This window comes from Micromonospora hortensis, assembly GCF_022230935.1.
In the GTDB taxonomy this organism is placed as follows: Bacteria; Actinomycetota; Actinomycetes; order Mycobacteriales; family Micromonosporaceae; genus Micromonospora; species Micromonospora hortensis.
The window spans coordinates 1-57,671 of the sequence record NZ_JAKKFE010000022.1 but is presented as its reverse complement, the minus strand read 5'-3'; the positions used below and the strand labels follow the sequence as shown (position 1 = coordinate 57,671).

The 57,671-nt window shown below is 71.5% G+C and carries 48 protein-coding genes (1 of these 48 running past the window's edge); 17 read left to right on the top strand and 31 right to left on the bottom strand.

All coding sequences use genetic code 11. The features are described from left to right. On the bottom strand, positions 1–1,210 hold the 5' portion of the coding sequence (locus tag NIE111_RS16125; protein ID WP_238685177.1) for a hypothetical protein. It extends 17 nt beyond the left edge of the window; 1,210 of the gene's 1,227 nt are visible here — the first part of the coding sequence; it begins with the start codon at positions 1,208–1,210; the stop codon falls past the left edge of the window. Between the two features lie 176 nt (positions 1,211–1,386). Between NIE111_RS16125 and NIE111_RS16120 the strand changes: the two genes are divergently transcribed. Beyond that, positions 1,387–2,940 (top strand): NAD(P)/FAD-dependent oxidoreductase, encoded by a 1,554-nt coding sequence (locus NIE111_RS16120; RefSeq protein WP_238685176.1) that lies wholly within the window; start codon positions 1,387–1,389, stop codon positions 2,938–2,940. A gap of 33 nt (positions 2,941–2,973) precedes the next feature. On the opposite strand, the gene NIE111_RS16115 is transcribed toward NIE111_RS16120, so the two are convergent. Both NIE111_RS16115 and NIE111_RS16110 read right to left on the bottom strand, forming a co-directional pair. Further along, a complete protein-coding gene (locus NIE111_RS16115; protein WP_238685175.1) occupies positions 2,974–3,792 on the bottom strand; it encodes a hypothetical protein in 819 nt (272 codons plus the stop codon). Positions 3,793–3,840: 48 nt separating this feature from the next. Beyond that, positions 3,841–4,566, bottom strand: coding sequence for a TetR/AcrR family transcriptional regulator (locus tag NIE111_RS16110; protein ID WP_238685174.1), 726 nt, complete (start codon positions 4,564–4,566; stop codon positions 3,841–3,843). A gap of 22 nt (positions 4,567–4,588) precedes the next feature. On the opposite strand from NIE111_RS16110, the gene NIE111_RS16105 reads away from it, so the two are divergent. Beyond that, the gene (locus tag NIE111_RS16105; protein ID WP_238685173.1) at positions 4,589–5,716 is read left to right on the top strand and encodes an FAD-dependent oxidoreductase; all 1,128 of its coding nucleotides are present in this window, start codon (positions 4,589–4,591) and stop codon (positions 5,714–5,716) included. A 38-nt stretch (positions 5,717–5,754) separates the two neighbouring features. Continuing rightward, positions 5,755–6,291, top strand: coding sequence for a hypothetical protein (locus NIE111_RS16100; RefSeq protein WP_238685172.1), 537 nt, complete (start codon positions 5,755–5,757; stop codon positions 6,289–6,291). Between the two features lie 156 nt (positions 6,292–6,447). Here NIE111_RS16100 and NIE111_RS16095 read toward each other — a convergent pair whose 3' ends face one another. Next, entirely contained in the window at positions 6,448–7,293 is an 846-nt protein-coding gene (locus tag NIE111_RS16095; protein ID WP_238685171.1) for an SAM-dependent methyltransferase, read from the bottom strand. A 233-nt stretch (positions 7,294–7,526) separates the two neighbouring features. Here NIE111_RS16095 and NIE111_RS16090 point away from each other — a divergent pair, with 233 nt between their 5' ends. Continuing rightward, positions 7,527–10,991 carry a ThuA domain-containing protein gene (locus tag NIE111_RS16090; protein ID WP_238685170.1) on the top strand — a complete coding sequence of 1,155 codons (3,465 nt, stop codon included), beginning with the start codon at positions 7,527–7,529 and terminating at the stop codon, positions 10,989–10,991. A gap of 148 nt (positions 10,992–11,139) precedes the next feature. On the opposite strand, the gene NIE111_RS16085 is transcribed toward NIE111_RS16090, so the two are convergent. Next, positions 11,140–11,607, bottom strand: coding sequence for a nuclear transport factor 2 family protein (locus tag NIE111_RS16085; RefSeq protein ID WP_238685169.1), 468 nt, complete (start codon positions 11,605–11,607; stop codon positions 11,140–11,142). Between the two features lie 196 nt (positions 11,608–11,803). Here NIE111_RS16085 and NIE111_RS16080 point away from each other — a divergent pair, with 196 nt between their 5' ends. Beyond that, entirely contained in the window at positions 11,804–12,448 is a 645-nt protein-coding gene (locus tag NIE111_RS16080) for an alpha/beta fold hydrolase (RefSeq protein ID WP_238685168.1), read from the top strand. Positions 12,449–12,517: 69 nt separating this feature from the next. Here the strand turns inward: NIE111_RS16080 and NIE111_RS32030 are convergent, their stop codons facing one another. Continuing rightward, positions 12,518–15,589: a S8 family serine peptidase gene (locus tag NIE111_RS32030; protein ID WP_308193685.1), complete on the bottom strand. Its 3,072-nt coding sequence runs from the start codon at positions 15,587–15,589 to the stop codon at positions 12,518–12,520. 270 nt (positions 15,590–15,859) lie between these two features. Here NIE111_RS32030 and NIE111_RS16060 point away from each other — a divergent pair, with 270 nt between their 5' ends. Both NIE111_RS16060 and NIE111_RS16055 read left to right on the top strand, forming a co-directional pair. Next, positions 15,860–16,819 (top strand): DUF4034 domain-containing protein, encoded by a 960-nt coding sequence (locus tag NIE111_RS16060; RefSeq protein WP_238685167.1) that lies wholly within the window; start codon positions 15,860–15,862, stop codon positions 16,817–16,819. A 155-nt stretch (positions 16,820–16,974) separates the two neighbouring features. Next, on the top strand, positions 16,975–18,534 hold the full coding sequence (locus tag NIE111_RS16055) for an acetolactate synthase large subunit (RefSeq protein WP_238685166.1): 1,560 nt from the start codon (positions 16,975–16,977) through the stop codon (positions 18,532–18,534). Here NIE111_RS16055 and NIE111_RS16050 read toward each other — a convergent pair. From NIE111_RS16050 to NIE111_RS16010, 9 genes are all read right to left on the bottom strand, one after another. Beyond that, complete coding sequence (locus tag NIE111_RS16050; RefSeq protein WP_238685165.1) at positions 18,531–19,694, bottom strand: purine-cytosine permease family protein; 1,164 nt, start codon at positions 19,692–19,694, stop codon at positions 18,531–18,533. The genes NIE111_RS16055 and NIE111_RS16050 overlap by 4 nt on opposite strands. After that, positions 19,687–20,490 (bottom strand): sugar phosphate isomerase/epimerase family protein, encoded by an 804-nt coding sequence (locus tag NIE111_RS16045; RefSeq protein ID WP_238685164.1) that lies wholly within the window; start codon positions 20,488–20,490, stop codon positions 19,687–19,689. The genes NIE111_RS16050 and NIE111_RS16045 overlap by 8 nt, the downstream gene beginning before the upstream one ends. A gap of 56 nt (positions 20,491–20,546) precedes the next feature. Beyond that, complete coding sequence (locus NIE111_RS16040) at positions 20,547–21,698, bottom strand: dihydrodipicolinate synthase family protein (protein WP_238685163.1); 1,152 nt, start codon at positions 21,696–21,698, stop codon at positions 20,547–20,549. After that, complete coding sequence (locus tag NIE111_RS16035) at positions 21,695–22,846, bottom strand: Gfo/Idh/MocA family protein (RefSeq protein ID WP_238685162.1); 1,152 nt, start codon at positions 22,844–22,846, stop codon at positions 21,695–21,697. Before NIE111_RS16035 ends, NIE111_RS16040 begins: the two co-directional genes overlap by 4 nt. A gap of 38 nt (positions 22,847–22,884) precedes the next feature. Further along, positions 22,885–23,640 carry an ABC transporter ATP-binding protein gene (locus tag NIE111_RS16030; RefSeq protein ID WP_247669117.1) on the bottom strand — a complete coding sequence of 252 codons (756 nt, stop codon included), beginning with the start codon at positions 23,638–23,640 and terminating at the stop codon, positions 22,885–22,887. Positions 23,641–23,683: 43 nt separating this feature from the next. Continuing rightward, complete coding sequence (locus tag NIE111_RS16025) at positions 23,684–24,688, bottom strand: ABC transporter substrate-binding protein (protein WP_210782234.1); 1,005 nt, start codon at positions 24,686–24,688, stop codon at positions 23,684–23,686. Positions 24,689–24,711: 23 nt separating this feature from the next. Further along, positions 24,712–25,680, bottom strand: coding sequence for an ABC transporter permease (locus NIE111_RS16020; protein ID WP_238685161.1), 969 nt, complete (start codon positions 25,678–25,680; stop codon positions 24,712–24,714). 166 nt (positions 25,681–25,846) lie between these two features. Next, positions 25,847–26,563, bottom strand: coding sequence for a cupin domain-containing protein (locus NIE111_RS16015; RefSeq protein ID WP_238685160.1), 717 nt, complete (start codon positions 26,561–26,563; stop codon positions 25,847–25,849). Then, positions 26,556–26,900, bottom strand: a complete 345-nt coding sequence (locus NIE111_RS16010) for a cupin domain-containing protein (protein ID WP_124856015.1) — start codon at positions 26,898–26,900, stop codon at positions 26,556–26,558. Before NIE111_RS16010 ends, NIE111_RS16015 begins: the two co-directional genes overlap by 8 nt. A gap of 93 nt (positions 26,901–26,993) precedes the next feature. Between NIE111_RS16010 and NIE111_RS16005 the strand changes: the two genes are divergently transcribed. Then, entirely contained in the window at positions 26,994–28,067 is a 1,074-nt protein-coding gene (locus tag NIE111_RS16005) for a LacI family DNA-binding transcriptional regulator (RefSeq protein ID WP_238685159.1), read from the top strand. Then, on the top strand, positions 28,064–29,083 hold the full coding sequence (locus tag NIE111_RS16000; protein ID WP_238685158.1) for a phosphotransferase family protein: 1,020 nt from the start codon (positions 28,064–28,066) through the stop codon (positions 29,081–29,083). The genes NIE111_RS16005 and NIE111_RS16000 overlap by 4 nt, the downstream gene beginning before the upstream one ends. Before the next feature lie 50 nt (positions 29,084–29,133). Here NIE111_RS16000 and NIE111_RS15995 read toward each other — a convergent pair whose 3' ends face one another. After that, on the bottom strand, positions 29,134–29,796 hold the full coding sequence (locus NIE111_RS15995; protein ID WP_238685157.1) for a fasciclin domain-containing protein: 663 nt from the start codon (positions 29,794–29,796) through the stop codon (positions 29,134–29,136). Positions 29,797–29,930: 134 nt separating this feature from the next. On the opposite strand from NIE111_RS15995, the gene NIE111_RS15990 reads away from it, so the two are divergent. Beyond that, complete coding sequence (locus tag NIE111_RS15990) at positions 29,931–30,416, top strand: GNAT family N-acetyltransferase (protein ID WP_238685156.1); 486 nt, start codon at positions 29,931–29,933, stop codon at positions 30,414–30,416. A gap of 206 nt (positions 30,417–30,622) precedes the next feature. On the opposite strand, the gene NIE111_RS15985 is transcribed toward NIE111_RS15990, so the two are convergent. Together NIE111_RS15985 and NIE111_RS15980 are read right to left on the bottom strand one after the other, a co-directional pair. Then, on the bottom strand, positions 30,623–31,903 hold the full coding sequence (locus NIE111_RS15985; protein ID WP_238685155.1) for an MFS transporter: 1,281 nt from the start codon (positions 31,901–31,903) through the stop codon (positions 30,623–30,625). A 134-nt stretch (positions 31,904–32,037) separates the two neighbouring features. Beyond that, a complete protein-coding gene (locus NIE111_RS15980) occupies positions 32,038–32,598 on the bottom strand; it encodes an NADPH-dependent FMN reductase (protein ID WP_238685154.1) in 561 nt (186 codons plus the stop codon). Positions 32,599–32,735: 137 nt separating this feature from the next. Between NIE111_RS15980 and NIE111_RS15975 the strand changes: the two genes are divergently transcribed. After that, on the top strand, positions 32,736–33,209 hold the full coding sequence (locus tag NIE111_RS15975; protein WP_238685153.1) for a MarR family winged helix-turn-helix transcriptional regulator: 474 nt from the start codon (positions 32,736–32,738) through the stop codon (positions 33,207–33,209). A 34-nt stretch (positions 33,210–33,243) separates the two neighbouring features. Here NIE111_RS15975 and NIE111_RS15970 read toward each other — a convergent pair whose 3' ends face one another. From NIE111_RS15970 to NIE111_RS15940, 7 genes are all read right to left on the bottom strand, one after another. Continuing rightward, positions 33,244–33,744, bottom strand: coding sequence for an anthrone oxygenase family protein (locus NIE111_RS15970; RefSeq protein ID WP_238685152.1), 501 nt, complete (start codon positions 33,742–33,744; stop codon positions 33,244–33,246). A gap of 48 nt (positions 33,745–33,792) precedes the next feature. Further along, positions 33,793–35,640, bottom strand: coding sequence for an IucA/IucC family protein (locus NIE111_RS15965; protein ID WP_238685151.1), 1,848 nt, complete (start codon positions 35,638–35,640; stop codon positions 33,793–33,795). Continuing rightward, positions 35,637–36,245, bottom strand: a complete 609-nt coding sequence (locus tag NIE111_RS15960) for a GNAT family N-acetyltransferase (protein WP_238685150.1) — start codon at positions 36,243–36,245, stop codon at positions 35,637–35,639. The genes NIE111_RS15965 and NIE111_RS15960 overlap by 4 nt, the downstream gene beginning before the upstream one ends. Continuing rightward, a complete protein-coding gene (locus NIE111_RS15955) occupies positions 36,242–37,519 on the bottom strand; it encodes a lysine N(6)-hydroxylase/L-ornithine N(5)-oxygenase family protein (RefSeq protein ID WP_238685183.1) in 1,278 nt (425 codons plus the stop codon). Before NIE111_RS15955 ends, NIE111_RS15960 begins: the two co-directional genes overlap by 4 nt. Positions 37,520–37,580: 61 nt before the next feature. Further along, positions 37,581–39,119, bottom strand: a complete 1,539-nt coding sequence (locus NIE111_RS15950; RefSeq protein ID WP_238685149.1) for a pyridoxal phosphate-dependent decarboxylase family protein — start codon at positions 39,117–39,119, stop codon at positions 37,581–37,583. A gap of 98 nt (positions 39,120–39,217) precedes the next feature. Next, entirely contained in the window at positions 39,218–40,075 is an 858-nt protein-coding gene (locus NIE111_RS15945; protein WP_238685148.1) for a siderophore-interacting protein, read from the bottom strand. 4 nt (positions 40,076–40,079) lie between these two features. After that, positions 40,080–41,111 (bottom strand): ABC transporter substrate-binding protein, encoded by a 1,032-nt coding sequence (locus NIE111_RS15940; protein WP_238685147.1) that lies wholly within the window; start codon positions 41,109–41,111, stop codon positions 40,080–40,082. A 73-nt stretch (positions 41,112–41,184) separates the two neighbouring features. Here NIE111_RS15940 and NIE111_RS15935 point away from each other — a divergent pair, with 73 nt between their 5' ends. The 4 genes from NIE111_RS15935 to NIE111_RS15920 all read left to right on the top strand — a co-directional run bounded on the left by NIE111_RS15935 (position 41,185) and on the right by NIE111_RS15920 (position 46,334). Further along, positions 41,185–42,297: a FecCD family ABC transporter permease gene (locus tag NIE111_RS15935; protein ID WP_372488345.1), complete on the top strand. Its 1,113-nt coding sequence runs from the start codon at positions 41,185–41,187 to the stop codon at positions 42,295–42,297. Positions 42,298–42,373: 76 nt separating this feature from the next. After that, a complete protein-coding gene (locus NIE111_RS15930; protein WP_238685146.1) occupies positions 42,374–43,402 on the top strand; it encodes a FecCD family ABC transporter permease in 1,029 nt (342 codons plus the stop codon). 29 nt (positions 43,403–43,431) lie between these two features. Beyond that, entirely contained in the window at positions 43,432–44,256 is an 825-nt protein-coding gene (locus NIE111_RS15925) for an ABC transporter ATP-binding protein (RefSeq protein WP_238685145.1), read from the top strand. Further along, a complete protein-coding gene (locus NIE111_RS15920; protein ID WP_238685144.1) occupies positions 44,253–46,334 on the top strand; it encodes a penicillin acylase family protein in 2,082 nt (693 codons plus the stop codon). Before NIE111_RS15925 ends, NIE111_RS15920 begins: the two co-directional genes overlap by 4 nt. 61 nt (positions 46,335–46,395) lie before the next feature. Here NIE111_RS15920 and NIE111_RS15915 read toward each other — a convergent pair whose 3' ends face one another. From NIE111_RS15915 to NIE111_RS15900, 4 genes are all read right to left on the bottom strand, one after another. Continuing rightward, positions 46,396–50,109 carry a S8 family serine peptidase gene (locus NIE111_RS15915; RefSeq protein WP_238685143.1) on the bottom strand — a complete coding sequence of 1,238 codons (3,714 nt, stop codon included), beginning with the start codon at positions 50,107–50,109 and terminating at the stop codon, positions 46,396–46,398. 242 nt (positions 50,110–50,351) lie between these two features. Further along, complete coding sequence (locus NIE111_RS15910; protein WP_238685142.1) at positions 50,352–50,960, bottom strand: bifunctional 4-hydroxy-2-oxoglutarate aldolase/2-dehydro-3-deoxy-phosphogluconate aldolase; 609 nt, start codon at positions 50,958–50,960, stop codon at positions 50,352–50,354. Between the two features lie 67 nt (positions 50,961–51,027). Beyond that, positions 51,028–52,053: a sugar kinase gene (locus NIE111_RS15905; protein WP_238685141.1), complete on the bottom strand. Its 1,026-nt coding sequence runs from the start codon at positions 52,051–52,053 to the stop codon at positions 51,028–51,030. Between the two features lie 95 nt (positions 52,054–52,148). Then, positions 52,149–53,012: a S1 family peptidase gene (locus NIE111_RS15900; protein ID WP_238685140.1), complete on the bottom strand. Its 864-nt coding sequence runs from the start codon at positions 53,010–53,012 to the stop codon at positions 52,149–52,151. 171 nt (positions 53,013–53,183) lie between these two features. Between NIE111_RS15900 and NIE111_RS15895 the strand changes: the two genes are divergently transcribed. After that, entirely contained in the window at positions 53,184–54,365 is a 1,182-nt protein-coding gene (locus tag NIE111_RS15895) for a low temperature requirement protein A (protein ID WP_238685139.1), read from the top strand. Positions 54,366–54,460: 95 nt separating this feature from the next. Further along, positions 54,461–55,645 carry a low temperature requirement protein A gene (locus NIE111_RS15890; RefSeq protein WP_238685138.1) on the top strand — a complete coding sequence of 395 codons (1,185 nt, stop codon included), beginning with the start codon at positions 54,461–54,463 and terminating at the stop codon, positions 55,643–55,645. Between the two features lie 11 nt (positions 55,646–55,656). Here NIE111_RS15890 and NIE111_RS15885 read toward each other — a convergent pair whose 3' ends face one another. Then, on the bottom strand, positions 55,657–56,229 hold the full coding sequence (locus NIE111_RS15885) for a nucleosidase (protein WP_238685137.1): 573 nt from the start codon (positions 56,227–56,229) through the stop codon (positions 55,657–55,659). 37 nt (positions 56,230–56,266) lie between these two features. Beyond that, on the bottom strand, positions 56,267–57,671 hold a 1,405-nt coding region (locus NIE111_RS15880), incomplete at its 5' end, for an outer membrane protein assembly factor BamB family protein (protein WP_238685136.1).

The following is a 57,671-nucleotide window of genomic DNA, read 5'->3' as shown; positions in this document are numbered from 1 at the left end:
TCCAGTAGCTGAGCCAGAGCACGAACAGCACGCCCTGCACCACTGCGAGCGCTGCGGTCAGCCACACGTCGACGCTGGTGTGGCGGGCCCAGCGGGCCAGCACCAGCGCCACCGGAAAAGCGGCTAGCAGATAGCGCAGGAGGCTCTTGTACACCGGTGGGCCCATCGACAGCGGCACCAGCACCATGAGGACGCCGTACACCAGGTAGGCCAGCTCCCGGCGGCGGAACCCGGCGACCAGCACGGCGAGGACAGCCACCGCGAACCACGCCCGCGCGCCGTCGCGCGGCTCCCCGGTCAACCCGTCGAGCAGCACCGGAACGGGGTTCTGCACCTCGATGCCCCAACCGGTCTCCTGGGCGTGCTGGTAGGCGAACCAGTCCCCGCCCCGCCAGCGGCAGTACGCCATGAAGGTGAACCACCCGGCGGGGAGCAGCAGCAACGGCCAGCCGATCCGGACGTAGCCGAGCAGGGCGCGTGGCCGGAGCCGCCAGTCGTGCTGCCGCAGCAGCACCAGGGCCAGCGGTAGCGCCACGAGCAGGCCGACGGAGCGACTCATCGCCAGGAAGTAGCCGATCACGCCGACCAGCAGCCACCGGTGTCGCTCGGCGTAGTAGAAGGTGGCCAGCGCGAGGCAGACGAAGAGCGACTCGGTCAGCGCGGCCTGGAACAGGAACGCGGTAGGCAGCAGCAGCAGGTACCGGGTGAACCGGCGGGCGGCGTACGCGTCGCCGAGGAGCAGCTCCGCCAGCCGGTAGCCGTACCAGAGCGCCAGCAGGAACGCCACGTTGCTGATCACCAACAGGGCCAGTGCGTTGTCGCCGCCGAGGACCGTCCCGAGGGGCCGGGCCAGGAACGGGTACAACAGCGGGAATCCGAAGTCTCGCCACGGCCCGCTCAGGGGCAGCTCGCTCAGCCGCAGGTAGAGCAGCGAGTCCCAGGCGAACCAGAAGGAGATCCACCGGTGCCCGGAGATCTCCCGCTGCTGCGCCCACATCAACGCCTCGTCCGGCGGCGGGGCCCCGGGGACGCCGTCCCAGGCGTGAAGGACCAGGAGGCCGACCAGGGTGAGCAGCAGCTTCGCGCCGAGGAACAGGCCGATGACGTACGGCCAGGGCGCCGGCACCCGGCGGGCCAGGCGTGCTCCACCGCGACCGGCCGCGACCGCCCGCACGGCAAGCGCCGCCGCGCCGCTGCGCCACCGGTCCATCCGCCCCACTTCCCCGCTCCCCCGGTCCGCCGGCCGCGCGGGGAAGTCGCTCTTCTCGTGGTACGCCGCAGCGCTCCCCGCCGAAGCGAGGACCAATTACCACCAAGTGTGACATTCTGCCCAGAGCGGGTGGACGCCGCGCCTCAACCATGGCGGTGAGCAGGGAGCGCGTCAGCATGAGCGAGCAGAACGGCACTGTGGTCATCGGTGCGGGGCCGGCCGGGCTCACCGCGGCGTACGAGTTGCTCCGGCACGGCCGGTCGGTGCAGGTGTTCGAGGCCGACGAGGTGGTCGGCGGGATCAGTCGGACGGTGGAGCGCGACGGGTGGCGGTTCGACATCGGCGGGCACCGGTTCTTCACCAAGGTGCCCCGGGTGGAGGCGTTCTGGCACGAGATCCTGCCGGACGAGGACTTCCTGACCCGGCCCCGGATGAGCCGCATCTTCTACCGGGGCGCCCTGTTCAACTACCCGCTCAGCGCCGTGAACGCGCTGCGCAACCTGGGTCTGCCGGAGGCCGTCCGCTGCCTTGGCTCGTACGCCCGCGCCCGACTGCGGCCGCCACGGGACCAGTCACACTTCGAGGGCTGGGTGTCGGCCCGGTTCGGCTGGCGGCTGTACTCGATCTTCTTCAAGACGTACACCGAGAAGGTCTGGGGCATGCCGGCGGACCGGTTGCAGGCCGACTGGGCGGCGCAGCGGATCAAGAACCTGTCGCTGGCCACGGCGATCCGCAACGCGCTGTTGCCCCGGCGTCGGCGCACCGATGTGACCAGCCTGATCGAGGAGTTCCAGTACCCGAAGTACGGGCCCGGGATGATGTGGGAGCGCTGCGCCGAGCAGGTCCGCGAGCGGGGCGGGCAGGTGTCCACCGGCAGTTGGGTCACCGCCGTGCACCGCGACCCGGCCCGCCGGCGGGCGATCAGCGTGACGGTCAACGGCGCGGGCGGGCAGCGTACCGAAGCAGCCGACCACGTGATCTCCTCCATGCCGATCTCGGAGCTGGTGACCGCGCTGCACCCGCCCGCGCCGCCGGAGGTGCTGGCCTGCGCGGCCGACCTGCGCTACCGCGACTTCCTGACGGTCGCCCTGGTCGTGCCGGCGGAGTTCTCGTTCCCTGACAACTGGATCTACGTGCACGACCCGGGGGTACGGGTGGGCCGGATCCAGAACTTCGGCTCCTGGTCGCCGTACCTCGTCAAGGACGGCCGCACCTGCCTGGGCCTGGAGTACTTCGTGTTCGAGGACGACGAGATGTGGCGTACCCCGGATGCCGACCTGGTGGCCCTCGCCACCGCGGAGCTGGAGCGGTTGGGGTTGGTTCGACAGGGCGTGGTGGAGGCCGGCTACGTCGTGCGCATGCCCAAGGCCTACCCGGTGTACGACGAGCGCTACCAGCACAACGTGGACGTGATCCGGGCCTGGCTGACCGAGGCGGTGCCGAACGTGCACCCGGTGGGTCGCAACGGCATGCACCGCTACAACAACCAGGACCATTCGATGCTGACCGCGATGCTCACCGCCGAGAACATCGCCACCGGGAGTACGCACGACGTCTGGTCGGTCAACGTGGAGCAGGATTACCACGAGGAATCCTCTGGCGGTGACAGCCGGCGGGGCACCGGCCGGGACGCGCCGGTGGTGCCCAGCCGAATCATCGCGGCGCCGATCACCCTGCCGGAGGGGTCGGACGACCGAGCCCCTGTCGCAGCTCCCCCGTCTCACGCCTGAAGCTGAGCACGCTCTGGCGGCACGGGCGGGTGCTCACCGCGGCAGGTGCGTGCAGTGGGCCACCGTGGCGTCGTCCGGGCTGTGCGCCTCCGCGCCACCGGTGGTCTGCGCCTCGGCCTGCCGGACGCGGGCGATGACGCCGGTCGGCCCGCTGGCCCGAAGCAGGTCCAGCATGCCCGGCCAGTCGGTCCGACCGTACGGGCTGACGATGCGGCTGGCACCGTTGCTGAGCAATGCGACACCGTTCAGGTCGGCGAGGGACCGGCTGCCGGTCACCGCTTCCCGCGCCGCGCGCGGGTCATCCTTGGCTATCCAGTAGCCGCCCGGCTGGTTTCGGCGGGCACGCAGCGCGGTGACGCAGGAGGCTCGCACCCGGTCGTACTCCGGCGTTCCCCGGGCAATGCCGGCCAGCGGCGCCGAGCACTCCCGCCGGGCGGTCATCTCGCGCTCATCGGTGATCACCAGCGGGCCGTCGTCGGCCTGGTCGATGACGAGGAAGGAGTCCGCGAGCAGGAGCCAGTCCAAGCGGTCCTGGTGGGCGCGGACCATCGCGACGGTGGCCTGCGGGCTGCTGGGGTCCGCGATGTCGCAGGTGTCGCCGTGCTCGGCGGCGATCTCGCCGATCGCGGTGCCGAGGATCGCGGCGAGCTGTCGCCCGTCGCCGAGCGACAGGTGGCCGAGCAGCGCGCCGCCGAGGCGGTGCGTGTACCAGGCGACGCCGTGGGAGCAGAGCGATTCGGCGCCCGGAATGCCGGCGCCGTCGAGCAGAACGACAGCGTCGGGAACCGCACCGACGAAGTCCTCATTCGGCCGATCGGCACTGCCGGCGCTCGTCGCCAGGCTGACGTCCACTCGTGGGCTCCTGTCTGGACTGGTGAGCCGCTGGCCGCAGCGCACGGATCAGGTCGAGCGTCGGCGGGTGACGCCGTCCAGGATGGTGGTCAGGTTGTGGTGGAAGGTCTCCTCGGCGTCGAGGTGAGCGCCGTCGATGACGAGCCGGGCCACTGTGGGGTACCTGCCGGTTGTCAACATGCGCGTCAGGTAGGGGCCGAGGCTGGCCTGGAAGGCGGCTTCGTCGGTGCCGGTGGAGCGTGCGGTGCGTCGTTCGGTGACCTCTCTGCGGACCGATCCGATGATGACGGCGTTGAGGGCGCCCACGGCCCGCTGGAGATCGTCGATGTCAACCACGCCGGGGGCCGCGCTGAGCGCCGCGGCGGTCGCTTCGCCCACGGCGAGCGCGTGCGGCCCCAGGTGCGGCCGTCCGCCGAGCACGTCGGAGAACCACTCATGCTCAAGGGCGGCAGCGCGGGTCGCGTGGGCGATCGCCAGAACCGTGTCGCGCCACCCGGAGCGCTCGCCCACCTCGGCGATCCGGGAATAGACGACGTCGACCATGAGATCGAGGAGCTCCGACTTGTTGATCACGTAGTCGTAGAGCCGCATCGGACCGACTCCGAGCTCTTTAGCGATCTTGCGCAGTGACAGCCCGTCGAGGCCGTGCGCGTCGGCAAGCCGGATCGCCGTAGCGGCGATCCGCTCGCGGCTCAACGGCACCGGCACCGCCCGAGGCTGAGGTTCGGGCCGCTCCCAGACGGGCAGCGGCTCGTTACCGTACGGTGTATCCACCAATACAGTGTACGGTAGCGCCGTGAGAACGCGAATTGCGATCGCCGGTGGCGGACTCGGCGGGTTGACGCTGGCTCGGATCCTGCACCGACACGGCATCGACGCCGTGGTGTACGACCGGGAAGCAAGCCGATCCGCCCGGCCTCAGGGCGGCGCCCTCGATCTGCACCCGGAGTCCGGGCAACTGGCCCTGGCCGAGGCGGGTCTCGCCGGCCGGTTCCGGTCGGAGGCGCGGCCCGATGGCGAGGAACACCGCATCCTCGACCCGACCGGACGCACCCTGGTGCACCACGAACCGCAACCCGGCTCGTTCTCCGGACGTCCCGAGATCGACCGGAGCGCACTTCGTGATCTCCTACTCGACTCCCTTCCCGGCGACACGGTCGCCTGGCGGCACCGGCTCGTCGCGGCGACCCCCCGACCCGACGAGGGCTGGGAACTGACATTCCACGACGGCCACCGAGCCAGCTGCGACATCCTCATCGGCGCGGACGGCGCGCGATCGGTCGTCCGGCCACTGCTGACCGACGTCGAACTGTCCTACGTGGCAACGCTCGTGGAGCTGAACGTCGACGACGTCGACAGACGTCATCCCGATCTCGCCGAACTGGTCGGCCCCGGGAACCTGTGGTGCGTCGGGGTGAACCAGATTCTGGCAGCGCAACGTCTCGGCGACGGCAACCTCCGGGTCGGGATCTCGCTGCGCGAAAAGGACCGGCCCCTGGATACGTATCGCACCAAGGAGGCACTGCTGGACCTGTTCGCTGGCTGGAACCCCCGACTCACCGCACTCGTCAAGGCCGCCGAGAGCGCGCCGACGCCACGCGTGATCGAGGCGATGCCCATCGGTACGCGCTGGACCAGCCGGCCGGACGTCACCCTCATCGGCGACGCCGCGCACCTCATGCCGCCGGTCGGCGAGGGAGCGAACCAGGCCATGCTCGACGCCGCAGAACTCGCCAGCCGGCTCGCTGCCCACCCCGCCGACCCGAATTCGGCGATTCGGACGTACGAGGAGTCGATGTTCAGCAGGATTCAGCCGATCGCCGAGATGTCCGCACGAGTCCAGGCGATGATGCTGTCCCCTACCGCGGCGGAGGACATCGTCCGCTTCTTCACCCGGCCGGCGGAGCCCGCACGCACAGAATGACATCTGGCGCCGTCGACGCGGCTGGCGATAATCGTTTCATGACGACGGATGTGCACAGTGAGTCCGGTCTCCGGAAGGCCACCCTGACAGATCAGGACCTGGTGGAAACCTCGTGGGATTACTGCCGAATTCACGCGCTCGCCGTCACCCACGACGAGGGTCCGCTCGAAGATCCGACAGGGGACTATCGCGAGGACGACGACCTCGATCCCACCGCACCGTCGGCCTTGACGTTGCATCTCGACCTCGACTACATCGTGCGCCGGATCGATCCGGGCCCGATGCGGCAAGTCCACTTCTGGGTAGCACCGGCCACGCTGATCTTCCACAATGTTTGGGACATCGTCGGCGGCTTGCACTCCATCTGCCTGCCGTTCGAGTTGAAGAACCTGCGCCAGGAGGCCCCCGCACAGTCAGGGGAGCCCTGCTGGCACCTGGAGGGGCGCGACCTGGACCTGAGGTTCCAGGCGTCGGGCTACACCCTCTACCTGCGCCAACCCCCGCGTTACGGCAATCGAGTGCTCCGGATGGCCGAACGGGGCGGCATCAGCTTCGACCCGAAGCCGTTTGCCTGACCCAGGAACGGCCCAGCCCGTGGCTCAACGCCCGACGCCCTGGCGGCGACACCCCGACGGCGACCGACGTGTCTTCGACCGGCTCCTGGCCTCAGATCCTGACGCGTAAGACGTGACCGTGCGCCCAGTGCGGCTCGGGCATCTCGGCACGACCGGTCAGGGCTTGCGGGCCACCGCGCCATAGATGGAGGCGTCGGCCAGGGGCGGACGCTGCTCCGGTGGCACCTGCGGCCGCCACTGGGTGACCGGGGCGATGCCCGGTTCGGCCAGCTCCAGACCGGTGAAGAAGCGGGCGAACTCGGCGCGGTCGCGGGAGACGGCATCCTGCTTCATCCGGCCCGCGGCGAACTCGGCCTCCATCCGCCTGACGATCTCGGCGGGGAGGTGGTCGGTGGTGAAGTGGGTCAGCGCCAGCCAGCTGCCCGACGGCAGCGCGTCGAGCAGGCGGGCGACGCGCTCGTGTGGGCGGTCGTCGTCGGTGAGGAAGTGCGTCACGGCGATCAGCACCAGCGCCACCGGTTGGGACAGGTCAAGGGTGGCGTGCAGTTGCGGGTCGGCGAGGATCTTCTCCGGGTCGCGGAGGTCGGCGTCCAGGTAGGCGGTGGCGCCGGCCGGGTCGCTGGTCAGCAGCGCCCGGGCGTGGACCAGCACCATCGGGTCGTTGTCGACGTAGACCACCCGGGAGTCGGGGGCCACCGACTGGGCCACCTCGTGCGTGTTGTCGGCGCTCGGGATGCCGGTGCCGATGTCGAGGAACTGCCGAACGCCGACCTCCTCGGCGAGGAAGCGGACCGCCCGGCCGAGGAAGGCCCGGTTCTCCCGGGCGAGCGTGCGTACCCCTGGATAGACGGCCGCGATCTGGTCGCCGGACTCCCGGTCGACGGCGAAGTTGTCCTTGCCGCCGAGCCAGTAGTTGTAGCGGCGAGCCGGATGCACAGTCGTGGTGTCGATCCGGTCGGCACCACGGCCCTCGGGCAATTCCGACGTGGACGGCACCGTCACGAGACCTCCCCAGGTCGACGGGACACGCCGCATCCACACAGTCACCGGGCGCATCCAGAGGACATCTTAAGCCGTACCCATGGGCCTGCGGGGCCCGCCGACGCGCGGACGCCGCCGGAGCGGGAAACCGCTTACCAGGAGGCTATTGACGCTCATCACTGGCTGTCAGTACCGTGATGCGGGCAGCGAGAAAGCGCTTTCCGACCCCTCACCGTCCGACAGGGAGCGCCCCCATGCCCCGACACCTCCGTGCGTTCTGCCTGATCCTGCTCGCCATCGCCACAGTGGTGAGCACCACCACCGCCCTGCCCGCCGAGGCCGCCCCGCGCTTCCGGGTGCTGGTCTTCTCCAAGATCACCAACTTCTACCACGACTCGATCCCGGCCGGCATCGCCGCGATCCAGCAGCTCGGCGCCGCCCACAACTTCGAGGTCGTCGCCACCACCGACGCGGCTGCCTTCACCGACGCCAACCTCGCCACCTTCGACGCTCTCGTCTTCAACAACACCAACAGCCTTCCGACCTCGGGTGACCTGCTCAACGCCAGCCAGCGGGCCGCGTTGCAGACGTTCATCCGCAACGGCGGTGGTTGGGCCGGCCTGCACGCCGCCTCGGCCAGCGAACGCGACTGGCAGTGGTACGAGGGGCTGGTCGGCACGATCTTCGACTACCACCCCGACTTCTCGTCCACCGGCGGCACCTTCCCCGGCCGGGTCAAGGTGCTCGACCGGGCGCACCCCTCGACGCGCAACCTGCCGGAACTCTGGGAGCAGAGCGAGGAGTGGTACAACTGGCGGACCAACCCGACCGGCAACGTGCACACCCTCGCCCAGATCAAGGTGCGCGACGGGATCAACGGCCTGGACGAGGGCGTCGACCACGCGTACTCCTGGTGTCAGCGCTACGACGGCGGCCGGTCCTGGTTCACCGCCGGAGGGCACGCCAGCTCCCAGTTCAGCACCCCGACCTTCCTGGAACACCTGCGCTACGGCATCGAGTGGGCGGCCGGCGCGGTCGCCGGTGACTGCTCGGCCACCAAGACCAGCAACTTCGAACGGGTGGGGCTGGTCACCGAGAACCTGGCCGACCCCTTCGAGTTGGCCGTCGCCCCGGACCGGAAGGTCTACTACATCCAGCGCACCGGCGCGCTGAAGGTGGTCAACTCCGACACCCTCCAGGTCACCACGCTGCTGGACTTCGCCTACACCTCGGCGATGACCGACCAGTCCGACGGGCTACTCGGGATGACCCTGGACCGCAACTTCGCCAGCAACGGCTGGATCTACCTGCTCTGGTCGGACAAGACCCTCAAACAGCTCAACCTGTCCCGGTTCACCGTCGCCAACAACAGCGTCGCGCTCTCCTCGGAGAAACGCCTGCTGACCATCCCCACCTATCGGGGCGAGGGCCGGGCCAACTCGCACATGGGCGGGTCGTTGGCCATGGACGCGGCCGGACGGCTCTACGCGGCGATCGGCGACAACACCGACCCGTTCGCCTCCAGCGGCTACACCCCCGTCGACGAACGCGCCGGCCGCGCCGCCTGGGACGCCCAGGGCACCGCCGGCAACACCAACGACCTACGCGGCAAGATCCTGCGGATCACCCCACAATCCGACGGTACGTACACGGTGCCGAGCGGCAACCTCTTTCCCGCCGGCACCGCGAGGACCCGGCCGGAGATCTACGCGATGGGCATGCGCAACCCGTTCCGGATCACCATCGAACCGCAGACCAACGCGGTGCTGGTGGCCGACTACGGTCCCGACGCCCGCGCCGCCGACCCCAACCGCGGTCCGGAGGGGACCGTCGAGTTCAACCGGCTCACCAGCGCCGGCAACTTCGGATGGCCCTACTGCGTGGGCAACAACATTCCCTTCAACGACTACAACTTCGCCACCAACACCTCGGGGGCGAAGTTCACCTGCGCCGCGCCGGTGAACAACTCACCCAACAACACCGGCCTGACCACCCTGCCGGCGGCGAAGTCCGCGCTGGTCTGGTACGCGTACTCCGCCTCCACCCAGTTCCCCGAGCTGGGCACCGGCGGTGGCGGGCCGATGAGCGGCCCGGTCTACGACTACGACCCGGCCAACACCCGCACCACGAAGTTCCCCGAGTACTTCGAGGGCAAGTGGATCACCTATGAGCTGACCCGCAGGTGGTTCAAGACGCTGTCGATCCACAAGACGGCGCAGAGCTTCAGCAACGCGCGCTTCGGCCCGACCGCCGTGGGTGACCTCCAGTCGATCAACGGAATCTTCGGCACCATGAGCTGGATCCAGCCCTTCGAGGCGGAGTTCGGCCCGGACGGTTCGCTCTACGTCATCGACTTCGGCGAGGGCACCGGCAGTGGTCGCGGCGGCAGCAACGCCGGCGCGGGCATCTACCGGATCGACTACGTCGCCAACGGGCGGCCACCGACCGCGAAGATCGCCGCCACCCCCGACACCGGACGTACGCCGCTCGCTGTGACGTTCTCCTCGGTCGGGTCGTCCGCCGGTGACGGGTCGGCGCTCAGCTACGCCTGGGACTTCACAAACGACGGCAGCACCGACTCCACCGCCGCCAACCCGAGCCACACCTACTCGACGGCCGGGAAGCACACCGCCCGGCTGACAGTGCGCAACAGCGGCAACGGGTTGACCGCCACAGCGGTCACCGACGTGGTGGTCGGCAACACCCGACCGACGGTGACCATCACAGTGCCCGACGGCGGGTTCTTCGACTTCGGCGACAAGATCCCGTACACGGTGACGGTCACCGACCCGGAGGAGACGACCATCGACTGCGCCAAGGTGACAGTGCAGACGCAGCTCGGCCACGACTCGCACGCCCACCCGCTGGACGTCTACACCGGTTGCTCGGGCCTACTCGCCACCGAGGCCGACGCCGGTGACGGCCACGGACCGGGGCAGAACCTCTACACCCTGATCACCGCGCAGTACACCGACGGTGGCGCGACCGGCGGCGTACCGGCGCTGACCGGCTCGACCCGCGTGCAGTTGCAGCCCAAGAGCAAGGAGGCCGAGCACTTCAGCGCCCAGTCCGGCGTCACTGTCAACGACCGGGCCACCGCCCGCGCCGGCAAGCGGCTCGGCGAGGTCGACCACAACGACTGGGTGGCGTTCGGGCCGGCGGACCTGCGCAACGTCGGCTCGGTGACGCTCGGGGTGACCAATGGCGGGCTCGGCGGCGCCATCGAACTGCGCACCGGCTCGCCCACCGGCACGCTGATCGGCACGGCCACCATCGGCTCCACCGGCGGGTGGGACAACCTGGTCTCCCCCACCGTCACGCTGACCAACAAGCCCACCGGCACTACCACGCTGTACGCGAAGTTCGTCAACGCCGCCCAGGTCAATGGCACCCCGGACCTGCTCGCCCTGGACTGGCTGCGGTTCAACGGCGCCGGCGTCAAACAGGAGCCGGGCGGGACGTTGTCCCTGGCCGCCAACCCGACCGGCGGCGCCGCGCCGCTGACCACCACGCTCACCGCCACGGCGACGGCACCGTCCGGGCAGAGCATCACCGACTACGCGTGGGACTTCGGCGACAACAGCGCCATCACACACGGGGCGACGCTACGGTCGACGGCCCACAGCTACCCCCGCAAGGGGACCTACACCGCCCGGGTGACGGTCACCTACACCAGCGGGGAGACCCGCTCACTCAACCTGACCATCACGGTCACCTGACCCCGGTCGCCGGCGGGCGGGAGCGTCCCGCCCGCCGGCGCTACCACGCCAATCGCCCAGACCCCGGAGTTCCTCGGCGCCGTCATCAGCCGCCGACGAGCGCGTCACCTCGCCGCGGCAGATGCGTGCGCAGGGCGTGGGGCGCGAATCAGGGTCGGGCTGCGCCCTCGATGGAGGCGCTTGTTTGGGGACGGAGTGCGGTCAGGAGGCTGTCGAGTTGACCCCAGGCCCGCGCGCTCGCGATGGGGTCGATGTAATCTCTGGACTCGATGATGAGCCCATTGCGGATACGCATCACGAAGACGCAGGGCACAGTGAACGCCTCACCTGTCTCGGCTACCCGCCCCTGATAGGCGAACTCGGCGACGATCACCTCCGGGTCCGCAGTCTCATGAATCGTCACGTCGACTGGCTTACGGACCAGCGTCCGGGTGACGGGAGGCGGCGCGGTGAAATGCTCGTGCAGTTCGTTGCGGCTACGCAGCGACGGCGGGTTGAGCGGGTGGAACGGATGTGTGACAAGGGTCTGTTCGGCGTACAGGTCGGCCAAGTCCTCGTACGGACCGTCGCAGACTCCGTTCACCAGTCGGAGGAACGTCTCGCGTGGGCTGCTCATGGCGGGCTTCCTACGAAATCGGTAGACGTCACCTGGGCCACGCCGAGGACTACCTCCGGGGTGGCCGGGGCCCCATCGACGGCACCCTACTGACCTGAACCTCGATGTGACTGTCCCGAAGCGCATTCGTCGTCCGTACCCGGTGCATCCTCATCGACAGAGGTGCGTGTCATACCCGTGTGTGAGGCTTCGGGGCATGGCGACATTCGTTCTGATCCACGGCGGCGGGGGCAGCGCCTGGGACTGGCATCTCCTTGTCCCCGAGCTGACCAGCCGCGGCCACGACGTGGTCGTACCGGAGCTGCCGATCGAGGACAGATCCGCGGGGTTCACCGAGTTCTGCCAGACGGTCGTCGACGCGATCGGCGACCGGAGCGATCTCGTGGTCGTCGGGCACTCGTACGGTGCGTTCACCGCGCCGCTCATCGCCGACAAGCTGCCGGTGCGGCTGCTCGTCCTTCTCACACCGATGGTCCCCAAGCCCGGTGAAAGGCCCGGTGACTGGTGGGCCAACACCGGTTACCGCAGCGCCGAAGGGCTCAGTGAGGAGCAGCAGTTCTACAACGGTGTCCCGGCCGAGATCATCGCGGAGGCAGCATCACACAGCCGGGACCAGGTCAGCGCCGAGGGCGACGAGCCGTGGCCCCTGGACGCCTGGCCAGACGTACCGACGACGGTGCTCCTCGCCCGCGAGGACCGGTTCTTCCCGGCCGACTTCCAGCGCCGGGTTGCCGCTGAGCGCCTCGGCGTCGTCCCGGACGAGATCGACGGAGGGCACTGCGTGCCGCTCAGCCACCCGAAGCAGCTCGCCGACCGTCTCACCGCGTACCCGCTGCCCTGAGGTCGTGACCACGGCGTCACCGTCGGTGGGGCGGTGCACGTCGGCACCGCCCCACGCTCGGTTGAACGGTTACTGCCAGGAACTCTGTTGGGTGTAGACGAGGTTGCCGGGGACCACGGTGCCGTTGGTGCGGTACTCGGTGTACGCCCAGAAGTCACCCTCGGCCAGCGGCTTGTTGGGCTTCAGCGTGAAGCTGAAGCCCTGACCGCGCTCCGAGGTGGAGGGCAGCGTGAGGGTGGCACCCGAATACGTGGCGTTTCGGCCGATGATGGCGTGGCCCAGCTCGAAGTCGACGACGGGACCACCGGGGTACTGTGCGAACACGTACGCGGTGTAGCGCCCCGGCTCGGGCAGGAACTTGTACGCCTGCTCGGCGCTGGTCCAGAACCTGTCACTGCTGTAGACGAGGGTGTCGCCCTTGTACAGGTAGAGATCAAGGTTCGTGTTCGGATCGGCGGTGTTGGCCTCGACGACAATGCCGGCGGTGTTCGCCGGCACGGTGAAGTCGACAGTCTTCACTCCGGTGGCGCTCGGGTCGAACACGCCCCCGTAGACGCCGGCCGGCATCGAGTACGACGTGCGCCGCATCGGGGTGTAACCGGTGCTGCGACCGACGAGCGGGCCGGTGAAGCCCGGCTGGACCATGCCGAAGGCGCCGTTGGCCATCCGGGCGAACTCCTCGCCGTCGTCCGCGTACGGCCGGGCCGAGATGCCCCACGGACGGGCGGCGACCGGGATCCGGGCGCTGTGCGCCTTACCCTGCCAGGTGATCGACCCGGTCACGTACCGGTCCCAGGGCGCGCTGCCCCGACGCAGCGTGATGGTGACCGTCGCGGACGTGCCGGGCGCCAGGGTCACCGATGCCGGCGACACGGTGACCTTCATGCCGGGCAGACCGGACACCGACGAACGGTAGGTCTCCCGCACCTTACCCACGTTGGTGAGGGTGCGGGTGAGGGTCACCGGGCGGGTCCCGTCGTACTCGCGCAACGAGATGGCCGGCAGGTTGAGGGCCTTGCCGTCGGGTTCGGTCGTCTCGCTGAACTCGATCAGCTCCGCCGCCGTGGGCTCGATGACCAGTCCCGGGTCGGTGGCCCGGGGCAGGTTGATGAAGCCGCTGCCCTGGTCGAGGGGGTTGCTGGTGCCGACGGTGTCGGTGGCGGTGGTGCGCAGCGCGGAGGCGACCGCGCCGGGTGACCAGTCCGGGTGCGTGGCGCGCAGGATCGCCGCCGCCCCGGCCACGTACGGCGAGGCCATCGAGGTGCCGGAGTACGCGTCGTACTGTCGCCCGAAGTTGCCCGCTGGTGAGACCGCGGCGATGATGTTCGACCCGGGGGCGACCAGGTCGGGCTTGAAGACGCCGAGGGTCACCTTGTCCGGGCCGGTGGAGGAGAAGTCGGCCACGCTCGGTATGCCCGGGACGCTGGAGCCGTCACCGCCGGTGCGCAACGACACGGTGGCGTCGGTGGGGTGGCGCATCAGGTAGTTGAACAGCGTGCCGGCCTGCTTCTCGGTCGGCAGGTAGACCACCGGGAAGTTGAAGATGGAGTTGATCCGGTAGTTGCCGACCGGGTCGAACACCATCATCGCCGCCCCGCCCTTGGCCTTGATCTCGGCGGCGGAGCCGAACATGTCGGACAGCGCGCAGGCGACCACCTTGCCCTTGATCTTGGCGGGGTCCAGGCTGCCGGGCTCGCAGTAGACCGCGCCCAGATCCGGCGAGCCGGCCTGATCGCCGAAGACCAGCGGCCGTGCGCCGCCGCCGGGCAGGGCGTCCAGCGAACCGCCGACCAGCTTCGTGCCGTCGCCCAGCTTGGCGGTGGCCTCGTCGAGCTTGGTCACCGCCGCGCCGACAGTGGTCACCCAGGGTGCCGCGTTGCTGATGGCCCCACTCACGATGCCGGTGTTGCCGGCCGACGCCGCGACGAAGACCCCGGCCAGCGAGGCGTTGAGGAACGCCATGCCGATGGGGGTGTTGGCCTCCCAGTCGCCGAGCTGCGAGCCGATCGAGAAGTTCAGCACCTGCACGCCGTCGGCGACGGCCGCGTCGATGCCGGCGATGATGTCGGCGTCGTAGCCCATGCCACCCCAGAGCACCTTGTAGACGGCGATCTGAGCATCCGGCGCCACCCCGGAGACGGGACCGAAGCGGCGACCGTCGATCGTGACGTTCGAGATCGGCAGGCCGGCCGCCGTGGAGGCGGTGTGGGTGCCGTGCCCGGACGCGTCGCGGGGGGACAGGAACTCGCCCTCGGGCACCGAACCACCGCCGGCGAGCCACGAGTCGGCGAAGTACCGGGCACCCACGATCTTGCCGTTGCAGTGCTCGGCCACGAAGGCCACACCGGTCTGGCAGGTGCCGTGCCAGTTCGCGGGAGCGGGCATCTTCTTGGCGAACGACGCGCTCTCCGGCCAGATGCCGGTGTCCAGGACGCCGATCACCATGCCCGCGCCCGTGCCGGGGCCGGGCTTGGCCGGCCGGCCGGAGCGGTCCGTCGGCGCCGACTGGTCCGCGTCACTCGAGGTGGCGGGCGTCGGGTTGGCGGCGGTCGCCGTGGTCGCGGTGGGCGGCGCCGAGGGGGTGCCGAGGGCCCGCGAGGCGGTGACGGCGCGGACGCGCTTGTCCGCCCGCAACGTGCTCACCTGCTGGGTGGTCAGCTTTGCCGAGAACCCGTTGAAGGCGGTGGTGTAGACGGCGTTGAGAGTGACCCCGGCCGCGGCGGCGACGGCGCCCCGCTGCGTGTCGAGGTGCCGGCGGTACGCCTGCGACGGCGTCGACGTCACGTCCAGCCGGTTACCTGCCGCCGGGCGAGTGCGGGTCAGACCCGACACCCCACCGGTGTACGTGGTCAACGGGTCCTCGGCCAACTCGACGACGTACATGCCGGTGCCGGTTTCGTCGACGGCTGCCTTCGGCGTGGCCGCACGGTTGCCACCGGGTCGGCGGTCGCCCCCGTCGGTCAGGGTGACCTTCCGGTCGGACCCGGCGGTGAAGTAGCCGGCGCCGCTGCCGTTGCCCGACGACCCCGCGGGTGCCGCCGACGCCGTTCCCGCTACACCGGTGGTACCGGCGATCAGGGCGACGACCAGCGTAGGTATCGCCAGTCTTCGCAGCCTGTTTCCGCTCGTGCCTGTAGCCACGAGGCTCCTTTCGATTGCTCCCTTGTGGAGCGTCTTTCATTGGTCGCGACCCGCACTGGGAGCGCTCCCCCACCCAAGTCCACGACGGTTAATCGAAGATTTGCGCGGTGTTACGGATCACTGGTGCGTATAAGATCACAACGCCTCGGCGAGGGCGCCCAGCCCCACGAGTCGGCTCCGCCACCGCTGAGGCGCGCACCGGTCAGCCGCAGGCCGCGTGATCATCTAGTATCAGCGGCCACCTGGCGTACGACATGGGGGTTCGGTGGCATGTGGTCATTCATCAAGCGGTCAAAGGCCCCGGCCCTGGACCCGACCTATGGTGACCCGCACCGGAAGGCCCTGATCCGGGCGTTGGAGAAGCGCAGGTGGAAGTTCGCCCGGGAACTGCTCACCATGGCCGCCGATGCGGACGAGATGGCCTACCTCATGGAGGCGGTCGGCGGGGTCGAAGGGATCCAGGACTGGATCGGCGACTGGATCGACGCCGAGCCCGAGTCGACGTTGCCCGTGCTGGTCGCCGGTTGTCACGCGGTGCACTGGGCGTGGGAGGCACGTGGCGGCAAGCGGGCCAAGTACACCGCCGCTGCCCAGTTCAAGGCGTTCCATGAGCGGTTGCACTACGCCGAAGCGTTGTTGGAGAAGGTGCTGGCCCAGGAACCCGACAACGTCACCGCACGAGCCTGGCTGGTCACCAGCGCACGGGGCCTGGGCATCGGGGCGGCGGAGGCTCAGCAGCGCTTCGAGGCGGTGACGCGACTCCACCCGGGGCACGTGGTCGCGCACGAGCAGCGGTTGCAGTATCTGTGCAAGAAGTGGTCCGGTAGCCACGAGGAGATGTTCGACTTCGCGCGGAGCGCCGCCGCGGCGGCCGGACCCAACAGCCTCCTGCACGAACTGGTGGCCGTCGCCCACTTCGAGAGGTGGGAGGCCACCGACGTGGAAGAGGGCAACGCGTACTTCGACTCGGACGAGGTCCGCGCCGAGCTTCTCACCGCCGCGGAAAACTCGATCTTCCACCCGGATTACATCCCCGCCGGTCCCGGCTGGGCGCCACGGCTGGCGATCTTCGCGCTGACCTTCGAACTGGCCGAGGAGTTCGACGCGGCCGCGCACGTGTTCGCGTTGCTCGACGGGATGGTCACCGAGTGGCCGTGGTCGGTCCTCGGCGAACCGGTCGAGAAGTTCACCGCCTCTCGCGACTGGGTGGCCACGAACCGGAGCGCCTAGCTAGCAGACGAGGGTAGCCACGTTCGCTCCATCCCCGTTCCATCGGATCCCCCTCCTCACCTACCGGGGTATTTACCGGGAACCTAGCAGCAGTAGTCCGAAATGCGAGCTTAGTATCGAATCACTGCTGATCCGACCGGCGATGGAGTGACTGTGTGAACGGCGCGGAAGCACTGCTGCGGACGCTTGTCGACGGCGGGGTCGAGGTGCTCTTCACCAACCCCGGCACCACCGAGCTGCACCTGGTCGGAGCGCTGGAGTCGGTTCCCGAGCTGCACGGCGTACTCGCTCTCTTCGAGGGCGTGGTCAGCGGCGCGGCCGACGGTTACGCCCGGATCGCCGGCAAGCCGGCGGCGACGCTGCTGCATCTCGGGCCCGGTCTCGCGTACGGCCTGACGAACCTGCACAACAGCCGCCGCGCCAACTCGCCGGTGGTGAACATCGTCGGGGACCACGCGACGTTCCACACCGCCTTCGATCCACCGTTGAACTCCGACATCGCCGCCCTGGCCGGATGGCTGCGCGGTCCCGTCCGCCGCCCCGAGGACGCCGCCGGCGCGGGGCCGGACGCCGCTGCCGCACTCGCCGCCGTCCTGGAGCCACCCGGCCAGATCGCCACCGTGATCATGCCGGCGGACGTGTCCTGGTCCGACGGAGGCGCGGCCGGCGCTCCCGTGCGGCCCCGGCCGGCGCCGACCGTCGACCAGGGAACGATCACCCAGGTCGCTGAGGCTCTGCGGAGTGGCGAGACGACAGCACTGGTAATCGGCGGACCAGCTCTGCGGGAGGCGGGCCTGCTGGCAGCGGGCCGGATCGCCGCGGCGACCGGTGCACGCGTCTTCCAGGAGCTCTACTCCAACCGAGTCGAACGAGGGGCAGGCCTACCGGCGTTCCCCCGGCTCGGCTTCTATCCCGACCAGGTGCTCGACCAACTGAACGGGGCGCGGCACGTCGTCGTCGCGGGCACCAAGGCGCCGGTCTCGTTCTTCGCCTACCCCGACCAGCCGAGTCTCCTCGTACCCGAGGGCGCCCAGACGCACGTCCTGGCCGAGGTCGGTCAGGACGCCGTCGCCGCGCTGGTCCGGCTCGCCGACCTGGTGGCACCGGACGCGACGGCCCAGGTCACCGACCCGCACCGACCGGCGCTACCTACCGGCGCACTCACAGTGCAGAACTGGGCCGACGTCATCGCGGCACTCCTGCCCGAACGGGCCATCATCATCGACGAGTCCGTGAGCTCCGGCACCGCCCTCGCCGCCGCCACCGCCGGCGCTCCCCGACACGACGTGCTCATGCAGACCGGTGGCGCCATGGGCGACGGCCTGCCCCTGGCCGTCGGCGCCGCCGTCGCCGCACCCGACCGGCCGGTGGTGGCGCTGGTGGCCGACGGCTGCGTGATGTACACCGCCACCGCGCTCTGGACCCAGGTGCGCGAGCGGTTGAACATCACCAACGTGATCCTCAACAACCACGGGTACGCGATCCTGCGCCAGGAGTGGGGCTACTTCAGCAAGCAGCCGGGCTCTGTCGACCCCGACGCCAATCCGCTGTTCGACCTGACCAACCCTCAGATCGACTTCGTCGGGCTGGCGAACGCGTTCGGGATGCCCGCCACCCGCGCCACCACCGCCGAGCAACTCGCGGAGCAGTTCTCCGCGGCGCTGAACCAGCCGGGCCCGCACCTCATCGACGCCACCATCCCCGCTGCGGCCTAGGCTACGTCTCCTCGTCGCCGCCAGAGCACGGTGCACGCCGCGGCCAGGGCCAGTCCGAGCAGTGGGGCGACACCCACTCCGGCGAGCGTGCAGGCCACCGCGAGCAGCGCCGGTGGCATCCAGCACCAGGCGGGCACGGTACGCGGGACACGACCACGCCGACGGGCCGCGGCTTCCACTGCCATCGGCACCACCAGCACCGGTAACGCGGCGGCCAGCACTGTCAACCAGGGCAGCACCAGACGGTCGAACCGCGCCACCGCCAGCATCCCGCCGAGCACCGCGACGAGCAGCATCGCCGCCCGCGCCGGCAGGCGGGGAGCCAGACCGCGCAACGCCAGGGAACCGGAGTACGTGGTGGTCAGCGCCGCCGCGAAGACCGCCACCGCGACGAACAGATTCGCGTACGCGGCCAGCCCCGAGCCGGTGGCGAGCAGCGCGACCACGTCGGCCGAGCCGGTCCGCAGCCACAGGCCAGCCCCGGCGAGCACCCCGAGCAGCGCCGGCCCGATCAGCAGCCCCACGCACCAGGCCAGGTCACGCCTTCGGGAAAGGCCCACGCTGAAATCCGGCGCGCGCAGCGCGAACACGGCCGCGTACCCGATCAGCGCGGCGGCGTCGGCGAGCCCGCCGCCGGCGAGGCGGACCGGCGCACCGGGTGGTGGCAGCACCGTCAGGCACCAGCCGACCAGCACCACCGCGCTGAGCGTGGTGACCACCGCGACCCGGTTGCCGAGCCGGGCCGGCGCCCAGGAGACGGCGAGGACCGCCACCTCCAGCAGCACCGGCCCGGCCCAGCCCGGCAGGTGGGTCAACGCGGCCAGCGAGGCGCCGCCGAGCCCGACGTTGAACCCGTTCCACCCGATCATCGACACGGCCAGCACCGCCGTCAGCAGCAGCCGCGAGGTGTCCCCCAGGTACGCGGGCAGCACCGCGGTCAACGTCCCGCCGTCGCCGAGCGGCCGGCGTAGCCCGATCCGGCCCTGCCCCCAGAGCAGGGCCGCCATCAGCGTCCCGCCGACCAGCAGCCCGCCCACCGGCACCGCACCGCCGTGTCGGGCGGCCATCGCCGCGCCGAGCACCAGGGTGGCGGGTGCGGTGCCGATGCCCAGCCAGGCGCCGACCGCCGCCGGCCAGCGCCGTTCGGGGACGTCAGGCAACGTGGCGTAGGTAGCCGGCGATCGCCGCGTCGAGCACCTCCGCGCCCGGACGCGCCCACACCTCGGCGGAGAAGACCTCCACCTCGATCGGGCCGACGTAGCCGGCCGCGTCCACCGCCTCGCGCAGCCGACGTAGCTCGATGCAGCCGTCACCGGGCAGCGCCCGGCCGAGCAGCACCCCCTCCGGCAGCGGGGTCACCCAGTCGCAGACCTGGAACGCCGCGATCCGGGCGCCGGCCCGCGCGATCTGCGCGTACACCATGTCGTCCCACCAGACGTGGTACGCGTCGACGACCACGCCGACCACGGCCGGGTCGAACCGCTCGGCGATGTCCAGCGCCTGGCCGAGGGTAGCGATCACGCACCGGTCGGCGGCGAACATCGGGTGCAGCGGCTCGATGGCCAGCCGAACCCCGGCAGCCTCGGCGTGCGGGGCCAGCTCGCCGATCGCGTCGGCGACCCGACGCCGCGCGCCGTCGACGTCCCGGCTGCCGGCCGGCAGCCCACCGGAGACCAGCACCAGCTCCGGAGCGCCGAGGGCGGCGGCCTCCTCGATGGCGCGCAGGTTTTCCGCCCGCCAGTCGTCGGCGGAGAAGAAGCCGCCCCGGCACAGCGACGTGACGGCGAGGCCGGCGTCGCGGACCAGTTTCGCCGAGCGGGCCAACCCGTACTCGGCCACCGGCTCCCGCCACAGGCCGATGCCCGGTACACCGGCCGCCACGCACCCGGCCACCACCTCGGGCAGCGGCCAGCGCTGGGCGGTGGCCTGGTTGAACGAGAACCGCGCGAGGCTCACTGGGCTGGTCTTCGCTCCCGACTGCGGGGCTCGCAAGGCCGGCTCACTCCTCGCGCTCACTGGGCCACCCCCGCGACGGTGAACAGCGCTCGGGCGCGGGCGGCGGCCAGGTCGGCGTCGGGCAGCAGCCCGGCCGCGTCGGCAAGGGTGAGCAGGGTGGCCAGGTGCGCCGGAGACCGACCGGACTGCGCGCCACCGACCATCGTGAAATGGTCCTGGTGCCCGGCCAACCAGGCCAGGAACACGATCCCCGTCTTGTAGTGCCAGGTCGGCGCCGCGAACAGGTGCCGGGCCAGTGGCACTGTGGGCCCGAAGAGCTCGTCGTACGCCGTCAGGTCCCCCCGGTCCAGGGCGGCCAGCGCGGCGGCGGCGGCCGGCGCGATGGCCGCGAACACCCCGAGCAGCGCGTCGGAGTGACCCACCTCGTCACCGCGGATCAGCTCCGGGTAGTGGAAGTCGTCGCCGGTGTAGAGGCGTACCCCGGCCGGCAGGCGGCGGCGCAACGCGACCTCCCGGTCGGCGTCCAGCAGCGACACCTTGATTCCATCCACACTGGACTCGTGTGCCTTGATCAGCTCGATCACCGTGTCAGTGGCCAGGTCCAGTTCGACAGCACCCCAGTAGCCGGTCAACGCCGGGTCGAACATCGGGCCCAGCCAGTGCAGCACCACCGGTTCGTCGGCGGCGCCCAGCAGCTCGTCGTACACCCGCAGGTAGTCGTCCGGACCGCGTGCGGCGGCGGCCAGGTGCCGGCTGCACATCAGCACCGGTCGGGCGCCGGCGGCGCGGACGTCGTCGAGCTGCTCGGCGTACGCGGCGGTGACCGCCGCCAGTGTGGCCGGGCCGACCGGCAGCTGGTCGGTGTTGACCCCGGCGACGATCCGCCCGCCGACCGCGCGGGCCTCGGCGGCGCTGCGCCGGATCAGCTCCCGGGTGGCCGGATAGTCCAGCCCCATCCCCCGTTGGGCGGTGTCCATCGCCTCGGCGACCCCCAGCCCGTACGACCAGAGATGCCGCCGGAAGGCGAGGGTGGTGTCCCAGTCCACCGCCGCCGGGGCGCCCGGCACGTTCTCCGCGCCCGGATCGGCGACCACGTGAGCGGCGGCGTACGCGATCCGGCTGGTCGCCGGCGCGTCCGGTCGGGTGAAGCCGCTCCCCCCGGCGAGCCGATGCCGCCGTCCACCGGGCAGCACGACCTCGGCGCTCATGAGCGCAGCTCCGGCACCTCGATGCGACCACCTTCGCGGGCGGAGCGCAGCCCCAGCTCGGCGAGCTGCACGCCGCGCGCGCCGGCCAGGAAGTCCCACCGGAACGGCTCGCCGGCCACCACGTGCCGCAGGTACGCCTCCCACTGCACCTTGAAGCCGTTGTCGAACTCCTCGTTGTCGGGCACGTCGGCCCACTGGGCGCGGAAGTCCTCGGTGGCCGGCAGGTCCGGGTTCCACACCGGCTTCGGAGTGACCGCCCGGTGCTGAACCCGGCAGTTGCGCAGGCCGGCGATCGCGCTGCCCTCCGTGCCGTCGACCTGGAACTCCACCAGCTCGTCGCGGTACACCCGCACGGCCCAGGAGGAGTTGATCTGCGCGATCACCCCGCCGTCGAGTTCGAAGGTGGCGTACGCGGCGTCGTCGGCGGTGGCCGCGTACGCCTGACCGGCCTCGTCGACCCGTTCGGGCACGTGGGTGGCGGTCACGCAGGAGACGGCGGTGACCCGGCCGAACAGCTCCTCCAGCACGTAGTGCCAGTGCGGGAACATGTCGACCACGATGCCGCCGCCGTCCTCGGCCCGGTAGTTCCACGACGGCCGCTGAGCCGGCTGCCAGTCGCCTTCGAAGACCCAGTAGCCGAACTCGCCGCGCACCGAGAGGATCCGGCCGAAGAAGCCGCCGTCGATGAGGCGCTTGAGCTTGCGCAGGCCGGGCAGGAAGAGCTTGTCCTGCACGACACCGGTGCGGACACCGGCCGCGTCCGCCGCCCGGGCCAGGTCGAGAGCCGCCGCGGTGTCCTCGGCCAACGGCTTCTCCGTGTAGATGTGCTTGCCGGCCTCGATGGCCTGCCGGATCGCCTTCTCCCGTTGCTGGGTGACCTGCGCGTCGAAGTAGATCTCGACATCGTCGCGGGCCAGCGCCGAGGTCAGGTCGGTGGTCCAGTCGGTCAGCCCGTGCCGTTCGGCGAGTTCCCGGAGCTTCGTCTCGTTGCGCCCGACCAGGACCGGTTCCGGCCAGACGGTGGTGCCGTCGGCCAACGCCACACCGCCGGATTCGCGGATGGCCAGCAGCGACCGGACGAGGTGCTGCCGGTAGCCCATCCGTCCGGTCACGCCGTTGACGATGATGCCGATCGACCTGCGGGTCATGGTGTTCCTTCCGTCGTGCTGGTCGTGCCGATCCGCGCTCAGTGGTTGGCGGCCGCGCTGCCGAGCAACCCACGCAGGTCGGTGGCGAGCCGGTCGAAGCGGGGATCCGACATCACCTGCGCGTAGTCGCGGTGCGCCGGCAGCTCGACCGGGAAGGTGCGGATGATCCGGCCGGGCCGGGGACTCATCACCACGACCCGGGTGCCGAGGAAGACCGCCTCGGCGATGGAGTGGGTGACCAGCACCACAGTGGTTCCGGTCTCCCGCCAGATCCGGTGCAGTTCGGCGTTCATCTGCTCGCGGGTCAGTGCGTCCAGGGCGCCGAACGGTTCGTCCATCAACAGCACCGGCGGGGAGTGCAGCAGCGCGCGGCAGAGCGCCACCCGCTGCTGCATGCCGCCGGACAGCTCGTGTGGCAACGCCTTCTCGAAGCCGGTCAGGCCGGTCATCTCGATCAGCTCGTCGGCGCGGCGGGCCGCCTGCGCCCGGTCCATGCCGCGCATCTCGGCCTGGAGCAGGATGTTGGCCCGGGCACCGCGCCACTCCAGCAACGCGGCCTTCTGGAAGACGAAGCCGATCTCCTTCTGCGGGCCGCGCACCGGGCGTTCCAGCAGAGACACGTCACCGCTGGTCGGCTTGACCAAGCCCGCGACGATCTTCAGGAGCGTGGACTTGCCGCAGCCGGACGGGCCGACGATAGTGACGAACTCGCCCGGTTCGATGTCCAGCGACACGTCGTCCAACGCTGTGGTCTGCGACCGTCGGGTGGTGAACCGGACGGTCAGCCCGGACATCCCGATGGCGGTGCCGGTGGCTGCCGGCGCGGCGGTCACCGGGTCACCCCTGCGCCGCGTACGAGGAGTCCCAGTACGCGCTGGGCGCTCCCGGGTCCTTCAGCTCGGCGTAGCGGGACATCAGGTCGATGGTCTCGGTCCACTGGGCCTCGGTGTTCACCCCGGGCGGGCCGTCCGCGCCGATCAGTGGCATGTTGAGCGTGAGCTGCTTGGTGAGCACCTCGGGCGCCGGCTCGTTCTCGGCCAGAGCCGTCATCGCGCTCACCGCGCCGGCCGGGTCCCGGGCGGCGTCGGCCCAGGACTTCTGGGTGGCCCGGACGAACTTGCGGACCAGCTCCGGGTCCTTCTGCAGGGTCTGGGTGTTGGCGATCAGGCCGGTGCCGAGCAGGTTCATCCCGTAGTCGGCGAAGAGCAGCACGTCGACCTTCTTGCCGGTCTTGCTCTCGATGGTCGGCGCCTGGTCGTGGAAGAAGCCCATGATGGCGTCGACCTTGCCCTCGGCCAGGGCGGCGATCTTGCCGGCGGCGTCGACGTTGACCACCTTGACGTCGTCCTTCTTGAGCCCGTTCTTCTCCAGCCAGGCCGGGAAGGTCGCGTAGAGGGCGTCGCCGGGGGTGCCGCCGACGGTCTTGCCCTTGAGGTCTGCCGGGGTCTTGATGTTCTCCTCGGTGAAGAACTCCACCGAGGACGGACCCTTCTCCAGGTACGCGCCGAGGCTGCGTACCGGCATGCCGCTGGCCACCGACTTCAGCAGCACCGGGCTGTCCGCCCACCCGAAATCGGTCTGCTTCTGGGCGACCTGCTTGACGGTGTTGCCCGAGCCGTTGCCGGGCAGGATCTTCAGGTCGATGCCCTCGGCGGAGTAGTAACCCTTCTGCAGGCCGTAGTAGAAGGGCGCGTGCTCGCCGTAGGGCACCCAGTTGAGGGTGAGGGTGACCTGCTTGCTGCCGTCGGCGTTGGTGCTGCCGCCGGGGTCGTCCCCACCGCAGCCGGTGGCGGCGAGGAGCAGGGCGGCGGTGGCCAGGATGGTGGTGGCGGTGCGTTTCATCGGTGCCTCCGTGATGGGGTCGGTCAGGAGGTGGTGAGGGACACGCCGGCCCGTCGGCTGGCGTGCCACGGAATGAGCAGTGCCTCGGCGATCTCGACCAGGACGAACAGGACGATGCCGATGGCCGACATGAGGATCAGGTCGGCGAACAGCAGTGGGGCGTCGAGGTTGCCGTTGGCCAGCAACAGGACGTAGCCGAGCCCCTCGCTGGCGCCGACGAACTCGCCGACCACGGCACCGACAACGGCGAGGGTGACGGCCACCTTCAGGCCGGCCATCAGGTGCGGCAACGCGTTCGGGAAGCGGATCTTGCGGAAGGTGCGCCACGGCCCGGCGCCCATCGTTGCGGCGAGGTCGAGCAGTTCCGGGTCGGTGGAGCGCAGTCCGGCCACGCCGGAGATGACCACCGGGAAGAACGCGATGAGCACCGCCAGGATGATCTTCGGGGTGAGGCCGAGGCCGAACCAGACCACCAGCAGCGGCGCGATGGCGATCTTCGGGATGACCTGTGCGAACAGGACGATCGGGTAGAGCGCCTTGTCCAGGGTGCGGGAGTAGGCGATGGCGACCGCCGTGGCCAGGCCCAACGCGGCGGCCAGCACGAAGCCGAGCACCGTCTCGTAGAGGGTCACCAGTGTGTGCCGGGCCAGCTCGGACCACTGGGTGGTCATCGTCTCCCACACCTGGCCGGGGGTGGGCACCAGGTAGTTCGGGACGTACTCGCGGGCCGCCACGAACCACCAGGCGGCGAAGAAGACCGCGAGCACCAACGCCGGGCGCCAGAGCGAGTCGGCGAAGGTCACGGCCCGGCGACCGAGCGTGGGCCGGGGTGGACGCCCGCCGCCGGGTGGCGTCGTCACGACAGTGGACGAAGCCCTTCCGTCGAGGCCGTCCGCACCGCCGCTGCCGGGCCCGGCAGCGGCTGCTCGCGCACCACTGGCCTGGTCGGCGGCGGCCTGCCGGCCCGCCGTGTCCAAAGAGTTCTCGGTCACGCGGAACCTCCTCGGGGCCCGGCACGACGCCCATGGACCGGGCCGGTCGGCGGATCAGGCAAACGCTTTCCTGGAGCGTAGGCGGCCCCCTCACGCCGGGCAAGGCCTTTCCTCGATCTGTTTCCACCGATGCCTGGGGACCACAGCGGCCGTCCCGAAGGGACGCTCAGCCGGCCGCCGGGTAGGTGTCGAGAAGGCCACACATACCCAGCCGGCCCCGCTCGACCGGCTCGTTGACCGCGAACACCCCGGCGTCGCCCAGGTGGCCGGGATCCCCCCGCTCCAGGGCGTCGAGCTGCGCGGCGGTGTCGGCGGCGGCACGACCCGCGCCGGCCTCCCACCGCTGCCGCCACCGCGCCAGCAGCGGCTGGCGCAGGGCGACCGCGGCGGCGTGGAACGCGGCCAGCGCCGCCGGCCCACCGGAGCGCAGCGCCTGAAAGCCGGTCACCGCCAGATCACGACGGCGGTACGCCGCAAGCACGTCCGCGCCCGGCGCTCCCCCGTCGGGCAACGCCGCCGCCTCGGCGTACGCGGCCGGGTCGGCCAGCACCTCGGGTGGGAAGGTCAACACCGCGTCGCCGGCCTCGGGCAGGCCGCTGTTCTGCATCAGCACCACGATGCTGAGCCCGCCACCGTTTACCAGTCGGTGCACGGTGCCCGGCTCGAACCAGACCACCACCCCCGGCCGCAGCGGCGTCTCCCGGTAGCCGGCAGTGGTCACTGTCTGCACCGCGCCCTCGCCACCGGTCACCACGTACCCCTCGGTGCAGCACAGGTGCACGTGCGGGGTGCCGCCGACCAGGCCGTCCGGGGCCACCGTGTCGTAGACGCGCAGCCGGGACACCCCGACCCCGCCGGGCAGCGGCGCCGACCGATCACGCATCGAAGTACTCGTCGGCGTCGTCCGCGGCCGGCAAGGACACCAGCAGCACTGTGAGGTCGCCGATGGCCCGGTGCCGGCAGCCCGGCTTGATCAGGAACGCGGACATCGGCCGAGCCGGGTGACGGACCCCGTCCAGCTCGATCTCGCCCTCACCGGCGAGCACGACGTAGTACTCGGTGGCGATCCGGTGGTGGTGCGTCACCGCGTCCTGCACCTGGAGCAGATGCACGCTGGCCTGGCCCTCGCTCTCGGCGATGAAACCCCGGCGGGTGGTCCCACACGAGCAGCGTCGGGCGGGAAGGTCGTCAAGTTGAAGTACCGCGAAGCGATCGGACACGGCCGGGCCTCCCTGCGGGAAAGGGCTTTCTCTGCGGTACGGTGACGCTAGCCGGCACGACGAAACGCCGTCAACAGATCGAGGGGGCGGGCCATGGCGACCCTGTCCGATGTGGCCCGCCGAGCGGGCGTCTCGCCCGCCACCGCCTCCCGCGTCATCAACGGCAGCAGCAAGCCGGTCACCGACGAGCTGCGCGAACGCGTGCTCGCCGCCGTCGCCGAGTTGCAGTACGTGCCGAACGCGCACGCCCAACTGCTGGCCCGCTCGCACCGCAGCGCTGTCGGCGTGATCGTGCACGACGTCTCCGACCCATACTTCGCCGAGATCACCCGAGGGCTGCAACGGGTCGCCACCGACCAGGGCCGGCTGCTGATGATCTGCAACAGCTACCGGGACCCGGACCGCGAGTTGGAGTACGTGGAGCTGCTGCGCGGCCACCAGGTGGCGGCGCTGATCCTGGCCGGCTCGGGCTACCACGACGAGGCGTTCACCCGACAACTCAACGAGAAGCTCGCCGCGTACGAGGCAACCGGCGGGAGGGTGGCGGTGATCGGCCGGCACGAGCACTCCGGCGACGCGGTGATGCCGGACAACCGGACCGGCGGCTACCTCGCCGGGCGGGAGCTGTGCGGTCTGGGGCACCGGGCGATCGGCGTGGTCGCCGGCCCACGCATCCTGACGACCACCACCGACCGGCTCGCCGGCCTCCGGCAGGCCCTCACCGAGCAGGGCCGCGAGCTGCCCGAACGGCGCATCCGGTACGCGGAGTTCGACCGCGACGGCGGCGCCGAGGCCACCGCCCGACTGCTCGACGCCGACCCGGAGCTGACCGCGATCGTGGCGCTCAACGACTCGATGGCCATCGGCGCGCTCGCCACCCTGCGCGCGCGTGGGTTGGCCGTGCCGCAGCAGATCTCGGTGCTGGGTTTCGACGACATGCCGATCGCCCGGGACGTGACCCCGGCGCTGACCACCGTGCGACTGCCCCTTGTCGACATGGGTGTGCGGGCGATGTCCCTGGTGCTCGGCGTCGGCGCCCCGACGCCCCGGGTCGAGGTGCTCCCCGCCGAACTGGTCCGCCGCGACACCGCCGGTCCCGTCCCACTGTCCACCCGCGCCACAGCGGGTTCCGCGCCACGCGCGCGGCGAGGTGACGCCACGTCGTGACCGGTGCCAGCCCGACCCAGCGCCGCCTCACGCGCGCCGATGTCGCGTACCTGGTCGGTGCGTCATTCGGGCCACACACCCGGGTCCGGGACGCCGGTCCGCTGGCCGGCGGCGGGTACGCCACGGTCTGGTGGGCGCTGCTCGACGACGACAGTCGGGTGGTGCTGAAACTGGCTCCGCCGGCCGGAACGCCGCTTCTACGCTACGAGCGCGGGCTGTGCGCTGCCGAGGAGCGGTACTTTCGGCTCGTCGCGCAGCGGGCGCCGCAGGTGCCCGTCCCCCCGGTGCTCTGGCGCGGCGCCGACCCGGCGTACGGCGAGTGGTTGGTCACCGCGATGCTGCCCGGCCGGTCGCTGTCCGACCTGGCCGAGGCCGGTGTCGCGGTCCACGACGGCCCGGCGCGCTACGACCTCGGGGTGGCTCTCGCCGCGTTGCACCGGGTGACCGGTGAACGGTTCGGGTACGACGACGATCGGGCCGGCGGGCCGACCTGGCGGGCGGCGTTCACGGCGATGTTCGACGCGCTCCTGGCCGACGCGGCCGACTGGGGCGTCCGACTGCCGGTGACCCCGGAGCACCTGCGTGCGCTGGTGGGGCGGCACGCCGACGTGCTCGACGAGGTGCGCCGCCCGGTGCTGCTGCACTTCGACTGCTGGGACGGCAACGTGCTGGCGGCGCCCGACGCGGACGGCCGGTTGCGGTTGCGCGGCCTGGTGGACGGCGAGCGGTTCCTCTACGGCGACCCACTGCTGGACCTGGTCTCGCCGCTGCTCTTCCGACGCGTCGAGGACGAACCGGAGCACCCCCTGCTGCGCGGCTACCAGGCCAACGCCGCCGAACCGTTGGTGCTGAACGCCTCGGCACGCCGCCGGCTCGGCCTCTACCGGTTGCACCTGTACCTGCTGATGACCGTGGAGATGCCCAGCCGCGGGATGACCGTGCGCAGCCATCCCGGGCGGTCCGCCCGGCTGGCGGCACTGCTCGACGAGGAACTCGCCGCGCTCGCCTCGGGCTGACGCCCCGGCGCGGGTGGCGTCCGGCACGTGGTCGGACGCCACCCTTCGGGTCAGGGCAGGTCGATCGGGCGCAGTACCCGGTCCACGGCGTGCGCGATCTGCCGGTTGCCCTTGTTGACGTCGTAGGAGACGACGCGCGCGTCACGGTCGTCGGTGTCGGCGTCGACCAGCCGCACCTGACGGAAGAAGTACAGGTAGGTGCGCACGTCGACCTCGACTGTCGAACCGAGCGCGGTGGTCAGGTCCGTGCCGTCGGCCCGGACCGCCGTCTTGCGATCGATGGTGGCGCCAGGGACCACGTGGTAGAGCAGCACCGACTCGACGGTGTCGATGCCCAGCCCGGCCACGGCGGTGAAGGCGGCACTCTCACTCGGCAGCTTCCGGGCCTGCGTGATCTCGCGGACCAACTGCTGGAACGCGGCGTCGGTGGGGATGAACGCGGTCAGCGCCACGGTGCCGTCGGTGAGCACCTTGACCGGAGAGTTCGGCTTGGCCTCCAACACGGCCAGCACGGCCGCCGTCAGCACGTCGAAGTCACGCGAGTTGCGGTCGAAGCCGCTGCTGTCGCGGGTGAGCACCTGGGCGAGTGACGTCGTGCCGAGCGGCTTGGGCTTGCCGGTGGCCTGAGCGGCCGGTACGGCAACAGCGGTGGTGGCCAGCGCGGTGGCCATGGCACCCACCGCCATCCGGGCGGCGATTCGTGCGATCTTCATCAGCGGGCCTTTCGTCGAAGCGACCGGATCCGTGACGTCTCGTCACGATCCATGCTTCGCACCGGGTAGGCCGCGCAGATGCACCAGCGGATAACGGATTGTCCGGGGCTCCTGCCGGGGCCTAACCTCCCCAGGTGCTGATTCGGGAGTTCGTCGACCGGGACTGGTCCCAGGTGTGGCCGATCATCGAGGAGGTGATCCGGGCACAGGAGACGTTCCCCTACGACCCGGCGATGACCGCCGAGCAGTCGTACGGCATGTGGGTCGAGGCACCGCCGGGGCGGACCGTCGTGGCGGTCGACGGCGAGCGGGTGCTCGGCACCGCGAAGATGGGCACCAACCGGCCCGGGCCGGGCGCGCACGTGTCCACCGCCAGCTTCATGGTCGCCGCCGACGCGCGGGGCCGGGGCGTGGGCACCGCGTTGTGCCGTGACGCCCTCACCTGGGCCCGCCGGCAGGGGTACGCCGGCATGCAGTTCAACGCCGTGGCGGAGAGCAACACCTCTGCGGTGCGGCTGTACCTGCGGGAGGGCTTCGCGGTGATCGGCACCGTGCCGGGCGCGTTCCGTCACCCCACCCTGGGCCGGGTCGGCCTGCACGTGATGTACCAGGAGTTCTGACCGCGTCCGGTCCGCTCACTCAGGAGGCCACAGTGGTGGTCGGCGCCTTTGGAGCTGATGTCACAAACGAATCGGCCGCTGGCCGGGCCGTCCGGATCTTCCCCACCGCCTGGAGCGCCCCCACCGCCTGAATCGTCTACGACATCAGCTCCATAGCGTCTCCACCAACGGTGCCGCCGTCGGCCCCTGCCGGTGGCGCCGCCGTCTCAACCAGCGGTGCCGCCTGCCGGGGCCGGGCGCAGTCCGGGCTGCCCGGCGGCCGGCTCCGCGCCGGCTCGGCGGATCGGGGTGAAGAGGCCGCCGACCGCGACCAGCAGGCATCCCGCGCCCGCCGCGAGCGTCACCGCCGGAGCACCGTAGCGGCCGGCGGCCCAGGTCAGCACGACAGCGCCGGCCGGACCGAGGGCGTAGTGCGTGCTCCAGAACGCCGACGTGACCCGGCCCAGCAGGTGATCGGGGGTGATCTCCTGGCGCAGGGACATCGAACAGATCCCGCCGACGCTGAGACAGCACAGGTACACGGCGGTCAGCGTGGTGACAGCGGGCACTGTGGTGGCGATGCCGACCCCCGCCACGGCGAAACCGCAGATCGCGTGCGCGCCGATCCAGGTGGGGCCGAAGCCGCGACCGCGGCGCAGCGGCGCCACCAGCAGCGCGCCGGCGACAGTACCCAGCGCGGCCAGGCCGAGCACCGTGCCGACGGTGCCCTCGGAGCCGCCGAGGTCGTGCGTGACGTGGTAGATCAACACGTCGACGAAGCCGTAGGTGAGGAAGATGAAGACCGACAACAGGACGGTCAGCGCGCGCAGCACGGGTTGCCGCCACAGGAACCGTGCCCCGGCCAGGAACTCGGCCAGCGGGCGTTGCCGGGCAACTCCCTCGTCAGCCTGGACGGGGCGCAGTCGGATCAGCCACAGGCCGGCCGCCGAGAGCGCGAAGCTCACCGCGTTGACGGCGATGGCGGTGGCCGGGCCGAAGCGGGCCGCCACCACACCGGCGAGCAACGGCCCGAGGACGGCCGCCGCCGCGTACGTCGCCTGCAACCGGCCGTTGGCCTCGGTGATCCGGTCGGAGTCCACGAGGTTGCGGACCGCTGTCACCGCGGCGACCTGGAACAGCATGCCGGCCGCCTCGCAGATGGGCAGCACGACGAAGAGCAGCCAGACCTGCGGGCCGGCGAGCCACGCCAGTGGCACCACTGCGTAGAGCACCAGCCGGGTCAGATCCGCCACGACCATCAGGGTGCGGCGGTCGTACCGGTCGACCAGCACCCCACCGAAGATTCCGGCGACGACGGACGCCGCGCCCGCGACGGCGGTGAGCAGGCCCATCCGCGCCACCGACCCGGTCGCCTGGAGCACCAGCAGCGGCACCGCCAGGTAGGCGAACGAGTCGCCGGCCGCCGAGAGCGACTGGGCGACCCAGTACGTGCCGAAGGTCCGGTCCCGCCAGAGCGGAGCCCGACCAGCGGCGGCGGATCGGCTCATCGCGCCAAGGGTAGTGAACGCACCCCCTCCGACGCTGGCCGTGGGCGTTGCGACACGGTGAGCCGAGACGGTGCTTGAACGCCCGGAAACGGCCGTGGGATCCCCCACGGCCGTTTCCGACAGGCGCGAGACGCTCAGGCCTTGCGCAGCGGAGCGAGCGCCGTGCTCCAGGCCACCACCTGGTCGAGCGTGGCGGTCAGCGAGTCCTGGTGGAACTGATTGGGCTTGAAGACGCTGAAGTTCTCGAAGTCGGTGAAGAGCGACAGGGCGACCTGCGAGCGCACGTCGGCCATCTGGAGCTCACCGGAGATCAGACGCAGGTGTTCCACGGCGCGCGTCCCGCCGACCGAGCCGTAGCTGACGAAGCCGACGGCCTTGTTGTTCCACTCGGCGTAGAGGAAGTCGATGGCGTTCTTCAGGGCGCCCGAGGTCGAGTGGTTGTACTCGGGGGTGACGATGACGAACCCGTCGAACGACGCGATCGTCTCGGCCCACCGCTTGGTGTGCGGCTGGGTGTACTGGCCCATCGAGGGCGGGTACGCCTCGTCGAGGTGCGGCAGCTGGTAGTCGAGCAGGTCGATCAGCTCGTACTCCGCGTCGGAGCGCTGCTTGGCGATATCGAGCACCCAGCGGGCGACGGCCTCGCCGTTACGCCCCGGGCGGGTGCTTCCGAGGATGATCCCGATCCTGGTCATGTGTGGCGCCTTTCAGAGGTCCTTGCCTGACGACCGGAACGCTAACCGCTGCTTGATTGGTCAAGCAAATATGTGGCCTATGGGCGTGATCACACGGAGGGTAAGCACTTGCTCAGTCAAACAAGTATGATAGGAGGATGTCCAACCCCTCCGCAGCGACGCCGCAACCCCTCACCTCAGAAGAGGAATCCCTGGTCCGCGCCCTGGGCCAGGTGATGCACGTCCTGCCCCGCGCGATCGACGCGGACATGGTCGGTGACCGTCAGCTACCGCTCACCGAGTACACCGCGCTGATGAACCTCTCCGAGACACCAGACCGGCGGATGCGCATGAACGAGCTCGCCGCGCTCTGCCACCTCTCCCTCAGCGGCATGACCCGCACAATCATCCGGCTGGAGACGCAGGGCCTGGTCCGGCGGGAACGGTGCGAGGAGGACGCGCGCGGCTGGAACGCCGTCCTCACCGACGCGGGCTACGCCCGCCTACAGGAATCCTGGCCCAGTCACCTGGCCGCCGTACGCCGCCGGTTCCTCCAGCACTTCGAGGGCTTCGACCTCGCCCAGCTGGCCCGCGCGTTCCAGGGGGCCGGCACGGCAGAGCCGACCGACTGAGCCGACGCCGGCCCGGTCGGTCGCTCATCCGGCCTCAGCCGAGCAGCCGGCCCTCGGCCACCAGCGCCCACGCCAACAACCCGAAGGCGCCGGTCGACGCGACGGCGCGGACCACGTTGGCGCGTACCCAGGTGACCTCGAAGCGCGCCCGCAGCGCCGCGAGGTCGGTGGTGTCGTCGAGGTCGCCGGCGCGGGCCAGCACGTTGTTGAGCGGCACGTTGACCACGGCGGTGACGCCGAGCACCACCAGGTACAGCAGCAGCCCGGCGACGATCCACGGCAGCACCGCCCGACGCTCGGCCCCCAGGTGCAGCGCCGCCGCCAGCAGCGTGAACAGCAGCGCGCCGCCGAAGCACACAGCGAACCACAGGTTGAGGATCGACTCGTTGATCCGCCGCATGGCGAGCACCAACGTCCGGTCGTCGGTGCGGGCCAGACCCGGCATGACCGCGTACGCGAAGGCGGCGAACAGCCCGGCGGTCAGGCCGGTGGTCAGTGTGGCGGCGAACAGGCTGGCGGTACTCAGAACTCCCATCCTCCTATTGCACCCGTTGGCGTGCGCGCTGACCAAACGCGATAGCGGTCACCGGGCCGGAGCGTGGGCGGCGAGCGGGTTGGTGAGGGTGCCGACGAACTGGAGCGCCGCCGACGGGTCGGCCAGGTCGATCATCTGCTGGTTGTTGCGCAGCTGCAGCCGGTTGAGGCAGGACAGCGTGAACTCCGGGGCGAACAGGTCGTAGTGGCGGACCCGCTCGGCCAGGTGCGGCACCCGGTCGAAGTAGTCGGCGGCGCAGGCCGCGACAGTGCGCCAGAAGTCGCCCTCGGCGAGCACGCCGGCCTCGACCAGGACCGCGTTGAGGTGCCGCAGGAAGCAGTCCACCACGTCGGTGAAGATGGTCAGCAGCTTGGTGTCGTCGGGCACCTCGACGCGGATCCGCTCCACCGCCGCCGGCAGCTCGACCGTGTCGCTCATCACCGCGATCTCCTCGGCGATGTCCTTGAAGATCACCCGCTGGACGGTGTCCTGCTCGTCGAGGACCAGGATGACGTTCTCGCCGTGCGGCATGAACGCCAGGTCGTGGGCGTAGAAGCTGTGCAGCAGCGGGGTCAGGTAGGCATCCAGGTAGCGACGCAGCCACACCTCGGGCGCCAGGCCGGACCGGGTGATCAGCGCCGCCGCCAGTGAGCCGCCCTCGTCGTCGACGTGCAGCAGCGCGGCCATGGTGGACAGTCGCTGCCCCGGCTCAAGCTCGGGCACCGGGCTCTCCCGCCACAGGGCGGCAAGCATCTTGCGGTACGGGGAGGTGCGCTCGGTGGCCGCCTCGTACTGCCGGTGCCGGTAACCCACAGCGGCCCGTTCCCGGATGACGGTCAGGCCGGTGCCGGTCAGCACCTCGTCGGCGGCGATCAGGTCGGCCAGCCAGTCGTTGATCGCCGGGGTGGCCTCCATGTACGCGGCCGACAACCCCCGCATGAAGCCCATGTTCAGCACCGACAGCGCGGTCTTGACGTAGTGCCGACTCGGCTCGCTGACGTTGAAGAAGGTACGGATGGACTGCTGGGCGAGGTACACGTCCGGCCCGGGGCCGAGGTGCACCAGCCGCCGCTCGGCCAGCTCCCCGGCGAAGGTGACCGCCAGCTTGTTCCACCACTGCCACGGGTGCGCCGGGATCAGGTGGTAGTCGGCGAGGTCCAGCCCGAGATCGGCCATCGTGGCCGCGAACCGGGCCCGGGTCTCGGCGTCCAGCTCGCTCTCGATCAGCGTGTCGTAGTCGAGGTCGGCGGCGCTGCTGAACGTCGAGTGGTCCCGGTGCGCGGCCAGCCACTCCAGCCGCACCGGCGCGGCGGCCTCCGGGGCGTACCGGTGGTACTCGTCGACGCCGAAGCCGAGCCGGCCGTTGTTCGCCACGAAGCACGGGTGGCCCTCGGTCATCGAGGTCTCGATGGTCTGGAAGTCCGCCTCGGCCAGCTCGGCGGCGCTCGGCGCGGCCTGGGCCAGCTTGTACGCCGTACCCGCCAGCGTCGAGGTGATCTCCTCCAGGTAGACCGGGAGCACCCGCGCGGAGAGCCCGAGGGTGTCGCGCAGTTCGACGATGAAGTCCACCGCGTCCGGGGCCAGGGAGGTGCCGTCGCGGTGTCGGGTGATGCTGTCCGCGTCGATCTGCCAGTGCGCCAGGGCGAGCACCCGCGCCGCGAACCGGTAGGTGACGGTGCCGTCGTCGCTGCGGACCTCGTACCACTGCCGGTCGTCGGGGCCGGCCACGGCCTCCGGGGTGAGCAGCCGCTCGTGGGTGAACTCGGCGAGCGCCTTGCGGACCAGCAGTCGGTTGGCCCGGGCCCAGCGCTGCGGGGTGAGGTGCCCGACCGGGTCGCCGGAGGCGTTGTGCGCGGCGGCGACGGGCGGGTGGGTCGGGACGGCGGTGGTGGTCACGCCGGGGCTCCTTCGGTTCGGGTGGCAGCGGCGCGGTCGGCGGCGACGCGGTCGGCGGCGGCCTGGAACTGGGCTCGGGTGCAGACGCTGAGCAGCGCGTCCTTCTCGGGCTTGGCGATCGGGCCGACGACGGTGAAGCCGACGGCGGCGTTCAGCGCGTGCACGGCGGTGTTGCGCACGTCCGGTTCGACGACCACCCGTCGGGTCGTCGGGTCGTCGAAGAGCCACGCCATGACGGTGCCGATCACCGCCCGGGTGAAGCCGTGCACCGGCGCGTCGACCGGCGCGCAGAGGAAGTGCATGCCCACGTCACCGGGCTGGTGGTCGTACAGGCCGACCAGCTCGACGTGGGCCGGGTCGTAGCGCTCCGCCAGGAAGGCGGGACTCCCCCGCCACAGGCCGAGGTACGCGTCGTGGTGCGGGTGCTCGGCGATGCGCCGGTACTCCTCGGTGACCTGGGCCGGGTCGGCGTCCTGCATCATCCAGAACGCCGCCTTCGGGTGGGTCACCCAGGTGTGCAACAGCGCCGCGTCGGCGTCCGGATCGAGCGGCCGCAGCGCGAACTCACCGAGCCCCTCGTCGACGCGGGTGAAGACGCTGGTCACGACGACACCCCGAACTCCTGGAAGGTGATGCTCTTCTCGATCGGGTAGTGCTCCCGGCCGAGCAGCTCGCTGATGATCCAGGAGTTGCGGTAGGCGCCCATGCCCAGGTCCGGTGAGGTGATGCTGTGCGTGTGGGTGCCCGCGTTCTGCAGGAAGATGCCCCGCCCGCTGTGGTCGATGCTGTAGTTGCGGGCCACGTCGAAGCGGCCGTGCGCGTCCCAGCGGATCCGGTCTGACACCGGCGTGAGGAACTCCGGCACCCGGTAGTGGTAGCCGGTGGCCAGCACCAACCCCTCGGTACGCAGGGCGAAGTCGCGTTCCTGCTCCACCTGACGCAACCCCAGCGTGTACTGCCCGTCCTGGTGCTCGGCGCTGACCAGCTCGGTATTGGTGAGCAGGCGGGTGTTCACCGGCCCGTGCACGCTGTGCGCGTAGAGCAGGTCGAAGATGTCGTTGATCAGGTCGGCGTTGATTCCCTTGAACAGGCCCTTCTGCTCGGACTCCAGCCGGTAGCGGGTCGCCTCGGGCAGCGCGTGGAAGTAGTCCACGTAGTCCGGTGAGGTCATCTCCAGCGTCAGCTTGGTGTATTCGAGCGGGAAGAACCGCGGCGACCGGGTCACCCAGTTGAGCTGGTAGCCGTACCGGTCGATGTCACCGAGCAGGTCGTGGTAGATCTCGGCGGCGCTCTGCCCGCTGCCCACCACTGTGATGCTGCGCTTGGCGCGCAGCGCCGACCGGTGCTCCAGGTAGCGGGAGTTGTGCACGGCGTCGCCCGGCAGGTCGGCCACGGCCGGGGGCAGGTGCGGCGGGGTGCCGGTGCCGAGCACCAGATGCCGGGCCCGGTACTCCACGGTCTCCCCCGTGCCCGTGCTGGCCCGCACCACGTACCGCTCGTCGGCGGCGTCGTACTCCACAGTGGTCACGCTCTGACCGAAGCGCAGGTTCGGCAGTTTCGCCGCCGCCCACCGGCAGTACGCGTCGTACTCGCTGCGCAGCGGGTAGAAGCTCTCCCGGATGTAGAACGGGTAGAGCCGGCCGATCTCCTTGAGGTAGTTGAGGAAGGAGTACGGCGACGTCGGGTCGGCGAGGCTCACCAGGTCGGCGATGAACGGGGTCTGCAACCGGGCCGACTCCAGCAGCATGCCGGGGTGCCAGGCGAGGCTCGGCCGGGCCTCCAGGAACACGCCGTCGAGTTCGTCGATCGGCGCGGTGAGGCAGGCGAGACCCAGGTTGTACGGGCCCAACCCGATGGCGATGAAGTCGTGGGTGGACATCGAGGTCTCCAGGCGCGGGTTCGTGGTCACGGCGTCAGCCGACAGGGCAGGTTCATCGGCGTCAGCCGACGGGGCAGATCAGGTCGGCGTCGACGTGGTCGTGCACGTACTGGCCGGCATGGGTGGCGATCAGGTCGAGCACGTACCCGACGTCGTCGACTGTGGTTTCCGGGTTGAGCAGTGTGAACTTCAGGAAGTGCCGGCCGTCCACCCGGGTCCCGGCGACCACGGCGAGACCGGACGCCGCCAGGGCCTCCCGGGCGTGCAGGTTGGCGGCGTCGGCCAACTCCCGGCCCGGGCCGGTGGGCAGGTAGCGGAACACCACTGTGCTCAGTTCCGAGCGGGTCACCACCTCGAAGCGCGGATCCTCGCTGACCAGTCGCCAGGCGTCGGCGGCCCGGTCGACGACCTCGTCGAAGAGCCCGCCGAGCGCGTCCGGGCCCATCACCCGCAGGGTGAGCCAGAGCTTCAGCGCATCGAACCGGCGGGTGGTCTGCATGCTCTTGTCGACCTGGTTGGGGATGCGCTGCTCCACCATCCGGGCCGGGTTGAGGTAGTCGGCGTGGTAGGTGACGTGCCGCAGCGTCCGCCGGTCGCGGACCAGCAGCGCGCTGGAGCTGACCGGTTGGAAGAACGACTTGTGGAAGTCGACGGTCACCGAGTCGGCCCGCTCGATGCCGTCGAGCAGGTGCCGGCGCGTCGGCGAGACGAGCAGACCGCAGCCGTACGCGGCGTCCACGTGCAGCCACACGCCGGCCGCCGCGCAGATCCCGGCCAGGTCCGTCAGCGGGTCGATCGAACCGAAGTCGGTGGTTCCTGCCGTCCCGACGACGGCCATCACCACCAGCCCGGCCTGCCGGCACCGGGCGATCTCCTCACGGACGGCGGCCGGCCGGATCCGTCGCCGGGCGTCGGTGGGTACCGCGATCACCGCGTCCGGGGCGAGGCCGAGCAGTTTGGCCGACTTCTGCACGCTGAAGTGACCGGCGGCGGAGGTGAGCACCCGCAACCGGGGCAGCAGTTCGGCGCGCGCCGACGGGCCGAGGGCGTCGGCGCACGCCTCCTCCCGGGCCAGCAGCAGCGCCTGGAGGTTGGACTGGCTGCCGCCGCTGGTGAAGATGCCGTCGGCGAGGGGGCCGAGGCCGATCCGCTCGGCCGTCCAGTCGACCAGCCGGCGCTCGATGAGGGTTGCCCCGGCGCTCTGGTCCCAGGTGTCCAGTGAGGAGTTCACGGCGGTGAGCACCGCCTCACCGAGCAGTGCCGGGATGGCCACCGGGCAGTTGAGGTGGGCCAGGTAGCGGGGGTGGTGGAACCAGACGGCGTCGCGCAGGTAGACGTTCTCCAGCTCGTCCAGTGCGGCGCCGGCGTCGCCCAACGGACGGTCCAGGTCCACCCGGTCGACCACTGGGGCCAGCTCGGCCGGCGTGATTCCGGTGCCGGGGCGGTCCACAGTGGCCACCCGGCGGGCGACCCGGTCGACGCCGTCGGCGATCGTCCGGCGGTACTGCTCGACCGAGCCGCCGTGCAGCAGCTGGGCCCGCGCGGCGGTTGACGCCGGTGGCGGCGTGGTGGTCTCGACGGGGTACGTCGGCACGGTCACGGAATGTCCTTCCACGTTCTCGACGAGGGGCAGCCGGAACCCTCCCCGGCGCGGCGGTGCACCTCGGGCCAGTGCTGCCGATCGGTTGGGGTCGTCAGTCAGGCGGTGGCGCCGGCAAGCGCCTCGGCACGCAGGTCCTCTTCGGACAGTCCGCGTCGCCAGTAGCCGGCGAAGGTCACCCTCCGGCGGTCGAAGCCGCGCTCGTCGACGAGGTGCCGGCGCAGCGCCCGCACCACGCCGGACTCACCGGCGATCCAGGCGTACGGGGCGCCGCCGGTGGGGAGCCGGGCGGCACGAAGGGAGCTGACCAGCAGGTCACTGCCGGGCGGTGTGCTGCCCCGCACGATCCACCTGATCTCGGCGTCGGCCTCGGTGGGCAGGTCGGTGATGTCCGCGGCGTCGGGCACCTCGATCCAGGCGCGCACCCGGGTGCCGGCGGGCAGCCAGGCCAGGATGCCCTCGGTGGCCGGCAGCGCGGTCTCGTCGGCGGCGAGCAGCACGAGGTCCGTGCCGTCCGGCGGGCGGAAGCAGACGCTGCGGTTGTCGGGCACCGCCGGACCGAGCAGCAGCACCCGGTCGCCGGGGCCGGCCAGGGCCGCCCAGCGGGAGGCGGGGCCGGTGTCGCCGTGGCTGACGACGTCGATGTCGATCTCGGTGTCGGCCGGGCGGTGCTCCCGGATGGTGTACGAGCGCAGCACGGCGCGGACGTCCTCCGGCAGTGCCCGCCAGCCGCCGAACCAGTCCTCGCCCTGTTCGACCGGGACCACCGGGGCGTGCTGCCCGGGGTGTGGCAGGAACAGCGAGACGCTCTGGTCCCGGCCGCCGCCTGCGAAGTCGGCCAGCTCCGCGCCACCGAACGTGACCCGGATCAGCGAGGCGCCCACCCGGTGGGCCCGGACGACGTGCGCGGCGTAGAAGCGGTACTGCGAGGCGATCGGTGCGGCGCTCGTACTCATGGCGTCAGCTGACCTTCTTCGCGTTCCGGATGGCGGTGGCGAGGTTCTCCAGCAGTGGCGCGGAGCCGGCGTACGAGAAGCGGGGTACCGCGTCCCAGGGGCTCACCTGGTTGGCAGTGACCGCCGGCAGTTGCTGCCAGGTGGGCTTGGCGGTGAGGTCCTTGGCCTGCAGGGTGGTGCTGCGGTTGTCCAGCAGGATCAGGTCGGCCGGGAACTTGCCGGCGCTCTCCCAGCTCAGCGCCTCGAAGTAGTCGCCGGCTTCGAGCTTGGTGGGGACCACGATGTCGACGCCCAACTCGGCGAAGTACATCAGGTCGGTGCTGACCTTCGGGTTGGAGACGTAGAAGAGGTCCGGGCTGCCGGAGCAGGCCATCACCTTGATCCCGGGGTTGGCCTTGACCGCCTCCCGGACCGCCTCGGCGGCGGCGTCGAAGCGGGCCTTTCCGTCGGTGACCTTCTTCGCGGACAGGTCCGCGCCGAGCGACTCGGCCAGCGCCGCGTACCGCTCGATGGGTTTGGTCATCGGCACCCGGGCGGTGGTGATCGCCACACTGGGCGCCAGCGGGAGGATCTTGGCCTTGCTCTCGTCCGGCACGTACCAGAGCGCGTCGGGGTCGTACATGTGGGTGACCAGCAGTTCGGGGCGCAGCGCCGCGTACTTCTCCAGGCTGAACTCGCCCCACACATTGCCGAGGATCTCGACGCCCTCGACGTTCAGGTCGCCGGCCTGCGGCTCGGCCGTGCCGTCGGCGCGCTTGGTCTCACCGAACACGCCCACCAGCTGCTTGTCGAGACCGAAATCGATCAGGGCCGCCGCCACGCCGGTGAAGGCCACCACGCGGGCCGGACGGGCCGCCGCCTCGACCTTCGTGCCGCGGTCGTCGGTGAACGACCAGGGCCCACTTCCGTTGCCGGCGGCGGGCTTCGCGGCGTCGTCCTTTCCACAGGCGGCGAGCAGGGTGGCCAGCGTGGCAGCGCCACCGGCGGCCAGCAGGCCGCGGCGGGAGAGGCGGCGGGCGGACAGGGCATCGGGCATGGTGTTGTCTTTCGATCAAGGGTTGGCCGGGGTCGACCAGGGCAGCGGGGTTAGGTTAGCCTAACCTCGGTCATTGTCAACAGCGGTACGTCGTGTCGCCACCACCCCGGAGCCCACACTGGACGCCACACCCACCGTCACCCGACCGGCACCGCCCGTGCCGGCCAGGGAAACGGCCGTACCCCCGGGCCGGCGTGGCCGTCGGGCGGCCCGCGCCGCCGGCCTGGTCGCCGCCGTCGCACTGCTCGCGGTGATCGTGGTGCTCAGCATCGCGGTCGGCGCGAAGGCCATGCCGCTCGCCGACGTCTGGTCCGGGTTGCTGCACCGCGACGCCACCGAGTACGCGGTGGTGCACCGGATGCGCCTGCCCCGCACCCTGCTCGGGCTGCTCGCCGGCACCGCCCTCGGCGTGGCAGGCGCGGTCATGCAGGCCCTCACCCGCAACCCACTCGCCGACCCCGGGCTGCTCGGCATCAACGCCGGCGCGTCCGCGGCCGTCGCCACCGCCGCCGCGTTCCTGGGCGTCACCGCCGTCGGCGGGTACGTCTGGTTCGCGCTGCTCGGCGCGGCGGCGGTGACCGCGCTCGTCTACGCCGTCGGCGGCGGACGCGGCGCCACCCCGGCCCGACTCGCGCTGGCCGGGGCGGCGCTCAACGCGACCCTCTACTCCTACGTGAGCGCGGTGATGCTGCTGGACACCGCGTCGCTGGAGCGGCTGCGTTTCTGGACGGTCGGCTCACTGGCCAGCGCGGACTCCGCGACGGTGACCCGGGTGCTGCCGTTCATCCTCATCGGGCTGCTGGTCGCGCTCGGTGCCGCCCGTCCGCTGAACGCGCTGGCGCTTGGCGACGACGCGGCGCGAGCCCTCGGCGCTCGACCCGCGCTGATCCGCGCCGCCGTGATCGTCGCCGTCACCCTGCTCTGCGGCGCGGCGACCGCCGCGTGCGGGCCGATCGTCTTCGTCGGGCTGCTCGTGCCGCACCTGGTCCGCGCCCTGACCGGTCCGGACCTGCGCTGGCTCCTGCCGTACTGCGCGGTGCTCGCGCCCGCGTTGCTGCTCGGCGCCGACGTCCTCGGCCGGGTGCTGGGCCGCCCCGGAGAACTCCAGGTCGGCATGGTGACCGCTGTGCTCGGCGGCCCGCTCTTCCTGTGGCTGGTCAGCCGCCGACCGGTGGCGCAACCGTGAGCGAGCGGAGCGAGCGAACCGGCAGGCTCAGGGTTGTGAGGCGTCGCGCCAGCGCGCAGCGAAGCGGAGCGATGGCGTGACTGTCATTCGTACTTCATGGGGGTTGTCGCTGCGGTTCCGGCCCCGCGCGTTGGGCGTCGGGGCTGGCGCGGCGGTGCTCGCGGCCGGGTTCGGTCTGGTGGCCCTGGGCAGTGGTGACTACCCGATGGGGCCGGCGGACGTGCTGCGCACGCTCACCGGCGGTGGCACCGTGGCCGAGCAGTTCATCGTGCTCGAGCTGCGCCTGCCCCGGCTGGTCACCGCCCTGTTGGTCGGTGCGGCCCTGGCTCTCGCCGGCACCGTGTTCCAGTCGCTGGTCCGCAACCCGTTGGGCAGCCCGGACATCCTGGGCTTCACCCAGGGAGCGTCGACCGGGGCGCTGGTGGTGGTCGTCCTCGGCGGCAGCAGCCTGGCGTTGGCCGGCGCGGCGGTCGTCGGTGGTCTCGGCACCGGTCTGGTGATCTACGCGCTCGCCTGGCGGCGCGGGGTGCACGGCTTCCGGCTCATCCTGGTCGGCATCGGAGTGTCCGCGATCCTGACCGGTGTCAACGGCTACCTGCTGACCCGGGCGCCCCTGATGGAAGCCGCCCGCGCGGTGCTCTGGCTCACCGGCAGTCTGGACGGGCGAGGCTGGGCCAACGCCGGGCCGCTGCTCGCCGTCCTGGTCGTGGTGGCGCCGCTGGTGCTCGTCGGCTGCGCCCCGGCGCTGCGGATGATGGAGCTGGGCGACGACGCGGCCAGCGGCCTGGGCGTGCCGGTGCGCCGGCTGCGCCTGGTGCTGCTCGCTGCCGCCGTGCTGTTGGTCTCGTTCGCGGCGGCCGCCGCCGGTCCGGTGTCGTTCGTGGCGCTCGTCGCCCCGCACGTGGCGAAACGACTGACCCGGGCCCCGGGCCCGAACCTGCTGCCGTCGATGGCCGTCGGCGCGGCGCTGCTGGTCGGGGCCGACCTGGTGGCGCAGCGCGCGTTCGCCGGGCACCAACTCCCGGTCGGCGTGGTGACCGGCGTGATCGGCGGCGGTTACCTGGTCTGGCTGCTGGCGATGGAACGTCGGGCGGGCCGGCTGTGAACACCAGTGACGCCCTCGAAGGAGCACCCATGCGATCCGGCGATTCCCGACTCGGCGGCACCGCGCTGACCCTCGCCTACGACCAGCGCACCATCGCCGAGAACCTGACAGTGGCGGTGCCCGACAGGTCCTTCACAGTGATCATCGGGCCGAACGCCTGCGGCAAGTCGACGCTGCTGCGCGCCCTGTCCCGGATGCTGCGCCCCAGCGCCGGTGCGGTGCTGCTGGACGGGCGGGACATTCACGACCTGCCGGCCCGCACAGTGGCCCGTACGCTCGGCCTGCTGCCGCAGTCGTCGATCGCACCGGACGGCATCAGCGTCGCCGAGCTGGTCGCCCGAGGTCGCTACCCCCATCAGGGGCTGCTGCGGCAGTGGTCCCGCGAGGACGAACGGGTGGTCGAGGAGTCGATGGTCGCGACCGGGGTCGACGACCTCGCCGACCGGGCGGTGGACGAGCTGTCCGGCGGGCAACGGCAGCGGGTCTGGATCGCCATGGCGCTGGCCCAGCAGACGCCTCTGCTGCTGCTCGACGAGCCGACCACGTACCTCGACATCGCCCACCAGATCGAGATCCTGGACCTCTGCGCCCGGTTGCACGAGGAGCAGGGCCGCACCCTTGTCGCGGTGCTGCACGACCTGAACCACGCGGCCCGCTACGCCACCCACCTGATCGCGATGCGCGACGGACGTGTGGTGGCCGCCGGGGAGCCGGCGTCGGTGGTCACCGCCGAGCTGGTGGCGGAGGTGTTCGGGCTGCCCTGCCGGGTGATCGACGACCCGGAGACGGGCACCCCGCTGGTCGTCCCCGCGGCCCGACGCCGCGCCACCACCCTCGCCCCGGAGCCGGCGTGAGCGAGCACAGCGAGCGAACCAGCAAGCACGGCGGCGAGCGGCGTTTCCGCGACGCGTGGGGAGTGCCGCACCTGTGGGCCGACGACCCGCTCACGCTGGCGGCGGCGCAGGGCCGGGTGACCGCGTACGACAGGGCCTGGCAGATCGAGGTGGAACGGCACCGCGCCCAGGGCACCAGCGCGGCGTTCCTCGGGCCCGACGCGCTCGACTGGGACCGGTTCGTCCGGCAGGTCCGGCTCGACGACACCGCACGCCGCTGCCACGCCGCGCTGGACCCGGCGACCGCCGAGTGGGTGGGCGCCTACGTGGACGGCGTCAACGCCGCTCTCGCCGCCGGGGCGGCCCGGTCACCGGAGTTCGCCGCCACCGGGCTGCGCCCGGGTCGGTGGGAGCCGTGGACGCCGCTCGCGGTCTGGCTGGGCCACCACATCCTGTTCGCCGGGTTCCCCGGCAAGCTCTGGCGCGAGCACGTGGCGCAGCGGCTCGGGCCGGACGCTATCGACCTGTTCGCCACCGACGGGCCGGCCGTGGCCGGCAGCAACGGGTGGCTGCTGGCTGGCGAGCGCACCGGCACCGGGGCCGCGCTGCTCGCCGGGGATCCGCACCGGTTCATCGAGGATCCCGGTGTCTACCAGCAGATCCGGCTGGCCTGCCCGGAGTACGACGTGGTCGGGTTGGCGGTGCCGGGAGTGCCGGGCATCGCGCACTTCGGGCACACCGGCGGAGTGGCCTGGGCGATCACCAACGCGATGGCCGACTACCAGGACGTGTACGCGGAGCGGCTGCGCCGCGACGGCCCCCGGGTGCAGGCGCTCGGCCCGGACGGCTGGCGACCGGCGCACCGCCACGTCGAGACGATCGAGGTGGCCGGGGCCGACCCGGTCGAGGTCGAGGTGGTGGAGACCGACAGTGGTCCGGTGATCGCGGGTGGGCCGGACGACGGGACGGCGGTCAGCCTGCGCTACCCGCCCCGGGTCCGGGGTGACCTCGGTTTCGCGACGCTGCCGGAGCTGCTGCGCGCCCGCACCGTGGCCGACGTGGACCACGCGCTGCGGCACTGGGTGGAGCCGGTCAACGTGGTGCAGGCGGCGGACACCGCCGGAGGGCTGTTGCACCGGGTCGCCGGCGCGGTGCCGGTACGACACCCCGAAAACGGCCGGCGGGTGGTCCCCGGATGGGACGCCGCGTACGCCTGGCAGGGCTGGCACGCGCCGATGCCCCGTGCCGAGGTGGTCGGTCGTTCGGTGATGGCCAACGAGCGCGGGCTGGCGGCGCCGCTCGGGGTGGAGTTCGCCCCACCGCACCGGGCGCATCGCATCGCCGAGTTGCTCGACGCCCGTCCGGCCTGGACGGCCGACGAGATGGCCTCGGTGCACACCGACACGTACCTGGGCTCGGCCGGGCCGCTGCTGGCGGTCCTCGCCGAGTCGACGGGGCTCGGTCCGGCCGCCGGCGCGCTGCGTGAGCGACTACTGCGCTGGGATCGCCGGATGGCCGCCGACAGCACGGACGCGGCGGCCTACGCCATCCTGCGGGCGGCTGTCGTACGCCGGATCGCCGCCCACCCGGCGCTGGCCGCGTTGGTCGAGCTGCCCGCGTACCCCGAGGTGTTCGCGCCCTGGCTGGCGCTGACGCCGCGCGTCGGTCACGCGCTGGAGCACCTGCTCGGCGCGACCCCCCTGCCCGGTGTGGACATCACCGCGCTGGTACGCGCGGCGGCCGAGGAGGTCGCCGACGCGGCGGCCGAGCCGGTGCCCTGGGGGGACCTGCACCGGCTGGCGGCGTGGCGGGCCCTGCCCGGCCCGGACACCGGGCCCGGTCCCCGGCTCGACGGTGACCACGACTGCGTGTTGGCCACCTCCAGCGTGCCCGGGGTCACCCACTGGTGCTTCCGGGGGCCGGCGGCGCGCTTCGTCTGGGACCTGGCCCGCCGCTCGGACAGCCGCTGGGTCGTCCCGCTGGGCGCCTGCGGGGTTCCCGGCGACCCACACCACGACGATCAGAGCGCCGCCTGGCTGGGCGGCGACCTGCTGCCGGTCGTGACGGACTGGGACCAACTCGCCGAGGAACGCCACTGACGGCACCGGCCGCCGCTCGGGGTGTTTCGCGCATCCCGAGCGGCGGCCGGCCGCAGTGCTGTCAGCGCAGGCCGAACGCCCGGCTGATGCTCTGGCTCACGGTGTTGCCGGCGGTGTCCCGCGCCGTGGTGCGCAGGCTCACGAAGCCGGCCTTCGCCGGTGCCGCCAACGAGGTACGCCAGCCGTCGCCGTGCCGGGTCAGCCGCTGCTTCTGCCAGGTCGCCCCGTCGTCGTAGGACACCTCGACGGTCACCGCGCCGATCGTGCCCGTGACGTCGGGTAGGTGGGAGGCGACAACTGTCAACGGTGCCCGCCGCGACGCCTTGCCGGCGGAGTCGATGGCCACCTGGTAGTCGAGCTGGATCATCGGCAGCACCTCGGCCGACTCCTCCCCGGTGACCGCCGAGTGGAAGCCCCACTCGGTGCGGGTCTGCCGGGAGTACGGGTTGGTCCACGCGGCCCTGTCGTTCTCCACCACCAGCCGGTACGGCAGTCGCTGCCCCGCCAGCCCGGAGACCTGGAGGTACTCGGCGTTACCCCAGTCCAGCTCCTTGTCGCCCTGGTAGAGGGTGGTCCGGTTGACCATGTCGTAGTTCGCGTACGCCTCACCGATGTGGCCGCCCCCGTCGCCCCACCCGGGCGCGGGCAGGTAGACGGTGTCCAGGTAGCGGACCGGCACGTAGTTGCCGCCCATCCGGGGTCGCTGGATCGGCCCGAACCAGGTGACGGCGCTCGGCTTGCTGGCCGGGTACGTGGCCACCGCCATCAGGTGCTGACCGGTCTCGCCAGCGATGAACGCGTCGTCGATCCACCGCTGGTCGGCGCTCACCCAGTCGGTGCGTCGGCCCTGCGCCGGGGCCGGCTCCTGGTTGCTCGACGCCCAGCCGCGCCAGACGTCGGTACGGAACTCCAGCGCCTTGCCCTGCCGGTAGTTGCGGAACTCCACGTCGACCCGGGCCAACTGCCGCTTCGTGGGCCGGTAGGTGGGGTCGGCCGGCACCGTACCGGTCCAGTGGTGCGCCACGTCGTACAGGTAGGTGGTCTCCGGATGCGACTCGACGGTGAGCCGCACCGCGCCCCGCTCCAGCGCGGCGATGAGCTGCCCACCCTCGTCGGCGCCGAGGGTCGCCACTGTCACCGGGGCCGGGCTCTCCGGGCTCCACGGTGCCTCGTCCCACGGCTGGAGCCGACCGACGCCGTCGTTCACCACGAGCAGCAGCTTCGCCCCGGCCGCCGCTGCGGCCTGTGCCTGGGTGGCGATGTCCGCACTGTCACTGCGGCGCACCACAACGGCCCGGTCCCGGACCGGACGCTTGGCCGTTCCCGTCGCCGACGCGTCGGCGACGTAGACCGCGTCCAGCTGGCGACGACCGGCCGGCAGCGCCGGGGTAGCCCGCTTCACCAACAGATCGTCGTACGAGCGACCGCCCGCCGAAACCGTCAACGCCGGCTGCTCCAGCCGCCACCGGGCACCGAACTCGAACTCGCCGTCGGTCACCGGACGGCTCGTCGGCAACGCCCACATGCTGTCGTACGAGTCGTCGGGCAGCACCTGACTCTCGGTGAGACCGTTCTTCGTGGACCGGTGGATGTCCATCCGCAGCGCGCTGGCGGTGGCCTCCTGCGGCACCCGGGCCTGCACCTGTCGGGCGGCGCGCGCGTCCAGGGTGACGGTGCGGTCGCGGTCCAGGTTCACGTCGGTGAAGCTGAGCATCGCCATGCCCTTGGAGTGCGGCCCGTGCGCGCCGCGCACGTCCGCGGAGATCCAACCGTTCCAGCTTCCCACCGGCAGCCGCAGCGTGGCGGTGCCGCTCTCGGGCAGGTCCACGGCGGTGAACAGGGTGTCGGCGGTGAGGATGACCTTGCCGACGAGCGGTTTGCCGTCGCGGTCCTTGGCGACCAGCGTCAGGTTCTGCCGCTGGCCCTCCTTGCCGGCGCCGATCAGGGTGCGCCCGCGCACCGCACCGGTGTCGTCGGTGGCGACGATCATGCCGCTGACCTGCTTCTCCACCGGCAGCTTGTCGTACGCGGCGGTCACCGTGACGGTGGCGGTGCCGCCGGCGGGCACTGTGACCCGGTCGGCGGAGAGCGCGAACAGTCCGGCCGGCGCGGTGGCCGCGTCGAGGGCCAGCTTCAGCTCGACCGACGCGCTGGCGAGGTTGGTGTAGGTGACCGTACGGTCGACGCTCGTGCCCGGCTGCTGCGGCCACGCCTGGAAGCCGGAGTAGGCGCTCGGGGTGGCGAAGACTGTGGCGTGCGCGGCGGCGACAGCGTCGACCCGGCCGGCACCCGCCTCGTACGGGGTGTACTCGGGGGTGGCCTTGACCGTGCTGACCAGCGCTTCCTTGATCCGCTGACCGGTCCAGTCCGGGTGTGCGGCGGCGACCAGCGCGGCCGTGCCGGCCACGTGTGGGGTGGCCATCGACGTGCCGCTCATCAGCGTGTAGTCGCCGGAGCCGCCCCGCACGAGGTGCGAGCGGGCCGCCAGGATGTCCACGCCGGGGGCGGTGATCTCGGGCTTGAGCCCGCCGTCGCCGGCGCGTGGCCCCTGGCTGGAGAAGTCGGCGAGGTGGTCGGTGGCGTCGACGGCGCCCACCGTGAGCGCGGAGTTGGCGGCACCCGGGCTGCCGATGGTGGCCGGGCCGCTGTTGCCGGCGGCGATCACGAAGAGGGCGCCGGTCTCGGCGCTGAGTCGCTCGACCGCCTGGCTCATCGGGTCGCTGCCGTCGGTGGCCTCACCGCCCAGGCTCATGCTGACCACCCGGGCCTTCTGCTCACGGGCCGCCCACTCCATGCCGGCGATGATCCACGAGTTCTGTCCGCTGCCCTCGCTGTTGAGCACCTTGCCGATGTGCAGGCGGGCGCCGGGGGCGACGCCCCGCTCGGCGCCACCGGACGCGGCGCCGGTGCCGGCGATCGTCGAGGCGACGTGTGTGCCGTGGCCCTTGTAGTCCAGGATGTCGGGCTCCTCGGGCACGAAGCTGCTGGACTCGGCGATCTGCCCGACGAGATCCGGGTGTTCGGCGTCCGCACCCGAGTCGAGCACCGCGACGTCGACACCGGTGGCGGTGTTGCCCTCGGCCCACAGCTTCGGCGCGCCGATCTGCGCTGTGGACTCGGCCAGGTCCGCGTGCACCCGACCGTCCAACCAGACCTTGGCGATGCCGTTGGCCAGGGTCGGGGCGTCACCCGTACGCCGGGTCGAACCGGCGGTCAGCGCGGTCCAGAACCGGTCGGCGGCGGCACGCTGGCGGGTCAGCGCCGCGCCCTGGACGCTGTCCAACTGTCGAACCAGCTCGGCGCCGTCGACGGTGGGGCGGGTGCGGTTGCGGGCCGCCGCGTCGGTCATCGTGACGATCAGCGGAAGCGCGTCGGTGTGCGCGTCGTCGTAACCGTCGGCGATGAGGTCGGTGACGTTGAACAGTTGCCGGTCCAGCACACCGCTCGTCACATAGGACAGCGCGGCGTCCGGGTAGACGTAGGTGTCGCCGTCGCGCACTGTGCGGTGGAAGCTGGGAGTGCTGCCGTCCGGCCGGCGCACTGTCGACACCGTGCTGCCGTCCGCCGCTGTGGTGACGGTGACGGTGTCACCGGTGATCAGGGTGACGGTGGACGCGCGTCCGGCGGCGGCCGGGGGTTGACCCGCCGGTCGGTCGGGGTTGTTCGGCGGGGCGGCGGCCGCTCCCGCGCCGGGTGGGGTGAACCCGGCCGCCAGGGTGAGGGCGGCGCCGAGGGCGATCAGCCCGGATCGGCGGCGCCGGTGAGACAGAGCCACGATGACCTCTTTGTGTCGAGAAGTGGTACGCACCACAGCATCGACGCAGAGCCCACCCCCACCGCGCACCGCACCCCGGCGCACTTACGCCATGGCGCAACCCCGCCACGCGTGCCCCACGTTGCCTCTCACCACCCGCGTCGATCTTGCACTTACGGTCACCGATGTGCCCCGATTCGCGACCTTCGTCGGGACAGGAAGTGCAAGATCGCGGCTGGGTGGTTGGGAGGCGGGGCGGGGGGTTAGAGGGCGCTGCGGGTCAGCTTGGCTAGGGCGTCCAGTTGGGTGGGGTCGGAGAGGGCGGAGCCGACGGCCACCACGCGTACGCCTGCTTGCAGGAACGCTCCCGCGTTGCCGGCGTCGAGGCCGCCGGTGGCGACGAAGCGCACCTGCGGCAGCGGGCCGGCGACGGCCTTGAACCAGGCCGGGCCGAGGGAGATCGCGGGGAACGCCTTGAGCCAGGTGAGGCCGTGCCGCAGTGCCTGCTGGGCCTCGGTGGGGGTGGCCACACCAGGCAGGTGCGGAAGGCCACGCGCGGCGGCGGCGTCGGCGACCGCGAGGTCCAGGCCGGGCGCGACGGTGAACCGGGCGCCCGCGTCGGCCGCCGCGGCGACCTGGTCGACGTCGAGCACGGTGCCGGCGCCGACGATCCGGTCACGCGCGGCCCCCGCCTCGACGGCGGCCCGCAGCGCCGGCACCGCGTCGGCGGTGGCCACCGGAACCTCCACCACGTCGATGCCGAGATCCCAGGCACGCTCGGCGAGTCGAACGGTCTCGGCGACCGGCAGGCCGCGCAGGATCGCCATCACCCGGGCGCCGCCGAAGATGTGGTCGAAGTCCGGTGTGGTCATGGTGCACTCCATCCGAGGTCGCGGTGGGACTGTTGCTGCTGGTCGGGTCGCAATCCGCCGGCCCGGCTCAGGTCGTCGCGCCCGGGTCGGTCAGGTCGAGTGGCGACCAGGCGTCGGCGGGGGCGTCGATGAGTTTCTCGAACCAGGCCCACTGCGGGACGGGGGCATTGTCGCCGCTGCTGGTCAACGCCTGTGCCGCGACGAGGTGACCGAGGCGCAACCGCCGCACCGGGTCGAGGCCGCGGAGCAGCCCGGCCAAATAGCCGGCGGCGAAGGCGTCCCCGGCGCCGACCGGTTCCACCACCGTCACCCGGGGCGCGGGAACGAAGACCGGTTCGGCGTCGCGGACCAGCGCGGTCGCGCCCACCGCGCCGTCCTTGACCACCACGGTCTCCGGATCGGGCAACAGCTCACGGACGGCCGCCGGGTCGGTGGCGCCCCAGAGGGTTTCCGCCTCGTCCTGCCCGACGAAGACGAGGTCGCAGCGGTTGGCGAGGTCACGCAGCACCGGCGCGGCCTGCTCGGCGGACCACAGCCGGGCCCGGTGGTTGACGTCGAAGCTGACCAACGCCCGCGCCAGCGGCCGGTCGGTCACCGCATGCTCGACCAGCGCCCGGCAGGACGCGGACAGCGCCGGGGTGATTCCGGACAGGTGCAGCACCCGGGCACCCGCCAGCGCCGGGTCGGCCAGCGTGGCGGGGTCCATGCGGGCGGCCGCCGACCCGGCCCGGTAGTAGTGCACGGCGGTCCCCTCCGGGCCGGGGTCCTTGACGTACAGGCCGGTGGGAGCGGCCGGGTCCACGCAGACCTGGTCGACGCGGACTCCGGCGGCGGCGACGTGCCGGACGACGGCCCGACCGAAGGGGTCGTCGCCGACCCGGCTCACCCAGGTCGTCAGGTGTCCCAGGCGGGCCAGGTAACCGGCCACGTTGGATTCGGCCCCACCGACCGAGACGGCGACCCGCTCGGCGCTCTCCAGCGGCTCACCCGGCGCGGGACAGAGCACCACCATCGTCTCCCCCACGGCCGCCACCTCGATCGACGGAAGGCCGGCCGGAGCACTCGGCTGGTCAGGTCGGGGGGCGGTCGGCATCGGGCACACGTCCTCGCGGCGGGGGTGCTGGGCGTCGCCGAGCCTAGGTGTCCCGCGCGGGACGGGCAACCTGTCGCGCGTCACACCTCGACGTCTCAGGGCAACGTCAGCCCGTACGCGGCCAGCACCTCCGCGATCGGCTGGTAGTAGGTGGTGCCGCCGGCGGTGCAGTTGCCGGTGCCACCGGAGAGGATGCCGAGGATCCTGCCGGTGGAGGCCACGTAGAGCGGTCCACCGCTGTCCCCCGGCTCGGCGCAGATGTTGGTGCGGATCAGTCCGTAGATCACGCCGGTGGCGTAGTTGACGGTCTGGTTGAGACCGGTGACGGTGCCGCAGCGGACGCCGGTGGTGCTGCCGCTGCGGCACACCGCCTGACCGATGTACGCGTTGCCGGGACCGTTGATGGTCAGCAGGCCGGGGTAGGTGTAGACCGCGCTCGGGTGGGCGATCCGGCCGGTGTAGCGGATCAGCCCGTAATCGTTTGTGGGGTAGCTGGTGGCGGTGCGGGTGCCGAGCACTGTGGTCTGGGCGCTGTCGGCGTACCAGGTGGCGGCGGCGGTGGTGCAGTGCCCGGCGGTGATCACGTAGTAGGTGCTGCCGCTGCGCGCGTTGGCGCCGAGCGAGCAGCGCGCGCCACCGCCGCCGTAGATGCCCTGCCCGCCGGCGATCAGGGGGCGCAGCGTTCCGGGTTCGCGGCGAAGCAGCACTCCGGCCCGGTCGGTCACCGCCCGCAGCGCCGCCAGTTCGTCGGGGGCCACGGTGTCGTCGACGGTGAGGGTCATCCGGCCGGTGGCGGGGTCGAGACCCCAGGCGGTGCCCGCGGTGCGTACCCCGGTCAGCGTGGCCGTCGGATCGGCGGCGGGCGCGGCGGACCGGTCGGGGACGGCGGCCTGCGCCGCGCCGGGCGCGACGAGCAGCAGGGTGGTCAGGACGAGGGCGACCAGCGGGAAGCGGCGCATCCGAACCTCCGAAGAGATCGAGACTGACGGATGCGGCAAAGCATCGCCCGGCGCCCGACACCGTGGCAACCTCCGGACGCCCTCTTCCCCGACGGGCGGGAATCACCGATCCGAGGACGGCCTGTGTCGGGGCCGCCGATAATGCCTCGGAGACGCGGCGGGAGGCCAGGCATGACCACCAAGGGGAATGCGGCGCTGGTACGCCGGTTGGACCAGTCGACCAGGGCGACACTGCTGGAGTTGCTCTTCGACGTGGTCTTCGTGGCCGCCCTCGCACTGACATCGAAACTGCTGTCCGAAGAGCTCTCCTGGTCCGGCGGCGCCAAGCTGCTGCTGATGCTGACAGCGGTCTGGTGGACGTGGTCGGTCACCACGACCACTACCGAGTTCTACGATCCTCAGCAACGCCCGATCCAGGCCATCCTGATGATCGCCATGGTCGGCTCGGTGGGGATGGCGGCATCGCTGCCGATGGTCAGCGTCGGGCACCTGATGCTCTTCGTGATCTCGTACGTCGGCACGCACGTGATTCGCTGCGTCATTCTGGTCACCGCCCTGCACCGGCAGGGGCACCGGACGGCCAGGGAGCGGGCCACCCGGTTCCTCTGTTGGTTCACGGCATCCGGCGTCTTCTGGGTCCTCGGCGCGCTGTCAGAGACTCCGAACTGGGGGCTCTGGACGATCGCCATAACGATCGACCTGGTCGCCGGGGCGGCCCGCTACCCCACACCCTGGCTGGGTCGGGTGCCGCTCGCGCAGTACGGGCGGACGACCGAGCACCTGGGCGAGCGGTACCAACAGTTCATCATCCTGGCCCTCGGCGACATCATCCTGTTGCCGACGTTGCAGGTCAGCCGGGGCCACCTCGATCACCTCCGGCTCGCCTCCCTGCTCTGCGCCTTTGCCACCATGCTGCTGCTCTGGCAGATCTACGTCTTCCGCGCCGGCGAGTTGTTGGTGGCGGCCGGGTCCAAGGGCAGCCGGGCAACGCGGCTGGCTCCGTTCACCCATCTGGTCATGTTGGCCGGCGTGGCCGCCACTGCCGCCACCTTCGACCTGGTCGTCACCAGGCCGACCGGAACGACGCCGGTGCCGTGGCTCGTGCTGATCATCGCCGGTCCGACGCTGTTCGTGGTCGGCCGCGTCCTGTTCACCATGGCGGTGTCGTGGGTCGTGCCGTGGCGGCGAGTCGCCTGGCAGCTCCTGCCGCTGCTGGTGCTGCCGTGGGCCGGCGGTTGGCCGCCGGTGCTGGTGGCCACGATCGTGGCACTCGGGTTGGCCGGTCACATCCTGTTTCCCGGAGCGGCCCGGGAGACCACGCCGGGCCTGCGGCTGCGGCAACCCGCCGACTGACCCCTGCCCCTCCCCGGCCGGCGGGAATCGCCGATCCCGGGACGGGCCGCGCCAGCACCGCCGATAATCCTCGGAGACACGGCGGGAGGCCGGGCATGACCACCGGAGGCACCGCGGCACTGGTACGCCGGCCGGACGGTTCGACCCGGGCAACGCTGCTGGAGTTGCTCTTCGACGTGGTCTTCGTGGCCTCGCTCGCGCTGACCTCGACCCTGCTCGCGGAAACCCACAACTGGTCCGGCGCCGCGATGGTCCTGCTGATGCTGACCGCGATCTGGTGGACCTGGTCGGTCACCTCCACCACCACCGAGTTCTACGACCCGCAGCAACGCCCCATCCAGGCCATCCTGATGGTCGCCATGGTCGGTTCGGTGGGGATGGCGGCGTCGTTGCCGATGGTCTCCGACGGGCACGCGATGGTCTTCGCGATCTCCTACGTCGGCACGCACGTGATCCGCGGCATCATCCTGGTCACGACGTTGTACCGGAAGCGACATCGGGCGGCCATGGTCCGGGCCACCCGTTTCTTCTTCTGGTTCGTGGTGTCCGGCGTCTTCTGGATCACCGGCGCGGTGTCCGGCACTGTGAGCTGGGCCCTCTGGACCATCGCCATCACTATCGACCTGCTCTCCGCGGCGGCCCGCTACCCCACGCCCCGGCTGGGCCGGGTGCCCTTCGACCAGTACGAGCGGACCACCGCGCATCTCGGCGAGCGGTACCAGCAGTTCATCATCCTGGCCCTCGGCGACATCATCCTGGTTCCCACGCTGCAGGTCAGCCGGGGCCCGCTGGCCGGGCTCCGGGTCGCCGCGCTGTTCTGCGCGTTCGCCATCATGCTGCTGCTCTGGCAGGTCTACGTCTTCCGGGCCGGCGAGTTGCTGGAGGCGGGGGCCGGGCCGAAGTCGGGCCGGCCGGCCCGGGTGGCTCCGTACACCCACCTGGTGATGCTGGCCGGGGTGGTCGCCACGGCGGCCTCGTTCGACCTGGTCGTCACCCGGCCGACCGGCACCACGCCGGTGGGGTGGCTCTTACTGATCCTGGGCGGCCCCGCGCTGTTCGTGATCGGCCGTGCCCTGTTCACCCTGCTGGTGTCCATGCTCGTGCCGTGGCGGCGAATGCTCTGCCTCCCCCTGCCGCTGCTCACGCTGCCGTGGGCCGGCCGCTGGCCGCCGCTGCTGGTCACCGCCGTCGTGGCGCTCACGCTGGCGGCGCACATCCTGATTCCCGGAGCGGCCCGGGAGACCACACCGGGCCTGCGGATGCGGCAACCCGACGACTGACCCCTGCTTAGTCAGGCACAGTGTCGACCGGCCCACTCGGCGAGGTCCCGGGCGCACGCGTCCACCGACTCCTGCCAGGTCCGGGCCGCACCATCGCCCGCCTCGTCGCTGACCTGCTTGACCAGCCGGCACGGCACGCCGGCCTGTGCCGCTGCCCAGGCCACCGCGTACCCCTCCATGTCGACCAGGTCGGCGCGCTGCGCCAACCGGTCCCGCTCGGCGTCGTCGGCCACGAAGGTGTCACCGGTCGCGAGCACCGCGCCCTCGGCGGCCAGTGACAGCGGCGCCCCGTAGGTCTCGCCGGTGAGCGTGCGCAGCAGCTCGGTGTCCAGGTCGTGCTGGAGCACTGTGGCGACCTCGTGGATGCCGGCCAGCCCGGGGCGCAACGCGCCGGCCGTACCCAGGTTGAGCAGCAGGGCGGGGCGCGGCCCGGCGGCCAGTACCGCGGCCACCGCGCTGGCGGCGTTCACCTTGCCCATGCCGGTGAGCAGGACCGGCAGGTCGGGTGGCAGGTAGCGGGCCTCCTCGCCCACGGCAAGAACCACCAACGGACGATCGGCGCGGACCGTACCTCGAAGATTCACCGGAGCATCGTACGAGCTGACCGGTGGGCCGACGACGTCAGTCGTCGGTGAAGCGATACAGCACGAAGTCCTTCTCCGCGCCACAGGCGATCACGTGGGTGTTCCACGAGCAGGACGAGCTGCGCACGTCCTTCAGCTCACCCAACTCGTCGACCTCCCCGGACTCGGCCCACACCCCAGCCAGCACCCGGTTGTCCGCGACCAGGCTGGGCGCCTTGGCGAAGACCAGCAGGTTGCCCGCGTCCAGGCGGACCGCCACCCCGCCCCGGTCGCGCAGCACCGGCTTGCCGGCGGCGTCGAAAACGGTGACGGTGGGCTCCGGCAACTCCCGTTGGGCGAGCACCTGCTCACCCAACGGAATCAGGCCGGTCACGCCCGGCGCCGACCACCTGATCATGCCCTCACCCTCGGTGGCCGCCACCACCTCGGTGCGCGCCGCGTCGTTGTTCGGCACCTGCAACAGGCAGGCCCGCCGCTCACCGCAGGCCACCAGCTCCTTCGGGCGGTACTCGTCGTTGCCGGAACGGTGCAGCACCACCGGCTCGGCGTCGGAACCCAGGTCGTACGCGAGCAGCTGGTAACCGCCCTCGTTGGCGGCCACGTACAGGCGGTCCTCGTGGGCGACCACCAGATCGTCGAGGTCGGCGACGCTCCCCCACTGGCGCAGCACCGCGCCGGATGCCATGTCGAGCAGCCGCACCGACCGGTCCGCACCCACCTGGACCAGTCGCCGCCCCTTGCTCGCCCACGGGTTTCGGGGCGTGCCGTCGAGGAAGGCAGGTCCGCCCGCCGCCGCGTCGGTGCCGACCGGCCGGACCACGGTACGGCCACCGGCGTACTGGCCGCGGGGGTTGGGCTGCGTCCACTTCGCCGAGCCGTTGGTCAGGCGCAGGCCGACCAGTTCGTCAGCGGCCCGGTCCACCAGCACCGCCGTGTCGTCGGCGAAGTAGACGTCGTCGTCACCACGCAGTACGCGCTGCCAGCGCTGCTCGCCGGTACGACCGTCGAGGACGGCCAGCGGTCGGGGGGTGCTGTCGCCCGGTGCGTCGGCGAGGACCGCTACCGCCCCGGGGACGGCGATGATCGTCTCCCAGTCGTCGGCCCGCACGTCGGTCTGCTCGCGCCACAACTCGCGGCCGTCGCCCGCGTCGACGGCCACCACCTCCAGCCGGTCGTCGGGCAGCGGAAACGCGAGGTAGGCCCGGTCGTCGAGCACCGCCGTCCACATGTCGAGCGGCCGTTCGGCGCCAGCCGACAGCCGGGACAGCTCGCGCAGCGAGTCGAACGTCAGATCCGGATAGCGGTCCCGGGTCAGGTAGAGCGTCGCCGCGGCGGCCACCCCGACCAGGGCCAGCACCGCGCCGAGCACCACCCAGCGCGCCCGTCGCCAGCCTGTCGCGCCGCCGGCCGGGGTCGGGGTGGCGCCGGCCAGGCCCGGCCTG

Coding starts and splice junctions, on each gene's coding strand:
- NIE111_RS16035 (WP_238685162.1), bottom strand. CDS start 22,846: ATGACCCGCAGGTCGATCGGCATCATCGTCAACGGCGTGACCGGACGG.
- NIE111_RS15940 (WP_238685147.1), bottom strand. CDS start 41,111: ATGCCCGATGCCCTGTCCGCCCGCCGCCTCTCCCGCCGCGGCCTGCTG.
- NIE111_RS15925 (WP_238685145.1), top strand. CDS start 43,432: ATGCGATCCGGCGATTCCCGACTCGGCGGCACCGCGCTGACCCTCGCC.
- NIE111_RS16025 (WP_210782234.1), bottom strand. CDS start 24,688: ATGAAACGCACCGCCACCACCATCCTGGCCACCGCCGCCCTGCTCCTC.
- NIE111_RS15975 (WP_238685153.1), top strand. CDS start 32,736: ATGTCCAACCCCTCCGCAGCGACGCCGCAACCCCTCACCTCAGAAGAG.
- NIE111_RS16015 (WP_238685160.1), bottom strand. CDS start 26,563: ATGCGTGATCGGTCGGCGCCGCTGCCCGGCGGGGTCGGGGTGTCCCGG.
- NIE111_RS16100 (WP_238685172.1), top strand. CDS start 5,755: ATGACGACGGATGTGCACAGTGAGTCCGGTCTCCGGAAGGCCACCCTG.
- NIE111_RS15945 (WP_238685148.1), bottom strand. CDS start 40,075: ATGAGTACGAGCGCCGCACCGATCGCCTCGCAGTACCGCTTCTACGCC.
- NIE111_RS15890 (WP_238685138.1), top strand. CDS start 54,461: ATGACCACCGGAGGCACCGCGGCACTGGTACGCCGGCCGGACGGTTCG.
- NIE111_RS15955 (WP_238685183.1), bottom strand. CDS start 37,519: ATGTCCACCCACGACTTCATCGCCATCGGGTTGGGCCCGTACAACCTG.
- NIE111_RS16030 (WP_247669117.1), bottom strand. CDS start 23,640: ATGTCCGGGCTGACCGTCCGGTTCACCACCCGACGGTCGCAGACCACA.
- NIE111_RS15900 (WP_238685140.1), bottom strand. CDS start 53,012: ATGCGCCGCTTCCCGCTGGTCGCCCTCGTCCTGACCACCCTGCTGCTC.
- NIE111_RS16090 (WP_238685170.1), top strand. CDS start 7,527: ATGCCCCGACACCTCCGTGCGTTCTGCCTGATCCTGCTCGCCATCGCC.
- NIE111_RS16040 (WP_238685163.1), bottom strand. CDS start 21,698: ATGAGCGCCGAGGTCGTGCTGCCCGGTGGACGGCGGCATCGGCTCGCC.
- NIE111_RS16005 (WP_238685159.1), top strand. CDS start 26,994: ATGGCGACCCTGTCCGATGTGGCCCGCCGAGCGGGCGTCTCGCCCGCC.
- NIE111_RS16085 (WP_238685169.1), bottom strand. CDS start 11,607: ATGAGCAGCCCACGCGAGACGTTCCTCCGACTGGTGAACGGAGTCTGC.
- NIE111_RS15995 (WP_238685157.1), bottom strand. CDS start 29,796: ATGAAGATCGCACGAATCGCCGCCCGGATGGCGGTGGGTGCCATGGCC.
- NIE111_RS15970 (WP_238685152.1), bottom strand. CDS start 33,744: ATGGGAGTTCTGAGTACCGCCAGCCTGTTCGCCGCCACACTGACCACC.
- NIE111_RS16080 (WP_238685168.1), top strand. CDS start 11,804: ATGGCGACATTCGTTCTGATCCACGGCGGCGGGGGCAGCGCCTGGGAC.
- NIE111_RS15980 (WP_238685154.1), bottom strand. CDS start 32,598: ATGACCAGGATCGGGATCATCCTCGGAAGCACCCGCCCGGGGCGTAAC.
- NIE111_RS15895 (WP_238685139.1), top strand. CDS start 53,184: ATGACCACCAAGGGGAATGCGGCGCTGGTACGCCGGTTGGACCAGTCG.
- NIE111_RS15985 (WP_238685155.1), bottom strand. CDS start 31,903: ATGAGCCGATCCGCCGCCGCTGGTCGGGCTCCGCTCTGGCGGGACCGG.
- NIE111_RS16120 (WP_238685176.1), top strand. CDS start 1,387: ATGAGCGAGCAGAACGGCACTGTGGTCATCGGTGCGGGGCCGGCCGGG.
- NIE111_RS15905 (WP_238685141.1), bottom strand. CDS start 52,053: ATGCCGACCGCCCCCCGACCTGACCAGCCGAGTGCTCCGGCCGGCCTT.
- NIE111_RS15910 (WP_238685142.1), bottom strand. CDS start 50,960: ATGACCACACCGGACTTCGACCACATCTTCGGCGGCGCCCGGGTGATG.
- NIE111_RS16060 (WP_238685167.1), top strand. CDS start 15,860: ATGTGGTCATTCATCAAGCGGTCAAAGGCCCCGGCCCTGGACCCGACC.